A 57,671-nucleotide genomic window follows, 5' to 3' on the forward strand; every position below is an offset into this window, starting at 1 on the left:
GAAAAAATGGATCGGCGTGAGCAGCGGGATCGTAATTCGCGTCAGTTTGTGCCATGCACCAGCGCCATCGATTTCCGCAGCTTCATAATACGTTGAGGAGATCGATTGCAATCCTGCAAGGTACAGCACCATGTTCCCGCCGATGCCGCTCCACAGCCCGATCAGGATGAGCGAAGGCTTCACCCACTCCGGCTTGCCCAGCCAGTTAGGCCCGGTTATACCGAACGTTTCCCACAGGAAGTTGTTGAGCAATCCGTAATCCTGATTCAATATCCACTGCCACAGCAGTGATACCGCGATAATCGGCGATATGACCGGAAGATAATAAATCGTCCGCATGAACGAGATGCCGGCAAATTTGCGGTTCATTAAGATGGCCAGCAGCATCGAGAGGATCATGCCGAGTGGAATGCCGATCATCAAATAGATCGTATTGTACAACGATTTGAACACTTTCTCGTCTTTCAACAGATCCTTATAGTTTCCGAGCCCCGACCACTGCGGATCGGTAAGCATATCCCATTTGTGAAAGCTGATATAGATCGAGAACAAGATCGGCACAAGGCCGAACAAAAGAAACCCGAGAACCGGCGGAGCCACGAACAGATACAACCACGCCAGTTCTCTTCTGCGATACCCGCCAAGCTTGGTACCCATATTCCATTCCACCTTCGCCTGTATTCGTTATGACAGGATGTCCGTACGGCGGGAGGCACCGATTTGGATGGCTGACGCCCCCCTGCCTTTTACGGCATTATTTATTTCCTTTGTCGTACAGCTCCTGCATCTTCGGCTGGATCTGGGCCGTAAAGTCTTTTGCCGACATCTCACCGTTCCATACTTTGCTCGCGTTCTGGTTGAACGTATCGATCCATTGCGTATCCTTCGAGAAAGCCACCACGTCCGGGCGTCCGTAATCTTGGATAATATCAAGGAATACTTGCCGTGTTTGCGGTCCTTTGTCCATTTCCTTAAATTCGCCTTCTGCCATGTCGATCAGGTTAGGAACCGCTTGGCCAAGCTGGTAGTTTTCGCGCTGCCCTTGCTCATCCAGGGACAGAAAGGCCGCCAAGTCGAACGCTTCCTGCGGGTGTTTGGATTTCGCCGAAACGGAAAATCCCATCGAGCCGAGCCAGGTCGCCGTTTGTCCCGTCTTCGGGCTTGCCGGCCACGCAGCAATGTCCCAATCGAAAGGCAGCTCCCAGAATGCAGGCTGATCCCATGGGCCCATCGCAAACATCGCCAGCTGGCCGTTAATAAAGCGGGTATATGCATTCATCGCTTGCTCGGCTTCCTGATTCGGACTGACCTTATGTTTCAGGTTCAGGTCAGCGACAAATTGCATCGCCTCATAGAATTCGGGCTCGTTTACCTTTACCGTGCCAGTGGCGTAGTCGATATATTCACCGCCGTTGCCCCATACTGCCGATTCCAAGCTGTAAGCGCCTACACCATATTGATCGGGCTTTCCGTCGCCGTTAGCATCGACCGTCAGCTTTTGGGCGGCTTCCAGCATGTCGTCCCAGGTCCATTCCCCTGCCGTTGCAGAAGGGTAAGGTACACCTGCTTCGTCAAACAAATCCTTGTTATAAACAAATGACCATGGTCCTACGTCCTTGGGCAGTCCGTACATGTCTCCGGCACCGACCTTGCTGCCGTCAAAGCGATAGCGGTCCATTGCCTGCTTCCATACGTTATCGGGATTAAACAATGAGGTCTGGTCCAGATAGGACTGAATGTTGAGGAGCGTTCCGGCTTCCGCGAAGCGGTAAAACTCGGGACCTCCAACGTAGAATACGTCCGGAACCTTGCCGGAGCTGATCAGCGTCGTCATCTTCTGTGAGTACTCACCTGGCGGCACCGAAGTGTATTTAACGGTAACGTGCGGGTACTTCTCCTCGAAGGAAGCGATCAGCTTTTCGAAAATCTTCTTTTCGTTCGGATTGCCGTGGCCCATAAACTCAATCGTTACAGGTTCTTTTGAGTCCTGCCCGGTGGAAGCTTCATTGCCTGATTTCGGAGTGTCCGGGTTGCTTGGAGTAGCTCCGTCCTTTGGTCCATTGCCGCCGCTGCAAGCGGTTAAGGCGAACATCAGCAGCAGCATGATCATGCCTGCGAATTTGCTCTTCGATTTCATGCGATTCCCCTCTTCTTTAAAAGATGTGGTGTAAGCGCTTTACGAAATCATGATAACTTATAATAATATAATTTTATATACTATATTTAATATAAAATAGGTGATCTCCTCTATTGTCGACCAGCCGCTTTACTCTTTTACCAGCATAACTGGCACCACGATTCTTCTCGCCTCAAAAGCTCCTTCGATCTGCTCGATTAGCAGCTCTACGGTCAACCGGCACATTTCCTCCTCGTTTTGGCGAATATACGGGACATTCGGCAGATCCGGCGGATCGAATGTGATCAGCTCCACTTCGTCCGGCACCTGTCTACCGGATGCAACTGCGGCTTTATAGACATTTCTGCACAGCTCCGTATTGGCCGTGATGATGCCGGTGATATGGGGACTGCCATCTAAAAACGCCCTGATATGTTCAATGGATTGACCTGATGCGATCTCTTCCAGCGGGAGGAGACACCATAAGCTTTTGTCGATCGAATATCCATGCTCCAGAAAAGCCTGCTCAAACCCTTGGGCCCTCTCGTCCGTCACCGTATTCGTAATTTCAGGAGAGATGAACGCGATAGACGAATGGCCTTTGTTAAGTAAATACTCCACGGCTTCCCTAGTGCCATTAACGTTATCCGAGCTTACACTGTATGTCTTGACCTCCTTCAAGAACCGGTCGATCAGAACGAAGGGGAAACGGTCCAGCGAGAGCCTCAGAATCGAATCGTTGTACGTCTCGTTTTCAACCGGAAAAATGATCATGCCGTCCACCCCCTGCTTCAGAAAGGACGAGATGACCTTGGACTCCTCAAGCTGGGATTCGCGTGTAATTCTCAGCATCACTTCATAACCTGCGGCAGAGGCGTACTTCTCGATGTTATCTAAAAAACGCTGGTCCACTTTCGTTTTCATCGTCGGCAGCACTAACCCGATACGCCCGCTCTTGCCCGGACCTGCTGTCCATTCTCCCAACTGATCAAGCGCCGTGGAGTTTTCCGGTCTGCTCATAACGAAGGTGCCCTTGCCTTGGATCCGGACAAGCAAGCCTTCCTCCATCAGTCCGACCAGCGCATTTTTGCTTGTAATTTGACTGACGCGGTAACGTTCGGATAATTCTCTCTCCGAAGGGACCCGGTCCCCTTCCCGCAGCTTGCCGATGGCGATCAGCCGCTTGATATCTTCCTGAATTTTTTTGTATAGCGGCAGAGATTTCAATGCCCATCACAACCTTTATGATTTAAATAGTATATTTAGTATATTATTATAATATAACTTGGTGTTTGTAAATGACTAAAAACATCTATAGAGAGGATTCCAAAGGAAACAGACTGCTCTTAATGGAGACTTTTCAGACGATATCAACAGCAGGAGCTTTGAGATGCAAAGTTTCTTATCAATTAAGCGGCTGACCCAAAAGGTCTTAGATCTTGCGGAAGGCCCCCTTCTTGGAATGGTTCTGAGCAAGGGTGAAATGTGGTGGCAAAGGCAAGCGCTGACACTTGTCCGGAATCGATTCGTCCTCACCGCTACGCCGTGCAGATTGCTTACTTTTAGACGCAAAGAAACCGTTCTTTGGTAAAATGGAGGTTCAACCCAAACCATTTACGAAAGGAACGGTTTCTTTTGTACATTCAATATGCCGTGGGGCAATTCTAAGATATCCCTCAACAATCTACTTTAAGGACGACCCCTTGATGGGTTATTTCATTGTATTCTTAGATCGAACTTCGTGAAGTCCGATTCATTCCGGCCAAATCCAATGGACCGGTACGACTTCACGCCTTGGCTCGTTCGTACCGGACAACTGTTCCGACAGCAAATCGACGGCACGCCGGCTTACTTCATCCAATTGCTGACGGACGAAAGGAATGCCTTCGATATCCGGATCGTCAAAAGCGGCTAGTTGCGGTTCGTTCCCTGCTCCCGTCCTCATTTCCCGAATGGCATAATGGGTATAGCGGGCCAATTCCGCGTTAACGGCAAAGACGGCCGTGATATCGCTCCGATCACGCAGAAAACGAACGACATCCCGTTGTCCGTGACCCTCTGCTATAGTTTCCAAATCCAGCATGCACCATAGTGTCTTGTCTATAGGCAAGCCCTGTTCCATAAAAGCGGCCTCGAAGCCTTTGGCTCTTTCGTCCGTAACCGAATTTGTAATTTCCGGTGACAGGAAGGCAATGCGCCTGTGTCCCACCGCAAGCAAACTGGATATAGCCTCGCGAACGCCTCCGTAATTGTCAGAGCTGACGCTGTACGCTTTGATCTCTTTCAAGAAACGGTCGACTAGCACCAATGGAACCCGATCGAGCGACAAGCGTAGAATTGCATTATTGTAGCTTTCCTGCTCGACCGGGAAAATGATAAACCCATCGACGCCTCGTTCTTGGAACTGCTTGATCGCTCGGTATTCTTCCTCTTGCGACTCGCGTGTAATGCGGATCAACAGGTCATACTCCCGCTCCGCACAATAACGTTCCAGACCATCCAGCAGCTGCTGGTCGATCTTGGTTTTCATCGTTGGCAAAATAATCGCGATCGTCTTTTTTGTGCCCGACTTAAGATGTAGCTCTTCCAGAATGACCTGTTCCCGAACGAAGGTGCCCTTTCCCCGATATCGCACTAACAAGCCTTCCTCTACCAAACCGTTGAGCGCGTTTTTGGTTGTAATCTGGCTCACACCGTACCGCTGGGCCAAGTCCTTCTCCGACGAGACCAAGTCGCCGGCCTGCAGCTCGCCGCTCTGAATGCGCTGGCGTATGTCGTTCTGAATACGTTTATATAACGGATGCTCCATGTCTGACCTCGCTTTTTACGTCAGTCCCACTGAAAAAATAATATATATTTAGTATATCTTAAATGATATTAATTGCGATACAATCCCTTTTAGAAAGCGCTTTCTAATTCGGGTTGGGAGGTTAATTGCATATGATTCGAAACAAAGGCTTCTGGAAGAAACCACTTGCTTTCGTCGTCATGCTTGCGCTTGCTTTAACGGCAATTCCATTGTCGCCGGTTCATGCCGCTTCATCAGGTATGGCGTGGGCTTCGCAGCAGATTGCCATTTATACGCCGCCATCGGGAGGCGTATGGTATCCTCGGCTGCTCAAGCTTACGCCGAGCGAGTGGCTCGTATCCTTCGATACCAACGCTGGCGGAGGCAACACGCGCATTGTCGTCTCCCGAACGCAAGACGGCGGCTATACATGGAGCGCTCCGATCACAGCTGTCTCAAGCAGCGACGGCAATGTGGGGAACGGTCAAATGTTAAGGCTGCCAAGCGGGGAAATTTGGTTAGCCTATCGGCAGGTCGTACAGAACGGCTCGACCTATGACATCCAGCTTAACGTCAAGCGGAGCGTCGACGGTGGTTACACCTGGAGCGATTTGCCTGGCGGATTGGTCGGGAGTTCAACCGCCTCCAGCTTTAAAGGTTTGTGGGAGCCGCATCTAGACATGATCAACGGCACAATCGCGGTGCTTTATGCGGACGACAGTCCGGCTGCGGTCGGAACGACCGGGCTGCAAAATTTGTATATGAAGACCTGGAACGGAAGCGGCTGGGGCAACCGCATCACGGTTAGCGACGGAGTGGCAGCCAGCTCCCGCGACGGTATGCCGGTCATCACGCGAATGAACGACGGGCGGTATATAACCGTATTCGAAGCCTCGGACGTTGCCGGCCACCCTTTTGTCATCAAGTATAAAATATCGCCGGACGGCTTTAATTGGTCGGTTCCCCGCCAAACGATGTACGTGCCCAGCGGCAATGGCAAAAAGGCGGGTGCTCCGTTCGTCGTGAAGCTTGACGACGGCCGTCTTATGGCCGCATTCCAGACCGATGAAAGCAGCGCCAACACGGGGGATCCTTACACCTCGATGTTTACGATGATCAGCTCCGATAACGGCGCGTCATGGCAGTACAAAACCAACGTTTTTCCGGTATCCGATACGAAATCCTCCAACTGGAATGCCCTGATGACCATTGATTCGACCCGTGTCGCAGCTGTCACCAGCGCAACTTATCCGGCAAACGGCATCTATCTGCGCTTCGGGCATGCCGTGACACCGCCGCAAACGAATGTCGTTAACAATCCCGGTTTTGAAACAGCCAATGTAGCGGGCTGGACGACGTACGGCGATGATTACCCGAAACGGATTCTTATTCATGGAGCTAATGACGGCGTTGGGCTTCCCGCTGCCGAAGGCTCTTACTTTGTCGGTCTCGCGGGCACAAGCGGACCTTCGACCGCGTATGTCGGACAGACGATTAGCGGTCTCGATAACGGCACGTATACGATGCGCGCCCGCATGCGCAGCAGCGGAGGCCAGAACAGCTGTGTCATGGAAGTGAAGGACTATGGAGGCAGCATGCTTCAAACCGGGTGTCCGGTGACAACAGCGTGGACGTCTGTCACGATATCCAATATTCAAGTGACGAGCGGCAAGGCGACGATCGGATTTTACGTATCCAATTCGTCCTCTTCCCAATGGGCGGATATCGATCAGGTCGAGTTCTTCCGGAACTAGTAGGAGTATAACCTCCGGCTAAACCAATCGTCTAAATGAGGCCTCTCCACTATAGGAGTAGGCTAATGATAGATTAACATTGTTAAAATTAATTTAATCTAGGGCCATCCATATGTCATCATTGATGCAGTGGGCGGCCCCCTTTCATTTTTTAGTCAGCAAAAAGAATGCTTCATGCCTTTGATTATCTTCATTGTATGAATGATCATCGTCCGGATCGGATAGAGCAGCAGTGTGCCGGAAGCGCTCCTAGTGCGCACCTGACCGCTGGCGCATCTGAAAGCAGAAAAAGGTTGGCTGGGCCGTCTTAAGTGTATGAGCTGGGCCGTGCCTGTTGCCCAGCTTTAGCCCGCAGCACTTCTGGTATCAACGATCTGTTTGTACAAGGGGAGAGAATAGAAGTATGGTATTCGATATAAGTGGGCGACACATTTGATTCTAATCTATTGTGAAATATTCACATGGTGATAGTTTCTAAATCATTGATAAAAGTTCTCTACCTTAACGCCTAGGCATTACAAAAGGCGCTGAATTAATCCCCCCTCCTAACGATACTTTATACGGTCGATGAAAGTTCCCGAAATCAAATGAATAATATCCGGCAGTTTAATATGTAATGGTCGTCACCTTGACCGATTCTCCTCATGAACTAAAAAGGACACCTGTTTAGGTGTCCCTCTGTTTATTTTGTCCAAGCGGGTCAGACCTGCTTATCTGCGGCGATCAATAAGAAAATGGGGCGTCTGAATGCATCATGCCATTCTGGATCCTGAAGCTGCTCGTGTTCTGGCTTAAGCTCAGACATTTCCCTAAACTGGAATCCTGCTTTCACTAACGCATTCATCTGTGTGGCTATATTCCGATGGTACTTGGTGACTTCATTGTCAAGAAATCTAGTTTGGCGTGCGCCTTCCTCATGATAGTGATCGAGAGGCCAAAATAACTTTTCCCCGTCCGGGCCATAATACCAATCTTGTTCGGGCACAGCAGTAAACACGGGGTGTTCAACTGAAAAGACAAACGAACCTCCAACCGTTAGACTCTGATATACCTTTTTACAGATATCCTCGAAATCACGAATGTAATGAAGTGCAAGCGAACTAATCACGACATCGAACTCGTTAGCAGGGTAGTCAAAATCCTCTATTGCGGCCTGCACATATTCTATATTCGTGTCATCGGTCATCAACCTTGCCCTCTCTAGCATGTTCTTTGAGATATCCACTCCGACCACAGAACGTGCATGCTGTTCTCTTACGTACCTGCAGTGCCACCCGAATCCGCAGCCGAGATCAAGCACCTTTTTGTCCCTAAGTTCCGGAAACATCGATCGAAAGGCACCCCATTCTCCTGCTCCCTCTAATCCTTTGATTGAACGGGGAAGTTGATTGTAATTCTCGAAAAATCCTAGATCATCATACTTGTTTTGCTTCACTACAATCACCCCTTAACGTTATTTTATAATTCCCCCCCATTATATTTGACCTGTTTTCATTCCTCAACGCCAGTCATGTTTCTGCTTTAATTGTGATCATGGATCAAGCACTGTAACCCAAAGCGTTTATTCTATGTGTTCTTCATCAAGACGCAAAGTGAACACAAGTGCCCACTCCGTTTTTCTCAACGATTCCGTTGAAAGATCCGCTGTATGTATTTTATTGGTACTTGTAGCATGCATCCCAAATACATGCACGGGCTGGTCTATCGTAAACGAACGTGGACGCGTATCCTGAATCAAACCGTGTGCTGTCAACTTTTTGTCCCAAGGAATAGTAATGGTAGAAAGACTTGATCCCGTGTGAGAAGTGGTGTTGACTTTAATCTTGCTGAACTCCTTTTGACCCTCTATGGATTCCGTGTCAACGGATATGATTAGTTCTACTTCGTTGCTGCCCTTTTGCTCATTCGAACTGTAAAACAAATCTCCGATCGACCCTGCCGAATCTACCTTCTGCCCGTTCTTCCAAATATCGATGTCCAAGCTGACGTTAGGTTTATTTCCCTCATACTTTAATTTAAATGCACCCGTCATCGGACCGAGGAATAGCTTAAACTTCGCTGCGTCCCCTTGGAACAAATCCACCGGTGTAAATTCGATCTTGGAAGATGTCGAATCGGTCTCAGGAGAGATCTGTTCCTTAGTTCCTGCAAAGCAACCCGTTAGAATCATGAAGGCGATTAATATACACGCTTTTAACCTCAATTTACTACCTCCATTAAAATAAGCTATCATGTTACTAAAGTTGAATATCACAGCCATCAAAAGGCAAGCCTCTTTCAATCAGCATAACAGCATGGTTGATTGCATTCTGTTGGTTCTCTGTAAGGCAGCTCTCATGCCCATTCCATTCACTAAGCCACCAGAAGAAAGAACAAATATTTCTATACTCCATAAACATGGGGATTGTTTGTTTCCAGTACTCGGTGAGATGGTGTTCCTTCTCGTAACCCATGAGGAATTCACGCAAGAACAGTTGGGCAAACCTGCTTTTTGTGACACGATCTTCTGCATGCACTCCCCACCAAACGGCATGAGTGGCCGCTATTGCAATGTCTAATGAAAACCAGCCATAGATACTATCATCAAAATCAAAAACCGTTATTTCACTGTTGTCGATAAAAAAATTATAAGGATGGAAGTCATGATGTATGAGTCCAAACGAATCGCAACACCTAGGCAGTGAATCAATCGTACTCTCCATAGAGATCAATTTTTCAAGAAGTACATTGAAACTGCCTTGCTGCAGATGAGGATTATTGATGCTTCTTCTGCTCCAGCTGTCTCTCTTCACAAGGATGTCTGATACTTCATATGATTTCGATAGCCTATGCATTCTTCCCATGGTTTCTCCCCAATTTCTGAATATCTTTGGGCCCCATAGCTGTTCATTGTTTTTATCAAAAAAGCGACCTGCAGCCTCATGAAAAGCAGTTGCTATATACCACTTATCTTCATCGCAGAATATGGCCGTTAACTCATTATTACATGTTTGAATCGGTAATGAAGCACGTACTCCGTTCTTCACCAAGTAATAAACCCAATCTACCTCCGCCCTTATCTTCGGTACATATTCGTGTGATTTCTGAGATAACCGCAAGATATAGGACTGATTGTCCTTCGTAAACCGATATACTTCATTGGTTGAGTTACTCAGGAAGACTAACGTTCCTACATGAAATTCGAAAGATTCTGCGGCTTTAAGCAATAGCTTCGAGCTTCCCATTCAGGATACCTCCATCTTTTTAAGAGTCCTATAGACCAATAATTATAAAAGCCGCTCAAGCGAGCGACTTTGTATTGATTACTGTAATCTCGATCACGATCATGTTTTCATTCGAAGAGTATTCGTTAAGAAGTTTGTGCGACTCCTGTTTTGGAATTATTAGCCAATCAATATGATACCACTCTTCTTATGATTTCGGAAGATAACCCTTCGCGAATGCACGTGAACAGCTGCATAAGTTCGTTTATTTTGGTGCATTGTAGTAATGCAGAGATTACAAAGGTCTTACTACAAAATGGAGGGATCGTTTTGGCGAAGAGTAAACAGCATCAAGAAGCGCATGGGATTGGACAAATAGAACAACAGCTGAATGATCAAATGGAGGCTGCCGAAGAACTTCAAGGACCATCGAAGCTGGATCGAGACATACAAAAAGCCTCTCACCGTCAGGCTGATCCATTGAAAGATCTTTCGAAATAAGGAGAACTGTCATGAACAAACAAAGAGCGATTGAAATTTCGGAATCGGCCATTATGAAAAATGTCACTTATCAGGATACCCCTATCTTTATCCAGCATGTCAATGAGGATGAAACCGCTCGGGTCTATCCGATCGGAAACTCGGAGCAGGAAATGACCGTCCCTTTATCCAGTCTCACCGAGCATCCATAAGATAGAAACACTCACCCAACCTTAAATAAAAAATCCCCATCCAATTTCGTTGGTGGGATTTTTTATTGTTAAAACGAAATATGATTCAAGTAGCACAAGCTATTCCTTTATTTCAACGATGCCGGTACCTTTACCCCGAGGAGTTTATCCTCCGCTTGGATGATGATCATACCGTTTGTCTTTAGCGTCGACTCGTGTAAATCTGCACCCGTCGTTACTCTAAAAACTGGCAACGTCGTCAACATATTGATGCCGAGTAATGTGCCGTTACGCTGCGCCCGATATAACCCTTTCCCATATACGTCAATCTGCGCAACAGGTGCATCGCCTCTCCAATCGATCTGTTCTCCATTCGCCAGCTTGATGCCTGCCAGTTCACGAGTCATTATGTCTTTGAAAATCAACCGTTCCTGAACCAGTCCGATCAACTCCCAGTCGCCCCCATAAGGGCGAGGAAAAGTTCGCAAAGGGACCTCACCTTTCTTATAGGTGTCAAAATTATATTCGGCCACCTTATTGCCCTGATCCATGTATAACTTCCCTTGGTTTATAAATAAGCCGCCTCCGCCGTACTCATATGGCGGCTCCCCCGACATTTTCCAGCTATAATCTCGGCTGCTCTTCTTTACGCCGGTCTTAAGGTTATACACATTTACGATCACTTTGCGGTCCGGCAGCGACTGATAATCAGTCAGCAATGGAGAATAATAGTCAACCGAATACACGAGACCGTTTTTAATTTGGAGCGCTTCTCCCTGACCAAAATGGTCCCATAACTTCTTGCCCGTCTTCTTGTCATAGGCAGTCAATTGAAGAGAAGTGAGCGCTCCTTGTATATAGAACGTCCGAAGGATTACTCCATCCGCCTCCTGAAGATAATCAGTGCCATGTCCTTCTCCTGACGGCTCGTTCGTTTTCCACCGTAACTTTCCTGTGGCTGCATCAAACGCGAAGGTACTGCTCCCTTTTATTGCATACAGCGTATCAACAGTTGGAACCAGCACTTCCGTACGAAGCCGAGTATCCATGTAGATGGATGTGTTCGACTGCCATTTCAATTTACCTGTCTTTGCGTTCAAAGCGTATGGCATCTGATCTCCCGATAGGCCATAAATAACGCCATTATGAAATACAACGTAAGGCTTTAGGTCCTTACCGTAACTCCATAACCGCTTGCCTGTACTCGCATCGATGGCAATCAGCTTTTTCCCGGTGAATGCGAACACCTTCCCATCTTCAGCAATCGCCTGGCGACCTAGATAATTCTCGTCGTCCATATCCAGATAGTTGTCCACCTTCACCGTCCAAGAAGGTTTTACTTCAGGAACTTCGAAGACTGAGGAAGGATACCAGTTGCGTACCGAAACATCGGCAGGTTCTGCATTCACTTGCGTAGGTGGTACTGCCAACACGCCATGGACTGTAAGTAAGCCTGCTGCAATACTTGCAATGATAAGCCGGCGTAATTGACCTTTGAGATGTTTAATCCATCGTTTCATTTCAATTCTAAGCATGAATAGCCCTCCCATTTGTTATGGCTTCTTGCTTCACGACAAATACAACGCTCAGAGAAGGCATAAAGTTCCAAGCGAACTATAAATAATCTTTAAGTTCCCTTAAGTAATTGCCTACATAAAAACTGTTTATCATCCCAAAACGGGAATCAACCCCAATTCGCATTGGAGAAGATTCCCGTTGATTAAAATTTATTATTTCAAATAGCTTTCAGCAATTTTCATCAAGGTTTCTTTGCTTACTTTATTCATGTCTCCATCTATACTATAGACGTATTTGACCTTTTTGTCCGGGCTCTCGTATACCCATTTCAGCTCGTGCCACTGCGAAGGACCAAATTCTGTATGCAGCATTTCTACACCCTTCACTTGAATCTTCTCCTGCTTAAATTCAACTTTCTCGTCAATATACGTTGTAGGGTCGCTCTTTCCAGTCAGATTAGTGATATTAACCCCGATTTTATCCTCTCCATTTTGATACGTAGCATTGAGAATGAAAAACTGATCTGTCATTTCAACCGGCATCATGGCATATCCCTGATTGGATTCTTCCGCCTGCTTTCTCAGCTTTTCTGCCATTTTCTTTTTTTCTTCCGAAGAAGGAGGATTCACTTCCTGAGCATTTTTAAACATTACGTGCGCCGTTTGGAATGTATAATTTCCATTGACTTTGTCTGCGATCTTAACGTATTTATCCGTAATCTTATCGCGCAATTGAGAAAGATCTTGGAACTTAGTTATCTGCGTTCCAAGAATTGTTTCATGATTCGGGTTATTGGCAACCAAATAGAACAGCCCAGCTTCCCCGTTCTTTAGCACCTTTTCCTTAAGTTCATAGTATGCCTCCCAACGCTCTATCTCTTCTTTCGATTCTGTTTTTCCGTAATCTTTCGTCGATTTAGTCTCATATACGACTTCGCCATCCTTATTCGTCAAAGAATGATATTGAACTGCCGCATAACCTGTGGAGGCCATTAACATCATTCCTACAAACGCAGTCAAAGCAACTTTATATTTCACAAAAAACCTCTCCTTTTCTTTTGGCTGAGCATATAGTGTATTCATTACTTTTCCTGTCAGGTCGACGTCGGGAATGCGCGGGTCATCAAACAGTTTTTTCAAATCCCGTTCCCTGTCCATATTCATACATTCCCACTCCCTTTACTTGAGCATAATACTTTCGAAATTTTGCAGATGTACGTTCGTATTTTTTACGAAGGCTTGCGCTGTTCTTGCCGAGAATCAAACTGATCTCCTGGTAGCTCTTATCCTCGACACAACGTAAGATTAACAAATTACGCTCTTCCGCCGATAATTTCGCCATGGCCTGATGTACGGATTCATCAAAATAGTTGGCTTCAATATGCATATCGACATCATTATTTTCTTTATCATCCTGGTAAAAGAAAGGTAAATATTTCACCAGTTTTCGCTTACGGATGATGTCAATACATTGATGATAGGCTATCTTGTATAACCATGCGCCAAAATCCATCTTATATTGAGTATATTTCCGCAAGCTGCGGAATGTTTTCAGAAATACTTCCTGTGCGTTATCTTCGGCCTCGGCATGATTACCCAGCATATGATAACAGTAGAGAAAAATCGGTTTTTGATAAACCTTCATGATTTTCTCGAATTGTTCTGTCTCCCCATCCAACACATCTGCAATGATCTGACTTATCTCCGCGTCATTCAAGCCCTCTCCCCCCCTTTCACTCTATACAACGAACAACTTGACCCATAATGTGACAGCACAATAAATCACTACAGTCTAAAACGAACTTCGCAAGTAGTTTGTTCAGGTGGATCGCCATGTTCTGCACAACTGCTGCATCAGAGCTGGTTCTCTGACAATCTGCAATACAGGGCCTAATTATGGTGGTTGCGCCATTTTGTATACTAAAAAAGCTTGGAATCCTTTTTCAGATCCCAAGCTATTATAAGAAATATTATCTTGTCTTACATGTTACCGCGTCGCTGATAGACTCGACTTATAAGCTCTTCAATGATTTCATCCGGTGACCGGTCAACCATCCAGGTTTGGCCATACATTTGCAAAATCTTAATGACTGGACAGTCTTCCCAAAATCCGATGAACTCTTCATTGAGGTAAATCTTCTCTACGACATGCTGATTCATCTCGTTCAGACACTCTTCCAATACGGATTTCGCAGTGGGGTCGTTGATCCAATCGCTAACCAAGCTGAATTTATGAAATGATACTTCTTCCTTGCCAAAATCACAATACAGTCGCTCCGTAATTCTGATATCACGAGAAGAGCTGCCAAGTGCAATTTGGAAATAACCACTCTCCGCTACCCAGCGGTTATATTTGGTGTTGTAATAAGCAAAGTCTCTCTCTTCAAGTTCAAAGACAATCTGCTGTTTCTCCCCAGGAGCCAACTCGATTTTAGAAAATGCCTTCAATTCTTTCTCAGGACGTGTCCATGTGCATTCTTCGTCGTGGACGTAAAGCTGAACGACCTCTTTCCCTGTTCGGTTTCCGATATTCTCCAGCCAGAAAGAGACTGTGATCCCTGTCTCCGTTTGAGCTACCTTCATATCCTTATAGGCAAATGAAGTGTAGGATAAGCCATGGCCAAATGGAAACTGTGGAGCGAGTTCCTTTCGATCGTAGTATCGATAGCCGACGAACAGCCCTTCACGATAATACAGCTTGCCGTTTTCACCACGGATCCTCATATGTGAAGGATTGTCAGAAAGTTTAACCGGAAACGTCTCGGACAGTTTACCGGATGGACTCACCTGTCCAAACAAAATTTCAGCAATTGCTTTACCCATGCCTTGTCCGGAAAGCCATGAGTGAATGACAGCGGGAACATGCTGAACCCATGGACGCATCGCCAAGGCTGAACCGCTGCTGGTCACCACAATACATTTAGGTTGTACGGCTGCAATCGCTTGAATGAGCAGGATCTGCTGTTCCGGCAAATCAATGCCCTTCAAATCACGCATCTCGGATTCGGCGTACTCAGGCTGGCCAACGAATATAACTGCCACATCCGATTTTGCCGCCAATGCGACACTTTCCTTGATCATCTCCACATGAATGGAGTCATCTTCAGGGTAGCCCTGAGCATAACTCATCTCAACGGAAGCTCCAGCCAACGCCTTCATTTCTTCAAATGGAATATCAACGCGCGTCGGCGTTACTTTTGCGCTGCCGGCTCCTTGAATTCTAGGTTTTTTGGCGAAACGGCCGATAACTGCAATGGAATGGGTTGACTCCGCATGGATCGGAAGAATGCCATTCTCATTCTTTAGGAGCACAATGCTTTCTGCTGCAGCTTTTCTCGCAAGATTGTGGTACTCCATATCAGATACCGGAGCCGATTCTTCAATACCAGTTACACGTTCTACGAGTTTTAGAATACGGGCAACGCTTTTGTCGAGCTGCTCTTCTGCAAGATTTCCGCTCTCCACGGCTTTGATAATCGCATTCGTGTTATAACCGGCTGGCCCCGGCATTTCGAGATCAAGTCCTGCTTTCAGCCCACGGATCCGATCATTCACAGCTGTCCAGTCTGAGATCACGACGCCCTCGTATCCCCATTCTTCTCTCAAGATATCATGTAATAAATGCTCGTTCTCACTAGTATACGAGCCATTAAGCAAATTATAGGAGCACATGACGGTCCAAGGATCCGATTTTTTAATAATTCGCTCAAAGGCGCTTAAATAAATTTCGCGCAGCGTCCGTTCGTCCACCTCTGAACTCGTCACCATTTTCTCGAATTCCTGATTGTTGCAAGCAAAGTGTTTAAGCGAAGCGCCAACTCCTTTGCTTTGGAGACCATTGATGAAAGCAGCGCCCAGTTCGCCTGTCAGACAGGGATCCTCGGAGTAATATTCGAAATTTCTTCCCCCAAGCGGAGTCCGCTTCATGTTGATTCCTGGGCCGAGCAGCAATTCGACTCCCATCTCTTTGGATTCATTACCAAGTGCCTCCCCAACTTCGTGCAGCAGTTCAGGATTCCACGAAGAACCGATAGCGGAGCCCGTAGGATAACAAGTTGCGGGAACATTCTCTGTCGTGATCCCCATTTCATCGTCACTGTTCGTTTTTCGAATCCCATTCGTTCCGTCATACATATGAACCGGCGGAATATCGAGTCTCTCGATCCCTTTGGTCATCCACATATTTAATCCTGCGCACAGGGATGCTTTTTCAGTAAGTGTCATTTCCTTTATCAATGCGTTAATAGATACTTTCATTTGTATCCACCCTTTCATATCAAGCTTCTTCTTGTAACTCCCGCTCTTTCTTCAATTCCTGCGCATCGTACAGTTTGAAAAACGGAAACCATACGGCGAACACAATCAACAAGACGACGGCGAGCAGAATAAGTCCATTGAATCCGGACATGAGGTAAGTCGATACACCGATCGGCGTATACCATAGCTGGAAGATTTTACTTGGGATTTGTGCAAAACCCATATCAAGAGCTAAGTAAACAATAATGGGCGTAATGAGACCATTAATCCACATAGGCACCATCAATAGCGGATTGAAGGCAACTGGTGCTCCATACACAACAGGCTCGTTAATATTAAACAGGGAAGGAATTAATGTTGCTTTACCAATGGTTTTCAGCTTTTTGGATCTGGCAAACAGGAACCAGATAACAAGCGGCAATGTTGCACCCATCCCTCCGATTCCAAGCCATCCGGAGAAAAATGTTTCAAATGTATTAATGTTGACAGGATCCAGTCCCTGCGCAACCAATGCGGCATTTTCCTCAATCGCCGGAATCCATATGGCATACCATATTGGCATCAGAACCCATGGGCTAACTCCGAAGGAATACAATACAACCCCAATAAAGTTAAATAGAATAAACCCGAACAAGCTTTGCCCCATAGCATTAATAGGTTCAAACACGCTCACAATCAGTCCAAAGATATCAAAGTGGAGCTGATATACAAGAACCCAGCCTATGCCCATGATCACAGCAATCGGTACCAGGAAGTCAAACCAATCCATAATAAACTCTGGCATGGAAGACCCTTTTTTAAAGAAAGAAAACTTAGCGCAGACATTCATGATCACGGCGATGAAGACGCCTACAATGAGTGCCGTAACCATACCCGCAGGACCGAAACGCTCAAGAATGAACTGAACGGTTCCGTCTTCGTTTACGACGGGATTAAGCAGCATGAGGAATAAGGATATGCCGGTCATTCCTGCGAGCAGCTTGATTTTGTGCCTCTCCTTTTTCTCCATAACGGTATACGGCGTCAGAAATGCAATAAACAAACCGAGAAGGCCAAAACTGAATGTTGTGATTGGCGTCAAATCCGGCATGCCAGGAATGAAGTCTTGCAAAATTGAGATCAAAGTAATAATAGAACCGATAAAAATCATCGGGATGGCAACCATAATGGCTTCTTGTATTGATGCTATCCAAATGTTATTTGTAATCGCATCCAATCTTGGCGCAAAAGATTCCGTCATCCATTTCATAAAACGCTTCATCTGTTGATTCCCCTCCCTTAATTCTGTTGTGCACATAGCTATAGTATAGGTACTTTTGTTAACGCTTACTCGTTGTAAATTGCCTCGCCTATGGGCGTTTTTTGTTCAATTCTTATCCTTAGATCCGGTTATTCGCATCTACTTGGAATCGACAGCAAAAAACACCCCCTCTCATGGAGGAGGTGTTCTTGAAGATTGTGTTTAAAACTGTTTCTCTAATGTGAGCAATAGCACACCATGCGGTGGAAGATTGATTTCTTTCTGCCAACCTTGATCCTGTAATATCTCTGTCCGGATGACCGGGCCGCTTCTTCCGTGAAGATACGCAAGTTCCTCCTCCGTCAAGATTTCGGGTGCTCCCATGCGAACCCACTCGTCAAAAACGGAGCCATGATCCCGGTCCATCTGATAGGTTGTGCATTTATAGGTTCCCGGTAGATGAGGAATATTGATTTGAAACACCTTGCTGCCTTTCTCTTGGAACACGCTGTAACGGTTATAATTGGACATCTCCGACCAGTCCCCGCTTGAAAACATATGATCTAAATGGACGTAATGATACAGCAGAAGTTGTATGCTCCCGTCTTTATTCTGAGTACCTACATAACCATCACCCTTAACGATTATCTCTTCACCCAGTTTCTGAAGAAGCTCAAAGGCGTAATAGCTCGGCTTCTTAAGTCCATCCCGATTCATTAAACCAAAGCCTCCATAAAACGGAGAGGATGGAACAAGACTTTCCTCAAACACATCAGTGAAGCACCAAAAAGCCATGGCCTGCACATCTCCCAGTGTATTCATCGCATGATACATCACGAATGGGGCCATAAACATGGTATCGTGCAACAGATGCCGGTCATAGAGGGAAAAGTTCCATTCGGTAATATGCAGCTCCATATCACGGAAAGCGGCAAGCTCCATTTTTTCCTGCAGTCGATGGATGCTCTCTTTATAAAAAGTTGGAGGCATCATTTTCGTTAACATATTCTGCTCCGCTTTGAGCTGGGGATACTCCGAATAGATATGAAAAGAAAAGAAATCGATCGCTACATGATGCCTCTTGCAATATTCCATAAACTCCTCGGCCCATGTGTCGTTCCAAAGTGAACCATAACCTAAAGCAGGTCCGCCTGTTTTTAGTTCAGGAAGAACCGACTTGATCACTCGAACGGTAGATTCATAAAAGGAGAAATATTCCTCTTTGCTTCCTGCCCAGCAAACGCCTGATAAATCCGGTTCATTCCATACTTCAAAGTACCACTGTTTTACTTCCTCAGCCCCGTAGCGATTTAAGCAATGCCGAACGAACTCACGAACAAGTGCCTCCCATTTTGCCTGATCAGCTGGAGGGGAAATATTCCCTTTCCACCAGAATACCGTTTCGTTGGAACGGCTGAGCAAGGTCGGCATAAAGCCTAGCTCCACAAACGGCCTGATTCCCAGCTCAATAAGAAAGTCATAAAGCTTGTCAACATAAGCCCAATTATAGACCGGAGTACCGTCATCCTCTTCGTTGTATACCATCATCTCATCATTAAAGATGCCATGAAAACGTATATATTCAAAAGGAATTCGTGCTTTAAGCTCGGAAAGCTGCCGACGCCAGTCATCGCGCAGCCCTTCAACTGCCCTGCCAGCTGTTGTGGTAACATTCCAGTGTTTTTTGTACCCTGTTGACAACATTCCCGGCTGAATCCGAATTTGCTCCTGATCCGTAACAACCGACGTTAGTGGGTTCGCCCTCTCCTGTTCTTGATCCGACTTCACTTCCAGATATCGATATAACGCCCCCATCGCATTGATCGTATCTAATTCATAATAGTCCCCACTAGAGGATTCTTCATATGTAAGCGGTTTTCGATTAGGCTTATCCTGAAGCGGAGCAGCGGCTTCACGATACGAGCTTGGTGTACAACCGTACTTTTCTTTGAAATACTTATTGAATAGCTTTACGTTCGCAAAACCGCAATCCATCGCAATTTCGGTAATGCTCTTTTCACTTCCGGAAAGCTCCGACTGGGCCTTCTCCAATCGGATCAGCGTTAAATACTTTTGGAAAGGAATACCGATTTTATCGGTGAAAAAGTGAGAAAAATAATGCAAACTTAAGTGTTCTTGTTCCGCCATCGTCTGCAGCGTAATCTTCTCTTTATAATTTTGATCGATATAGGTAAGAACCCGATTCAACCTTTTATAGTCATAACTCTTGCTGCCATCTTCAGCTTCCGGATTGATCCCTTCCGAAAAATATCGCAATAAATGCCCACATAAGGTTTGCAGCCTTCCCATCGTGTAGCTTCGATAGCCTGGAGACTTCTTGTTCATCTCCCACACCATCTTTGCAAGTTCTTGCTTGATTGTGTCAAATCGGAAGCCGGTCGGCTCAGCCTCTGTCGTAGAATTACAGGAAATAAAAACATTATTATGCAGCCACTCCGGGCCAAATTGAAGCGTTAATAAAATATTGTCAGGGCTATTCTGTTCAAACTTATGGATCGACATGCTGTTCACCACAATGACATCGTCCTGATGCAGGGTATACTGCTTCTGGTCAAGATGCATGATAACAGAACCTTGGAGAACATAGACAATCTCCACCTCTTTATGCCAGTGAAATGGAACCTGCTTCACACTGTTGACAAACAGCTTAAAAGGCATGTCATCTTGATGCTCGATAAATTCATAAAGGTAACGCATATTGGGCCCTCATTTCTTATGAACTGAAAACGATATATCTTTATTGTACATATCGAACGGATGATAAAGTGACTCATAGATTGCAAATATCATCATAAATTATAGAACCTTATCATGATAGCATGTATAGTTTACGACTTTTACATACATTAGAACACAGGCTATCCGGAGCACTAAATGTTATTATACTAGGGCGTGTATGCAAACCTAAGCGAGCCAGACCATAATGGATGCCAGCGTTAAAAAAGCCTTGAAAGAGCTTGCTAACTTATCAAAGCGAGTCGCCAACCGACGATAATGTTTTACTTTATTGAAAAAACATTCAATGAGATGCCGTTCTTTGTAAATTTCTTTATCCCATTTTCTTAGTTTGCGTCGATTTTTCTTACTGGGTATCACAGGCGTAGCTGATTGTTGCTCTAACAAATGAAGAATTTGATTGGTGTCGTACGCTCGATCAGCCAAAACTTGTTTTTTAGTTAGATCCATCTGTTTTAACATCTCGTAGCCGGTTACCGAATCGTGGCATTGACCTCCTGTTAGCTTAAAGCGTAGGGGATTACCTAAAGCATCAACCACGGCATGAATTTTGGTGGTTAGTCCGCCACGAGAACGCCCTATTGCTTGCTTGAGGCCCCCCCTTTTGCTCCCGATCCATGTTGGTGGACACGGACGATTGTCGCGTCAATCATGACGCTTTCCCAATCAGGTTCAATGGAGACATGCTCTAAAATTTTGTCCCAAATGCCGGCGATTTGCCAGCGGCGAAATCGGCTGTAAACGCTGGACCAAGAGCCGTAGTATTCCGGTAAATCCCGCCAAGGGGCACCGGTGCGTGCAATCCATAACATGGCATTCAGCATATGACGATGGTCTTTCGGGGGTCTCCCTCCTTGTGGTTTTCGTTCCGGTGGCAGTAGGTCCTTAATCTTTTCCCATTGGTCGTCTCGTATTTCATATCGTCTCATCATACTTATTAATTACCCAAATTATGGGGTCACAGTTTGCATACACGCCCTAGTTTAGTTTCATTGTAAAGAAAGCTGATGCCGATTAGATAAAAACCTAATCGGCATCATGGTGTTCAGTTTCTTGAAAGGATTCGATAATCCTATGGTTCATGACCAACAAAGTGAAAGGCTGCCCAATTGGCAGCCCTTCTGTCTTAATCCAAGATTCCACTTGATCGTGGTTTTAATGTAGTCATTAATCTCCGTTAATGATAAGAACAGGGCGAATGGCCGTATCCGAATGTTCCTTGGTCGCATAATCTGCGCCCATATCTTCATCTAGACCGACGATGCGGAAGCTTACGACTCCATCCGATTGACTGTTCACAAATGAAGTGACATCAAAGCTCACATAGGCACCTGTTTGACTTACCTTCACGGTCCCCAATGCAGACCCGGCTTCTGTCGGCTGGTTAGTTGCGTTGATCGATGTTTCAGACCATGCATCATTGTTGATACCCCTGGCTTCCACTGTATAGGAGCTCGTATTGCTATGAATATTGGTTACATAGATTTTGAGAATAGCAGAGCTTACGGACCCGCTTAATGAGGTAGTATCAAATTTCAAGTATCCTGCTCGATCGTAAGAGGCATTGGAGGCGCGCAGCTTTACAGTCATCGTATTCTGGGAGCCATATTGATCCCCGGCATACGTACCGCCACGAACGAAGCTGTCCTCGATCGCTGTAAGTTTGACAGGGTTCACCGTATCCCCGCTAGTGGTCGCACTGATTTCGTTGCTTGCAGCCGAGACGTTGCCGGCTGCATCTTTCGCTTTAACCGTAAATGTATAGGTCGTGTTGGCGTTTAGCCCGCTAACCGTCGCTGTCGTGTCGGTAACGATGGCAGCCAACGTGGCGCCCTCATAAACATCGTAACCGGTAACGCCTACGTTGTCCGTTGCAGCACCCCATGAAAGCGTAACGCTGGAGGAGGTCGTGTTGGTTACTGCCAAATTCGTTGGAACCGTTGGTGTCTCCGTATCCGAGCCGCCCGTAGAATCTGTTCCGTACACTTCAAACTCATATAAGGAGTATCCGTAAGGGGTACCTCTGGCCGTGCCGTACATTCTCACGTATCTCGCATTTCGGTTCGAAAAGGCAATCTCATCTATGGCGCCATTCCCGGTTGTTGTGGAGAATACATCCGTCCAATTGGTAGGTGTCCCGTTATCGACAGATACTTGAATCTTGTAACTCTTCGCATAGGCTTCTTCCCAATTTAATTGGATTCGGTTGATGTTCTTCACTGCCCCGAGATCGACATAAATCCATTGCGGGTCAACGCCTTCTGCGCTTGCCCATCGCGTTGCCTGGCTGCCGTCAAAAGCTTTAGCTGGCTCAAAGCCCGAGGCTTCGCTTGAGCTTGCAACGGCCGTCTTGTTCAAGGCAAGATTCGGGGACGATGTATCGTTATTTGTTGTGGCTGTCACTGCATTGCTTGCGCCCGATATATTCCCGGCGGCATCTTTGGCTTTGACCGTAAAGGTGTAGGCCGTGTTGGCGCTCAAGCCACTGATGGTCGCATTCGTTCCTGTAACGGAAGCCGCTGGTGTTGAGCCGTTAAAAACCTCATAACCCGTAACCCCTACATTATCCGTAGAAGCATTCCATGAAAGAGTGACACTGGACGAAGTCTTTCCAGTAACCGCCAAATTCGACGGAGCCGTTGGTGCTTGCGTATCTGCTGGGTTCCCTCCCCCTCCTGGCTTCCACCAGTTACCTGAAATGAACAGCATGTTTAAAAGGGTGAAGCTGTCGCTGTAATAGCCGGATTTATGACTTTTCATCCAGTCCCAGCCGCTATTGATCCAGGCCTGGTTTCCGCTATTCGGGGTTCCTGCCGAAATAAACGGAGCGACAAAAACACCTTCCGCCCCGCTTGCCGATGGAGACACCGTTCCGTTCAATAGATACCCGTCCCGAATATTGTTGGGGTTGCCGCTCGTCTTTCCTTTAATCCAGGAAGTCAGTTTATCGGTGATCGATTTGGCTCTCGTCTCACCATAATGTGCGTAATCCATCACAATCCTGAGTGGTACCCGAGCGGCATTATAATTGTATTCGTCCGTTTCCGGGAACTCTTCCAAATAATTTCGTGGAGCGGGTTTTGGAGGATTGTCAACGACAAAATCCGAAATCAACCCCGTGTTCGGCGAATAGGAGGCGCTGAATGAACTATAGACGTTGTACAGGTTATTGATGACATTCAACCACGTTGAATCGCCGGTAACCTCGTAGAAGGCTCTTAAATGGCTGAGCATCCAATCCGAAGGTCTCGTGTTCAGTGCGCTTTTGCTATCCCAATCGCCGAGATTTAACCGGTTGTTAGTCGTGACATTGCTTTTCTTGATTCCATCCGTAATCATTTTTTTGGCTTCCGCCAAATAATTGATTGTACCGGATGAACCCCATTGATTATGAGCAAGAATGAGCGAGTAAGCAATGTCCAGATCCCCGTCGGTCGCCGAGTAGAAATCTCCCTGCGCGTTTTTGGAGTCCGCTACGACCCAGCCCATCAAGTTAGGATTTCCCTTGCTTTTATAAGCTCTGGCCGTTTTGAACAGGCCGTCGTAAATGGTTTTGGCATTCGGATCATAACCAGCCATTAACACCGTAATGAGCATGCCGTATCCTTGACCTTCGGAAGAGCCCAACGCCTTATACCCGCCAGGTTCTCCTGTAATTTCGCCTTTCACATAATATCCGCCGGGCAAGGAGGACAAGTTGTTCTTCAAATAGCTGGATTTCCATGAATTATAGTAAGCGATAACGTCTGCATTCAATTGCGACTGCGAGAGATGATTGGGCTTCGTAATCCCAGCAAAGTTTGCTTGCTGGGGAAACGGCTTTTGCTCGCCTGCTGCGTGGGCTTCTTGTACAAACACCGGTGAGAGAAAAGTCGACATCAAAAGGACGAGGCAAAGTGCGTGAATTGACCATTTTTTATACATTCCTATTCCTCCTATTGGATTGGTTTCGGGCATCTTGCCTGTGACCATAGTTACTTCTAAAAGATAAACCCTGCGTCATTGCTGATCTCATATCGCCGGGATCCGTATCGCTGCTTGAAGCAGCGGAACCGTACACCTCAAACTCGTACAAAGAGTACCCGTAGGATGTTCCTCTTACCGTGCCATACATCCTTACATATCTGGCATCCCGTGCTGCGAATGAGATTTCGTTCATCCCTCCGTCACCGGTTGAAGTGGAGTATACCTCCGTCCAATTTACAGGCGCTGCCGTATCCGTCGACACTTGAATTTTGTAGCTTTTCCCATAGGCGTCTTCCCATATGAGTTTGACTTTATTAATGCTTTTTGAACACTCGGTATAAGCAATCCCCCTTTCACGGAGTTATAAAAACCACATTCTGGGATGTATACAAATTATTGTATGGTATCTTAGTTCTAATCCCATTTCTCAAATTCGGAAAGGGACTAAATTAAGGTGTATTGTTGTTTTTTTAAGGTTGTCATGTATTCGACTATGAATTTAACTCAAGTAGGAGGGACACTAGTGTACCCGATTCGGTAAATACACATAGACCTCGGGTCTGGATAACGGATAAGCAAAAAGCGCTGTTATCAACAGGCTTACGACGGTTCCAACCAGTGTGGTCAAGATCGTGACGCCGTAAGCTTTCGCTATTTCCGAAAAATCATTGAATAAAAATTGATAGGCCGCAAAGCTGATTTGACTGGGAAACAATGAGTATCCGTTCTGTAAGATGGAATCTTCACTGGATATCGACACCATAAAGACCAGGATGAACGGAATTAACGAGGCGACTGTAAATGCCCAGAAAAACAGGTGAATCGAAGATGCGCCGATCCATTTTTTAGGGCTCCATTCCTTCACCTTTTCTATCTCTCCCCCTCTGTTAAAATAAAGCATCACGTTTATTAATGCGTCTTACTGCCGTATTCGCTACTAGGATGAGCACTAAACAAACGACGGATTGATAGAATCCAGCTGCTGTCGACATGCCGATATCCCCCGATTGAATCATGGCACGATAGACAAAGGTATCGATGGTATTCGTTGTCGGGATCAGAGCGCCTGTATTCATAGGAACCTGATAGAATAATCCGAAATCCGACCGGAGAATGCCGCTGACCGCAAGCAGGGTCATGGTGGTGATGACAGGCAAAATAAGCGGGATGGTGATCCGGGTCATCTGCTTCCACTTGGTTGCACCATCAATCGTGGCGGCTTCATAATATTCTTTGTCTATTCCGATAATGGAAGCGAAATAGATGATGGATAGATAACCAACGTTCTTCCATGCATTTACGATGACCAGGATGTAAGGCCAATACTTGGGTTCTCCATACCAAGACACCGCCTCCGAACCAAACCAATTGATCAATAACCTGTTCACAAGACCGCTATCCACATTCAAAAAGCTGTAGACCAGATAGGCGACCACGACCATCGAGATGATATGCGGCAGCAGGAATGTGCTTTGATAGAACCGGCTGGTGAGACGAACCCCTCATGTTCCAGCCCCTTCTTGTCACGTCATGTAAACCCTTACACCCTCATTCTATAATCAATGATTCTGGTCAACCACTATCCTTATGACTTTCTGATACCATAATGATGACTTCTTTTCTTCCGGCTTCAAATGGCGATTGACAGTTTTAACCAGACTCATTATACAAGGGGCGTAATCGCGGGTTGTTGAACAGCTTGCAGCCATTCCAAAACGCACGAAAAAGCTGTTTTTAGTTTTTTAAACGCAAAAAAGGGGTGTCCCAAAAGGTCCTTTGACCTGGGACGCCCCCGCTGTCTGTTGTTTGACGCTGCGCGTATGAATCTCTCATTAACAATGAGGTGGCTCGTTTAGCAAAGTCATACTTGATTAATATAAAATAAAACATTTTCATAGTGTTTCATAAACCTTTTATAATTCGTTGTTTCCTTCAGTACAATTATGGTTGGATAAGCATTTACTTTGCGTTGTTTTAGTGTAGCTAATACTTTCTTCTGTTCGATGCAATAAAATTTGCCTTCTTTATATTGAATAAGAAGTGGTGGAAGAGTAGCTGAGTCTGCTTCATCGGTACAGTCTTTCCCAGGCATGATTCCATTAAGCTCGATGAGACGCAAAGGAAATTTAACAACACCGAAATACAAATACTCTTTTCTCATAAAATCATGTAAACTAGGAGCAGCATTTCGGGAGTGGAGCATATAACAATGAATCCATTCTTCGAGCATTCCGATATTCGCATACTGTACAGCAGATCGTACAGTTGGAGCATAAGTGAATTGTTGGTCATTTTTCTTCGAATAAATGATTTTCTTAATGGAATCCAAAGATAAAAAATACTCATCCGCAAGTTCCGAAACCGTTACCCCATTGGCATACTTATTGCGAATCATAATATTACGCCTTTGTAATTGATTTCGGTAACCCGACTTCTCGCCCCAACCCCTTTTTTCCTCTCCAGTAGGAATATAAAGAAGTTTTCCAGCAGCGTATTTCTGAATTTCTTTCAATAACTTCTCAGGTATGATATCGCTGGCATTTTCATATTTCATAGGATCACCCTTTATAAGGCGTATATTCGATCCTTCAGTTGACCGATAGATTTCATAATAGAATTGCAAGATTCTATGTCATCGATCGACGCATGCCACCGCAAAACATCGATTCCCTTGTAATACGCCATACATAAAAATCGTTCTTTAAAATCCGGTATGACAATGTTCCTTTTTTTGCAATACTCGAATAACAATTCAGGAATGTTTAAGTAAGGCTTATTTAAGTCCATAATGACAAAATCTAAAAGGAAATCGCATATGCCGGATCTGCTCCAGTCTGGGAAACCGACCGTCGTTTTTCCATCTGTGATCATTATTTCAAAAAACGTGTTATTATTAACTAAATAACGTTTGCCTTCACAATAATCAATTCTAGTGTCCATTTCCATCAAGTATTTTTCGACAAAGTCACGATCTAAAATCGTTGTATCAAAGAGTTCCTTCCAATTATACCAGTATCCTTCTTTATCTTCTGCAAATGTGTCGATTAGAAATTGCCTGCAGGTGCTATACTCTGTTTTGCAATCCTCGTTGAACTCACCATAGCCTTCTACTCCCGCTATATCCGCTGCACTAATTTCCAAGACTTTGTCAAAAAACAACTCGTAACAATCTGCAAACTGATTTGGGCTTAATTCATCTGCGACAAATCCATTTGGTGTCATACTTACCTGATCCGAAAGCATGGACTTAATTATACTGTCTTTACTCATCTTCATATCTCCTTTACATCAACAATGGTTATACACATCAGCTGCGCACCTGATATGGGGTAATGATAACATTGGCCATGTATCGGATATAGGCAACGAATAGGTTTAGTCAACTTTACACCAGTCTCTTGTGATTACCTCTATTCTAACAATACAGTTTACCCTCAATCATCGTCCACTGCACTTGATACCTTTCGTCCATCAGGACGAGATCCGCATCGTATCCTACCTCGATTTTTCCTTTGTGAGATAAACCCAGAATACGGGCCGGCGTTGTTGATGCCATGTGCACCGCATCCTCCATTGAAATTCCGTTAGCCACGGTCAGACGTAACGCTTCATTCATAGTCACCGTGCTCGATGCTAAAGTGCCATCCGCAAGCCTTGCAATCCCCTCGGAAACGGTAACGTGATGACCACCAAACATATAATTGCCATCACCTAATCCCATCGCCTGAAGTGCATCTGTAATCAGCACCATGCCTTCAGGCCCTTTGAGACGGTGCATTAATCGGACAATGGCGGGATGAAGATGGATTTGATCGACAATCGCTTGCAGGCTGACATGCGGTTCTTCGAATGCGGCTACAATCAGTCCGGGGTCTCGATGGTGAATCGGTCTCATGCCGTTAAAACAATGGGTTACATGACTCGCACCGGCTGCGAAAGCCAGCTTCGCTTCCTCGTATGTGGCATCGGAATGGGCTACGGCAATCACAACATCCTGCTCTTTCAGATAGGATATGAGTTCCAAGCCTCCAGGCAATTCTGGTGCGATCGTAACCATTTTAATGAGCGAACCCGCTTCTTGAAAAATTAACTTTATTTCTTCCAGATTCGGGTGGCGAAGATATTTCTCGTTTTGCATCCCTTTTCGCTTCGGATTCAAATAAGGTCCCTCCAAGTGAATGCCGGCAATCTTTGCCCCTTGTTCTCGTCCGATTACAGATTTTACGCTGCGAATCATATTGAGCAGATCCTCTATCGTTGAACTCACGGAAGTCGCCAGAAACGAAGTGCATCCGGTTGCAGCACAAGCGCGTGATACTTCTTGAATGCTGTCCTCGGTTCCGTCCATCATGTCATAGCCATTGGCCCCATGAATATGAACATCTATCATCCCGGGTATGAGCCACATTCCTTTGCCATCAATTAGTTCAGCATCAGCTTCTATTGTTTCCAGTTCTTGCGTCGCTTCTATTCGCTTCAACTTCCCGTTCGCAATCCAGACGGTTGCAGAAGGAAGGATTTGATGAGAAAGGTGAACTTTGACATGTTGAATGATTTGGTTGTTCATTTCGACTCTACTCCATCCTGTTGGTTATGGGTCTGACATTCTATAAGTGTAATATTTTTGTGGTCTAATATTTCCTGTATTTCAACGGGAATCGATTGATCAGTTACAATAATATCCACGTGATCAAAGTCCAACTTGAACCTCGATTTCACCGCGAATTTGGTATGATCTGCAACAAGTATGACCTGATCCGAGCGCCGGGCCATTTCTCTCTTGACCCTGACATCTTCTTCATATGGATAATAGAGTCCGTCTGGCTGGATTGCCGTCGCACCAATGAACGCTTTGTCAGCACGAATTTCACTGATCTTATCAATGACGGAAGGACCGTATAATAATCGATTTTGGGTATGCAGGTAACCGCCGAGCACGTAGATGCTCAGATCTTCTCGGTTGGAGAGTATTCCTACATTATCTATGGAGTGTGTAACCGCTGTTATCTGTTTCGCTTGAATATGCTCCGCAACAAATTGTACGGTCGTAGATACGTCCAAAAATACAGTCTCATGGTCCCGAATCAGTTTAGCGCCATGCTCGCCGATTACCTTCTTGCTCGTGGGCTCATCAATAAGTCGTTCCTGATAAGAAGTAAGCTCCTTTTGCAGTTCAGGCAAGGCTACCCCTCCGTGCGTACGAACAACAACTCCTTCTTGAACTAATTTGACAATATCCCTGCGCGCGGTATCCCGCGACACTTGAAAGAACGAGCATATCTCTCCAACACTCATCGTTTTATGTTGTTTTAAGTAATCCAGGATGTTTACTAATCGTTCCTCTTGGAACATCTCTTCCCCCTCCTTGCTTAAGTGTTTTCATTCTTTTAATAAGTATATATAAGTAATTAGAAATAAACAATAAGTATTTGTAAGTTTATTATTATTCTTGTCAAAAGCAAAAAAACCACGATTATCGAGGTTTTAAAAGTATACATATGTTAGTCCTACGAAATTTTCCATTCCGGCTATCGTACCGTGAGTCCATTTATACTCTTAAATAGGATGAAGACAGGCCGCTTCTTGCACAGAAGCAGCCTGCCCTTACAATCGAACATGAGCGCCGTTAATAAGTAAACGATTGATTTACAGTGCCAATCCGTGCGTTTGCATATTGGATATCATTACTTCTCATATTTTCAAACGCTTGCACTGCTGCATTGGCAACGTCAATATCCTGTGCGCTTGTTCCTCCACTTACACCAATGCCACCGACAATCCTTCCTTCATGAACTAAAGGAATTCCTCCGCCGAGGATAACGACTTTCCCCTGATTCGTTGTATTAATTCCGAAGGTTGCTCCACCAGGAAGCGCAGATTGCGCTAAATTCGCTGTTGGCATTTGCAAAGCTACACTGGTCCAAGCCTTACCTATGGCAATATCGATACCTGCTATTTTGGCATTGTCCATCCTATAGAAAGCCATTAGGTTTGTACCCTCATCTACGATCGCTATGTCCGAGTTAAGTCCCATTTGTCTGGCACGCTGTTCAGCAATTTCCAATAACTTCTTCGCAGTCGTTAAAGTGAGTTTATACATCATAGCTCCCCTTTACTAAATAGAAATACTGCATTATATTGTCATATGCCTATAGTGGTGAATTGCCCAATACCAGTACTTCCGGAATGAATGCTAAAGAAATGTCTTGGATACCCATTCAAAAAACTTTTCCTTCTCTTCAAAGTGCGGATAATGCGCAGATTGATCAAACGCGATAAACTCCTTCTGATCGGCTCCAAGCATATCGAAATATTCTTTTGCTGCATGGGAGGATGTCATATAGTCATAATCGCCCATGATAAAGTAGCACGGTAGTTCAAGTTTCGTTACAAGCGTTGGCAACGGATGTTCTATAACCTCCTCCAACAAAACCTTTTGAGAAAAAGATATCCCGACGTTATATCGAATGACGTCCATTAAGTTATACTCGCTGCTTAATAGCATTCCAAGGTTATTGCCGTCGGGGCTGTCAATAAGTCTGGAAGCTCCGCCATATCGAATGACATAATTTCGGGGAGTGAACATTTCGCCCTTTTTGATTTTATCGGTTAGGCCTTGCAGATATAAGACGTCTTCCGCGTTGCCGGCCTGATGAGCTTGGCTGATTAAGTAAGTCAAACTGTCCATCTCGCTTGTTAAGGTATCCCCCATCTGGCCAATCCCGACATAAGCCTCATATTTTTCGGGAGCCTTATGGGCCGCCTGTGCAGCAATATACGTACCATAAGAATGTCCAATGAGAATTATCTTTTCTTTGCCCATACGTTCCGAAACGTGATCCGTTAAAGCCAATAAGTCATTTACCAGCAACTCCGATGAAAGATTAGCGTAATCCTCAAAAAAACGATAGGATTTTCCGCTGGCTCTTTGGTCGTAATGAACAACCGTAAACCGGGTTTCCAACAAGTCTTGATATGCCGCGGCATAAGGGATTTCCGGAGCTCCAGGTCCTCCGTGGACAAATAAAATAACGGGATTGTTCTTGTCATCGCCGCGTATCATCAGTTCTTGCTTGCTTCCATTGATCTCTACTTGTTCTAATATGCTAATACTATTTTCACCTTTGATGGACGATGTCCATGTAGGAAAAATTAGGGCTGTTATGAGTAGCCCTATTAGTGTTATACCGATGATTCTTAATATTTTTTTCAATTTTCTCATGGTCTTGGGACACCTTTCAGCTTAAAGCTTGAAGTAAATTGCGGAAGATCCAATGTAGATTTCATTACATCTCATTGTACCTTTGGCTCGTTTACTCCAAATCCTTCCTGAGACTGAATTGGACCTAGACCCTAGTCGAAGAAAGCAGCGGCATTAGAACATAGCTAATAACAAAAAAAGCCGCTGATCTTGATACAGATCAGCGGCGCAGAAACTACCAGGAGGATAGTTCGGTCCTTTTCCAATTGTTTTGGGCAACGCAAACATATACATATTGGTCGTCCCAAGAGATCTGGCCTTGGCTGCATGCAGCAGTGGACGAAGCGGGCGTATACTTTTCGCGAAGACGCAGCATATCCCCGTTTACATCGAGCTTGGTGTCGGGTTCATTCGTGCCAATTCCGATATTGCCGTCACTGCGCTGCACGGTGAGCGGGGAATCGAGCACTTTGCCGTCATCTCCATAACGGACGAACTGCAGGTTGGCTCCCACATTGTCACCCGATTCCTCTAAACTGTCGGCCCGTACGGCCCATCTCGGTGTCGTCTCATTATCCTTGCCGGCTGCACTTAACTGGATATCCCGGTTCGTCCCGCTTTCGCCGGCTACCCGCAAAATACCACTCATGACATTGAAATTGGACGAATGCGTACGGATCTCGCTTACGTCGGTGTCAAACGGAATTTCAAACCGGGTAAACAACTGGTTGGGGTATTGACCAGTCGGCGACATAGTCGTCTCGAACGAGATATGCTTATGATCCTGCTGCTCCGGATTGTTTGCCTTGTCATGGGAAATGATCGCCGTCTTGTCCTTGCCATTCTCGTCAACCCAGACGATCGCCGGCTTGGCTCTTTCCGCCGTCCATTGCAATCGAATCAGATCGGACTGATGCCCTTCTTCCTCGATCCATTTCTTGTCGGTGGATAAATGAAGCCGTTCATTGTGCGGTATGCGTATATCGTCGCCTTTTTGCTCGGATTGTCCAAGTGTCGTTTCCACTTCCTTTTCCTGATCCGTACAACCCATGCCGAGCAAGAAGATGCTCACCATTATAATCATAATCGTCCCTAATAATTTCACAGTGTTTCCCTCCATTTATCGGTATGATTCGATTTCATTCGTGTTTATGTACAAAAACACTTTGACTGATCGTATTATATCCAACCCCCAGCGTACACCCATTTCATCAAACTTCCCGAAAAAATGATTCTTTTCGTCTATAAAGTTTTGTCGGAATTCGTCCGAAAGGTGTGCTTCGGTTGGTCATACAAAACAGCCCAAACTTTCATTCTTTTGTAGGCCCAGCAAGAGGGACTTTTGGGTCATTCGGTAGTAACTGGTTCGAGCTTAAAACATGAAGTCCTAGTCTTCCAAGATTAATCGATATCGTTAAAACAAAAAAAGCCGCGATTTCCGCGGCTTTCAATATATGTGATTAATAAACTTCATAATTTTGTCCGGTTTGTGCTCCTTCTACGCTTTTTTTGAAAGCAAGGGCTACGCGACTAGCAGGAACTGCTTCAAAGCCCGGAAAAAACTCGCCATATTTTCCAAGTGATTCTTGTAAGACATTAGGGCTAACACTATTTATACGGATTCCCCTAGGCATTTCAATCGAGGCGGACTTAACGAACGCTTTAACACCACCATTAGCCATGGCTGCTGATGCACCTTGAGGAATGGGATCATCCATCATGATGCCCGTTGTTAGAGTAAAGCTTCCGCTGTCATTAATGTAGTCCATTCCCAAAAGGACTAAATTGATTTGTCCTTTAAGTTTACTTTCAATCCCTATTTCGTTTAACTCAGGCGTTAATTCGGTAATAGAAGCAAAATGAGCGCCGCCTGTTGCACTAATGACTGCATCCACTTTCCCAACTTGCTCATACATGCTTTTGATGCTATCAACCGATGTAATATCAACCATTACGTCTGTTCCGTTTCTTCCAGCGCGAATGATTTCATGATGTTGTCCTAGTTCTTTGGCGACTGCTTGTCCAATCGTACCGCTTGCCCCAACCATGATTATTTTCATGTTTGCTCTCCTTTCCATCTACAAAAAACCTTGCACCATTTGAAAATATCCATTCAGCGCATCTTAAAAACCATATTTATATTAACACATCATCGGTAAGACATAAAAAGTCGCCTCAATGGGCGACTTTCTATTCGTAGATGTTTTTCCTGCAAAGAATATCTACTTAAACCGATTCTCTGCTAAAATCATGACCATTCACCAATGACCGCTTGTATGCGCTGCTCCACTTCCGAACGCTTTTCTTCCGTAACACTTCCCGCTTTGGCTTTATTCAGATGCTTGAGCGCATCATTCAGATGCTTCACGGCCTGATCCTTCTTGCCCTGTTTATGCTTTAGCTCTGCTTGTTTCAGAGCATTGCCGATCTGCTGGCTAAGCGGATGGCTGATATCACCCTGCAACTTCCAGGACTGAATATCGTCCATCAGGGAGCCCAGCCTATCCGGTGCCGCCGCATCAGACACTTCAATCTTCATCAGATGCGTATCGTTCGTGTAGTAAATGTTGCCGTCGTGTCCCAAATTCACGTGCTGGGATTCCGCCAGCGTCTGGTAATCCATCGTTTCCGGATTGACCACGGTGACATGACCGGCAAGCGTCAGATACATAAGGCCCTCCTCGCTCCAGCGAATATATACCGGACGCCAATTGCCGTATTTCTCAACACCTTCGTAAATCGTTTTGCTTTTTACAATTTCCTGGGTGTTCGGGTCTACAGCGAATAGCGTTCCGTCAAAAGCCGCCCACAGCAGCCCGTCCGGACCAAAACTCGTACCGCTGATGATATGAGGCGTGGGAGAAGCGCCTTCAATGGAAGGTACCCATTCCTTCTCCACTTTGCCGGTCGCGATGTCCCAGATAAACAATTTGGCCGCCGGTTCTGAAGGAGTGATGCCCAGTCCGCCAGCGACGGTGGTGGAACCATAGACCTTGCCATCTTTCACCGCAATGCCGACAATCGACTGATTGTTGATGACGTTCTTGTAGTCGGTATAATTGCTGCCGTTGGCCGGATCATAAATGGTTAGGGATCCACCGAGTTTGCCGTAATCCGGAATGGTACCGATAAACAGCTTGTCCTCCGCGGCTCTCATGATGAACGGTCGATCCTGGCCGGTAATTTTGAACAGGCTCTTACGCTGTGTCGGATTTTCCGTATTGTATTCAAAGATATCCGCCCCAGGATAAACGCCCATATACATCTTGCCGTTCATGGACACCATCCCTTCCGACTGACCCATAGGGAAGGTCTCGAATGTTCCTGTCTCAATCGAATACGCAGACCCTGTTCCGCCAGGGTATCCGCTAATGAACAGACGTCCATCCGGACCGTTCTCCATCGTCTGGACAGGAATCGGGTTGCCTTTCACCGGATATGGAATCGCCTTGACCTGTTTGGTCGTAAGATTCATGAAGGCTACGCTGCCGCCGAATTGAACGGTTGCAAGAGAAACACCTGGAAGATCCGGATCGTTTGGAACCTCAATCCAGGCCGTATTGCGCAGGAACGTTCCGTACACCACACCGGTGTCAACAGCAGCAAGGGTATTCAAATCCACTTCCATCAAATGGTTATTCTGCACGAAATAGATTTTATTGCTGCCTTCCGGTCCGTAAGAGAGACGAATGCCTTTATTGTTCAAGTGGTATGTCTCGCTCCACTTTTGCAGATCCAGATCATAGAACAAAAGCGCGTTGTTTCCTTTGCTGATGCCCGCAACCAAATATTTGCCCGCGACATCCAGCTGGTTCACCATGCCGATGTCAACCGCTCCGTTGTAGCTCGGAATCTGGATGGTCTCCTTCTCGCCAGACTCCACATTGACCTTCACAATGCTGCCTTCTATCCCGATGCCGACATACAGGTATCCATCATGATACGCAGTGGAACGACTGTAGCTTTGGCCCGTGCCTACAATGCCGTAGTCCTTCATCTCCCTTGTAGCGGGATCGTAGCGGCCCGCTTTCGCATGGGGATAAGAACCGAAGTAGACCCGGCCCTGCTCATCGTGAGACAAGCCATATACGACCTGCTCACCGATCCCGCCCAGAACTTTCAATTGTTTAGTCACCGGAGAGTAGGAGTACAGTGTGCCGTTCCCCCCGATATACACCGTCCCGTCAGGGGTCGTAATATGCGTCCAAGAGCTTTCGGATCCCGTTAACGGGTGCGTGCTCAGCACTTCTTTGGTTTTCAGATCAATGACATGAAAGATAGCCGGCTTGCCGGATACCGTTGTATACATAACCTCGCGCCCGTCCTGAATTCCAAATGCCCCGTCATAAATCGCAACGCTTTGCATCGGAGATCCCAAATCGATAGGATTACTGTAAGTTTTCCCAATGTCCGCCGAGGCACTTGTGGGGAAGAAAACCGCAGTCAGTAACGTGGCACAAATCGCGAAACACAGGCGTTGGAGTGCCTTCTTCACGTGAAGCCTGCTGTGGGTTATGTTCATTAATTCATCCTCATTTCTATTATGGAATGTACCGTAAATCAAATAACTGTCCGACCTGTGCAGGTAAACTTGATCGTTTTACCAAGTAAGGATCGCGGCATCCCTCCCCGACTAAGAATGTTGAATCATGAAGTCCTGGTATTTATGTAGTTCATATACTCGCAAAGAATTTAGCATATACCCTATATAGTGTCAACTGGTTCTTATCTGGTATTTATCTTAGAATGATAGAATCGTTCAGCCTCAATTGAAAACTTGTAAATTCGAGAAAGTAAAAAAAAGCCGTGACCACGGTGGTCACAGCTTATGAATCCATTTGTCTCTTGTTGTTTTACTTCCCAGCCCGGACATCAGCTCTTCCTCATCGATCAGATAAGAGAAGTATTGCTTCAACTGCTCGCGGAACAGCAGCATCTCATCCAGACTTAGTCGTATATCTTTGCAGGTCTTATATAGATGAGCCATTTCTCGGTGCAGGTTGAGACGGGAGGGCCGTCCCTCCATCTCCGGATCCACATTCTCAGTAATATAGCGGTTTGCTGGTAGGCTGTACGAATGCCTGCGGATGTATTCCTGCACCTCGTTAGAGGCCAGGAAATCGGCAAAGCTTTGGGCCAGCTCCTGCTCTTTGGAGTGGGCGCTTACCCCGATCCCGGTGCCCAATAGCAGTGTTGTTCCATTATCAAAATGCGGCAGAGGCGCCACGTCATAAGTAAAGGACGCTCCCTTCAGCTGGTTGAGCAGATAATACGTCGTCAAAATGACGGAGACCTTCTGCTCACGGAACAGATTCTCCGCTTCAAAAGCGCCTTGAGCCAGCGCCAACGGGAACATGCCGTCCTCGTGAATCAGCCTGCGGAGCCAGGACAAACCCTCGATCGCCCGGCTCCATGACGAATCAATCTCCGTATCGCCTCTATTCTGCATGAGGAAAATGGGCCATCGGTTCAGCGAATACAATTGCAGGGCCAGACTGTAACGTCCGGGGCTTTTCAGCTCCCTCAGCATTCGCTGAAGATCGTCCCAGCTCCAACCACTGTCCGGCTCAAACTGTCGTTTTTCCCGAAGATGCTCCTTGTTGTAGGCTAAAATCACGGGAGAATGAATGAAAGGCTTTGCCGCCAGCTTGCCTTCGGCATCCACGAACGGAGCATGCAAAAAAGTGTAGGTTGACGCATAGGGCTGCTGTGGGAGAAACAGACCGGTACTTCCGCTCTCCTGGAAATGCATCATATCCTGCATGTTGACGGACAACACGTCCACAATGCCAAGTCGCATCAGGTTCGCGATGCTTTCCGCATGTTCATACGGCAGGTCCACGATTTCTACAAAAATATCCGGGTGCCGTTCCTGGAACAGGGCAAGTAGGGCCTCCATTTCCGCCTCTGCATATAGAGAAGGATACATACCGAAACGAATCTTCCGGACTTGTCCGGTAGAAGCAACCACTTGGGTGCCCACACGGGGCACTTTAACGATCAATTCTTCCTGAACCAGCTGATCCAGCGCTTGCCGGACCGAATTTTTGCTTAGACCGTACAGCTCGATCAGAGACATTTCCGACGGAAGATAATCGCCTTGAGCGTAAGCGCCGCTTTTAATTTTTTGGCGCAGATCGGTGACCATGCGCTTCATTTTATTTTGAAAAGTATACCGGTCGGATTTAGCCATATGTGTCCACCTTTATTTACCATAACTGGTTTGCTACATCAATCCATTCTTATAGTATACTCACTCTTCAACTCGTTTGGCAAAATTAAATCCCATGAAAACTGTACCTGGGCAAATAATCGTTGAATCAACAATCAACAAAAAAGGATTTATTCATATCATCTCGAACATGATATTTCGGTGCATGGATTGCTAGGTTACATTGGTTACCATCCCCTATACTCAATCTTGAAAGGATGGTCTGTATGGATTGGCTGGATCGTATGAACAACGCAATTGAATATGTAGAAACACACCTGTCTGATACGATTGATTACGATATCGTGGCTAGAATTGCCTGCTGCTCAACATACCATTTTCAACGAATGTTTCCATTCATAACAAATGTGTCGCTTTCAGAGTATATTAGGCGCAGACGGCTGACCCTTGCCGCATTTGAACTGCAGCAGAGCGGTACAAAGGTCATCGACATCGCTTTAAAGTATGGTTACGAATCGCCTGAGGCATTTTCTAGAGCGTTTAAAAAAATGCACGGTGTGATGCCAATGTCAGCGCGCGACAAAGGCGTTACCCTGAAGGCCTATCCTCGGTTATCCTTTCATATTTCGATTCGAGGAGATGTTGAGATGAATTACAGAATGGAAGAAAAACAGGATTTTGAGATGTTCGGCGTATCAACTGTGGTGAATAGCGATGACGATCATCCGTTTATTGATATACCTGCTTTTTGGACTAAATGCATATCCGACGGCACCGTTGATCGAATCCGTACAGCTGCGGGTCTGGGGGAAAATGGTCAGATCCATGGGATACTATACAACAAGCAAGGTGGGGAATTTTCCTACATGATCGGTTACTTTATGCCCCAGAGTGGCATGCCAGAAGAGTTTGAAAGACTCCCGATCCCACCTCAAACCTATGCGATATTCTCAACCGGCCTATACCCCGACGGGCAAAGCGGTATTCATGATTTATGGAAGCGCATTTGGGCAGAGTGGTTTCCAACCTGCAATTACGAACCAGCAAATGGTCCTGAGTTTGAAATGACTTACGATAGAGGCAACAGCATGTATGAAATGGAAGTTTGGATCCCTGTCGTTAAGAAGAAGGGCTCTTAGAACGAGAAGAGCAGCACGAGGGTCAATCTCTCATGCTGCTTTCTCTCGTCCTGCTTCTAATACCCTCTACGCTTAAAATAATAAACGATACCCAACACATTAAATGATCATCCGTTCGTCTATGTGCGCGATATTCGCGGCTTTTTAACGAATATGTTAGTAATTAGATACAATGCTTACTCTCCAACCTTAGAAGCGGGCAGTTTTACAACAGCTGTAAGTCCTTCCCCTCGATCACTCTCCAGAATCAGTTCTCCCTGATGAGCCTTGGCAATTCTCTCCACCATGGGTAATCCCAGTCCATGTCCTTGTCGGTTCGGGCGTGTTCGTCCAGAAGTATAGGGAAGTAAAATCACGTCCTTTAGTTCTTCTTTCGGGATGCCTTTTCCGTTGTCCGATACCACAAAGCTATAAAACACCCCGTCTGCCGGACCCGTTTTCAATTCAATTTTACATCCGTCCGGATTATGCCTGATACTGTTCTGTACCAGGTTCGTTATCGCCCGATACAATAGACGTTCATCCCCGCTCACGATCAGACTCTCGTCCATCACATGAAGAGAAATGTCATAGCTCTCATCGAGGCCGTTGTTTAAAAAGTCGGATACGACCTGTCTGGCCAACGCGGAGAGACGGATCGACTTCAACTGTAATGGCTGCATATCGTATTCCAGCATCGATACCAAATTCAGATCACTCACCAAAGATCGCAAGCGTTCCCCCTGGCGACGGATGATTGCAGCCTGTTGTTTATGCTCAGCAGACAGTTCCGGCTGGTCCTCCAACTCGCTCGCATAACCCAGGATCATGGATAGCGGTGTCCGGATATCATGGGAGATGCCTGCGATCCAGTTCGATCTCGCAACGTCCCTCGCTTTGAGTGCATCATTCTTCTCTTGGAGCATCTGAGAGGTCGAATTGATACTTTGGGACACATCATTGAATATCCCCCCGGTATCCACCTGGACCGGCTCTTCCTTGGAAAGAGCATGGATACCATGAATCAACGGCCTTATTCCCCGGATGACCCGCGTTCCAATTAGCACGGAAACCAACAGTGCAAGGGCTACATTGCACAACAGTAACAACAAAATTCGTACAGGTAGGGACCTTAGCCACTCGACCAAGAAGTCGATTTGATATTTTCCGTAGGTGTTTTTAGAATATCCCAATACCAGCAATCCATCTTCTCGTTCCCATACATATACGGGGTATTCCATTAGATAGTAGCGGGAGAACTTGGCTACGTCCGTTACATCATAGGACCTTGGAATGTCCTCAGGCAGTCGTTCGCTCCACTGTACCTGCCCATCCCGATCCATCAACATGGCCCAAGTTTGGTGCGTATCCAGCAGTTGAATCCCCTCATGGCCAAGCACATAGTTTCCCTGTTGCAGAACCAATTCGTTGGCCAATTTCTGCACAATTGCTTCAGGGGAAGGCCCTTTGTGATTTTCCTGGAAAATCAATGAACCGAGTAGTACCAGATTGAACAGTAACAGAAGAAAGGAAACCAGAATCGTCGAACCGACAAACCGCCGTAATATCCGGATAACGCCATCCATTATCGGGACTCCTGTGTCATGAGTTTATACCCGAGTCCACGCACGGTTAACAAATACACCGGATTTGATGGATCTTCCTCGATTTTCTCCCGAATGCGTCGAACATGCACCATCAAAGTGTTCTCATAACCATAAATCTCATCACCCCATACGGCTTGGCATAAAGCGTCACTGGTTACGATCCGGCCCTGATTCTCATACAGCTTCATCAGTATGGAGTGCTCCTTGGCAGTCAACGAGAATTCTTTGTGCTCCCTTAGTACGACAGCGCTATCCAAATCTACCGTTAGAGCACCCAACCGAAATACAGGTAACCGTTCTACGATGTTGGAGGCATATACCCGCTTCAAAATAGCCATCAGTCGGAGAATAAGTTCTCTGGGCAAAAAGGGCTTGACCATATAATCATCAGCGCCCAAGCCTAGCCCGAGCAGCCGATCTTCATCTTCACCTCGCGCAGACAAAAACAGTACAGGCATGTCCGTAAACGACCGGATGGATGAAAGTAGCGAAAAGCCGTCTCCATCCGGCAGCATGATATCCAATATGGCCGCATCTGGCTTCTCCGATCTGCATACAGACAGGGCATTCGAGAAATTGCCGGCAGTATAGATCCGGAAGAAGCCTTCTCTTCGTAGGAAACGTTCAATCATCTCCCGTATTTCAGGCTCGTCGTCAACAATCAGTATTTTTTTATTCTTTATCAAGTCCAATTCACATCACCCAATTTAGTATACATGACGAATGCATGCAGCCGATATTTTCCTAATCTATTTAAGGTAAATGTAAGGTTAACTTCAGCGGAGCGCAAGAATCCTGTTCTATAGTGAGCAACAGAGACCTTTATGAAATGGAGTTGAAATCAATGTTAATTACGTCGCCCCCCATCGTGGAGACCCATAACCTGTCCAAAACTTACAGTGGTACACACCGTGTAAACCAGGTGAATCTAACAGTGCAACCTGGACAAATCTTCGGCTTCCTAGGCCCGAATGGAGCTGGCAAAACAACCACGCTTAAGATGCTGCTCGGGCTCATTAAGCCTACCGAAGGCAAGGTCAAAGTGTTTGGCAAAGACTTGGACAATCATCGCCCGTCCATTTTGAACCAGACCGGTTCCCTGATCGAATCTCCGTCATATTACGGCCATCTGACAGGACTTGAGAATTTGAAGGTCATGCAGCGTCTCCGCAGCGTCCCGAGCAAGAATATAGACGAGGTACTCCGAATTGTAAGACTCGAAAACCATAAGCATAAGAAGGCAGACCAATACTCTTTGGGTATGAAACAACGGCTAGGCATTGCCATGGCTTTGCTCGCCTTTCCCAGCCTGCTGATTCTGGATGAGCCAACGAACGGCCTTGATCCTGCGGGTATCGGCGAAATCCGTGAGTTAATCAAATCCCTCCCCGGACAATACGGGATTACCGTGGTGTTATCGAGCCATCTATTGTCGGAGATAGAGCAGATTGCAACATCCGTAGGCATTATCAATGACGGTAAGCTGCTGTTTCAGGGGACGATGCAGAACCTCCAAACCAGCAACAAAGCCACCATTCGTTTCAAGACAACGGACCCGACAAGAGCGGCGAAGATTCTGCTAACCCAAGGATATTTACCCAAAATCCAGGGGAAACAGCTTGTGTTTGAACATCTCCCGGACGAGGAAGTTTCACGCATAAATCGGGTGCTGGTGGAACAAGATCTTCCCGTCATCCGGATTGAGGAGCATAAAAAGAGCCTGGAAGACATTTTCCTTGATTTGACCGGAAGGGAGCGGAGCCTATAATGATTGCTCTATCACTGGAGTATTTCAAAATTCGCCGCAAACGGATCTGGGTCATGCTTACGCTGTTTCTTGCTGCAGAGATGGTCTGGGCATCCATGTCCATGAGTATTTCCATTTCAAGGAGCGCTGCTAATGCGAGTTGGGAAGCCTTGATCTTCAGCATCTCTTCCATGAACGGTCTGTTTCTTCCTATTATTTCAGCTATTGTGGTTTCCCGCATTTGTGACATGGAGCATAAGGGAAACACGTGGAAAATGTTAATGACAACCAATATAGGTCGCAATCATGTCTACGCTGCAAAATACATATGTGCGAACAGCCTGATCCTCTACGGTATTATGGCGCAGGCAGTTTTCATCGTGGGATTCGGCAAATCCAAAGGCATTGGCGGGAGTTTACCGCTTTCCCTGCTCGTCCAATTTACCATCGGAACGATGGTAACAACATTCGTCATCATCGCTCTCCAGCAATGGTTGTCCCTTACGGTACGGAATCAGGCTTTCTCCTTATGTTTGGGCATGCTGGGCGGCTTTATTGGAACGACATCCGGGCTATTTCCGTCCGGCATTCGTCACCTGTTCGTTTGGTCCTACTACATGGATCTAAGTCCAGTTACCTATGTGTACAGCTCTACTTCAGGTTCATATCTATCCGGCACGCTGCCTGCTGGATTGCTGATGACTTCTATTCTTCTGGCTGCGGTTTTCTATTTTGCAGGCATCATTCACACTTCAAAACAAGAGATCTAAGGAGGAACCCCATGCTAAGGAGCATTTCCGCCGAATGGCTCAAACTTCGACATTCCCGCATCGGCCTGGTGCTGGCGATTCTGCCCGTAATCAGCCTGCTGATCGGATGCTTTAACTTTTATTTCAATCAAGCGACCTTGCAGAACGGGTGGTACAGCCTGTGGACACAAGTCAGTTTGTTTTATGGTGAGTTTTTTCTGCCCATTCTGATTGCCATCTGCTGTGCCTTCGTATGCCGATTGGAACACGCAAATCGTAACTGGAATATGGTTCTTGCCTCCCCAATGTCCATCACCAGCCTGTTTGTTGCCAAATTGTTTACTGTCAGCATGCTGATCTTTGCCGCCCAGACCTTCTTTATGTTCATGTATTGGGCAGCTGGGCGGTTATTCTCCATTCCGAGTCCGTTCCCGATGGAAACCGTAGTATGGAGCCTGCGCGGATGGTTCGCTTCCATTTCCATTGCGGCACTGCAGCTGGGACTGTCCATAAGGATCAGAAGTTTCGCTACGCCAATCGGTATCAGCCTTTGCGCCGTTTTTCTGGGACTCGGTTTGTATGTGCTGAACTTTGGCATGCTGTTTCCTTACTCTCTGCTGACCATAGGCATGGGTGTCCTGAGCCAAAAAGGACTGACCCCCGCGGAGAACCTCTTCTTTATGTTCATGAACTGCACCTTTATTCTACTATTCGGAGCATGGTCCATCCGCCGCTTGAAATATAAAGATGTCGCTTCGTCCTAAATTCATAAAGAAAAAGGAGCATTGAATATGAAAAGAGCATTTGCCATCCCCGCATTATGAATTGCACTTTTTGTGATTTTTATGTCAACTGTCCCATTGACTTCAAATCATCTGACGAGTAGAAACATCTACTATACTATCGTGGATCGCGCTTTCCACAGCATAGGGAATAATGACTCATATATTTATGTAATGGTTGGATATACCAAGGAAGGGAAAGCGAAGGAATTATCCTTCTCTACCAGCAAACCGATTCCAAACGGAGCTTATTTGAGGCTGTATGTCTCAATCATTCGAGGTGTAACTTACTGGGAAGAAGTTACGGTAGACGAAATGCCCTTCTTAACGAAGACATTATTAATACAAAAAGCCGCTGATCTCATTCTAAATCAGCGGCTAAGAAATTTACCTATTTTGCTTCCTCTTCATAAACAACAACGGTCTGACTTTCTGATTCCCACTTGACCGTTGCATTCAATGCCTCACTTATAAAGCGTACGGGTACATACGTATTGCCCTTGGTAACGGTAGCTGGGGCATCCAACGAGACCTTCTTACCATTAACGGTCGCTGTTTTACTGCCAACCAGGAGTTGAATGCTCACCCCGTCCTTCGTGACGGTGATGGAACCTTTTTCAGAATTCCAGATTACCTCGGCTTCCAAAGCCTCGGCTATAGCGCGAAAAGGAACATATGTGTTGCCTTTTTTGACAAAAGGTTCGGCGTCAGAAGCTTCGCCGTTCACATACAGCTTAACCCCATTCTTTTTACCCGCCTTTTCGTTGAGCTTACCCATGGTTTTGTATAAATCCAGATTTTTGAAATTTGCTTGAATGGCTTCTTCTTGCAGATACACAGCGTCTGTCACGCTGCCGTTTGTTTCAAGCATGCCCGCTGCCGCTTCTAATGCCTTGTCTTTGTCAATAATGGCTTCAAGTTGTTTTTGTTGTTCGTCCGTCAGCTTGGCCGCATATTCGGTAAGCAAAATATTTGCTATAACGGCGCCTGCCGGTTTATCCTCTACGTTTTGAATAGCATTTAGCAAACCTTTGTATCCTTTATGTCCTCTGTCCTTGGAATCCGCTTTTCCGGCGGAGTTGTCGTTTGCATTCTCAGTTTCTGAGGGTGATGGATCCTCAACTTGATCTTCTTCTTTGCTGACCATGTCATCAGATGACTCGACTTTCTCGGTTTGTTGCTCTTCATTTTGAGTTTCTTTTTCTTTTGGTCCTTTTGGAGAAGCCTCGTTACTTGTCTTGCCAGGTGGGGTGTTGCCCGGTTTGGCTGAAATTGTGCCTGCGGTGGTCGCAAACATGAGTGCCGCACTGGTGAGCAGGATGACTGTTTTTTTCATGATAATTCCTCCAAATGATAAAGAATATATGCTCCTTCATTATCGGCAGAATAAATCGACTCCAATAGATGTTCGTTTGATAGAATTATCGGGTTAGAATGAAAAAGTCGCCCAAATGGCGACTTTTCTTGCACATATATCGATTTTTTTCATCTGCATTCATATTTATAATAATCTTGTACATGCACTGATTTGAATCCAACCGACTCGTATAATCTAAGAGCATGGTCGTTTCTCGTTTCGACTTCTAAGTGTACCGTAAATCCGGCAGAGCTTTGCTCTTTAACGACTTGACGAAGCACTTTTCTGCCTATACCTCTGCCCTGATATTCCGGCAAAATGGAGAAACCATAGATCCACGCCTGCCCCTCTTCACGACTTACCCGAAGTTTCCCAACCGTTTCTTCGTTTACGTCTATCATGAGCATATCCGTATGATCCGCGAAACGGTGGCTTTCCATCGATCTGGCGTCATCTTCGTCCAATCCGAACGCCGTTACGGACAAACGAACCCTCATTTCGAAATCCTCTTCAGTTGCCTGTCTCAGAAGAATATCGTCCGTCTCCTCCAGAGGCGTATGTCGCCATTCCATTTGATGTTCCGAGAATGCATACTCGGCACCTTGTTTATTCAAAAAGAATGCTGCCGCATCGGATCCCGCAGGCGCGTTCAACAAGATTTTCTTGTATCCATTTGAGTTTACTTTTTCCATTGCCAGGTGAAACAACCGCCCGAAATGCCCCTTTCGACGTTCATTTGGTTTTACCATGCCGCATACCTCGACAGTAGAACCAAAAGCATACAGTCCTAAAAACGCTATAAGTTCGCCGTTTTCATAATGAAAAAAATCAAGCGGCTCCGTTTGGCGATCTCTTAGCATTTCCCAGTTAAGCTTCAGTTGTACATGATCATGAATTTCACACTCTTTTTGCAATTGTTCAATGTCTTGTAGTTGCTGTGTCGTTAACATATTTTTCTCCTTTTAACTGTCGCATCAATAAAACTAAAGCTATAAAAATTCGAAACACCTAGCCGGGAGACGAACATCATCTGTCCGTTAAGTTCTACTTTACCATACTCACATGATGTGAGGGCATTCATTTGACTACACAAAGAAAAAAGGACTTGTGGCTAAATGCCAGCAAGTCCTTCCCTTATTAGACACTCGTTAATCCAAGCCTTTTGTCTCCATGGCGCGCCAAATCACGGTAATCGCTTCTGCACGGCTAGCATGAGATTTGGGTTTTATCATGTCGTTTGGATAACCCTTCATGATTCCATGATCTACTGCAATCATCATCGCTTCCTGTGCCCAAGCTGCAATTTTATCCTGATCGGTAAAGATTTTGTTGGTACGCGCATGGTCCAATTGAAAAGCTTGAACCACCATTTGTGCCATTTCTTCGCGCGTTATGAAATCGTCGGGGCCAAAGGTAACCGAATCGTATCCTTGAATGATTCCGTAATAATACGCTGTTGAAATGGCTTCCCTCGCCCAATGATTCGTTGTATCGGCGAATTCCTTATTACCTTTACTAGTGAGCCCCAATGCATGAACCAGGATTGCTGCTAATTCTGCTCGGCTAATCGTACGATCAGGTCTGAAACTTCCGTCTGTATAACCGTTCACAACGCCTTTTCCTGCGAGTTTCTCAATGTTCTTTTGTGCCCAATGACCCTTCACATCGGTAAACGTAACACCGATTTCAGCTGGCACCATCGTTCTCGCGAAAATCGCAAATGAAGTAAAGTGGTCGGTTGTACCACTTATAATCCCCTCATCCCAGTCAATGTTGACGTTATCCAGCGCTAACCATTCCTTCGTATCTTCGTTAAACTGACGGAGTTGGAGCACATGACGGCCTTTTTGTATGGCGTTGGCGTCAAATTTCAAGCGGATGGTTACCTCTGTATCGAATTTTCCGGATACATCTTTTTTAAACTCTACGATTTTACTAATTAATCGTTCTCCTTCGGATAGGAGAAAATCATCATCTGGAAGTGTTAGATTTATGGATAAATAAAATGGCCTCTTCAGTGCTTTAGCAGGAATGAGAATCTGTCCCCCCTCAAAAGCAATGGTTCTCCCTTCCAAGCCTACAAGAAAGGTGTTGCTCGGCAGTGAATATATATGGCTACCGTTAGTGAGATTTGCATCGCTTGCTTCACTCGTCGGCTGGGTTATCAAACGATATCGGCTGGACGTGACGTTAACCGCATTACCTGTTTGGTCCTGTGCTCTTACATGCAAGTACCAATCACCGTCAACACCACTTTTCATAAGCGTAGCCTCGTTCACAAATGGTCTCCAGCCTGTAGCTGGCATGGACGAATCGGTCGTCCAATGAAACTCCAGCGAGGCTTTATCTATGCTGCTTCCTGAATCAATGACCGTTACCCTCGGTGTTGCCGATGTTGCCTGCATTTCACTTCCATTAGGGTGAATCGTAATCGATGGCGGCGTATTGTCGATCTTCACCGTGATGTCCAGGAATAACGTATTGCCCGCTTGATTGGACGCCTCAAAACGAATGTTATTTTCGCCTTCGCTCGATATTTCAATGAGGGCCTTGTTCTCGTAGGCTTGTGAAGGCCCCCCATTCAGGGTGTAGGTCAGATTAGTGATCTCGCTGACTCTCGATTCGGCATAGACGCTCAAGGTTACGCTCGACCTAGCCCATTCGCCGCTCGTATATTCACTTCCATCCGCCTTCACTAGTGTAGGCGTCAAAGTTATACCCGTTGTGCTGATGCAGACTGTACGTCGTTCAATCGATTCATTGCCCGCTGTATCGACGGCCTTGAACGAAATTGTATGAACACCTTCATCACGAAGGACGATATCTGATAAATAAGAACTCCACGACACTCCGTCATTTAGCGAATACGTAAATGAAGTGACGCCAGACTCGTCAGATGCTTCTGCACTTACGTTAACCGTTTGATTGCTCCACGTGCGATCAACATATTCCATTCCATCCGCCGTGGTCATCGTAATGGAGATGGATGGCGGTGTATGGTCAACGGGAAGAGTCAGATTGTCGATGATTCGATCCGTTAAACTGAGCAACGCATTGTTTGCGTGGTCGGAAATATTTCCGGATTGTTTATCGTAGGATAGGAGAACCTGTTGATCTTCTTCAAATGCTTTATCTACATTAAAGACAAGCGTATGAGTTCCCGATCCGCTCACCCGAGTAATAGTAGCAGGCCTCCCGTCCGCTGTAATTGTAATACCTCCGGCGTCAGTGAGGGTGACTTCTTCATCAAAGGTCACGATGACGTTATTCGGATGCTCACGTTTGATCTTCGCACTGGTGACGGTTGGTGGAGCAGCGTCCCATTCCAGGTTCGCTGCAATTCCTTGTAGAACAGGAAACATGGCTCCCTCCTGTAACACCCATATTCCGCTGAAGTCCCACTCGGTACCGAAGAGTGCATGCTGTTTCATTTCCGACGTCACCCGCGGTTCACCTTTGCCAGTATCAGATTGTCCGGTCGTTTCCTTATTATAGAAGCTCGCTGTAACCGTGCCGAACTCCCGTCCGACCAACCCGCCGACTTCGCCGCTGCCGGTTACACCGCCGACGGCATAAGTGGTCCTGATGTCACCGATATTCCTTCCCACGAGTCCGCCAACATCGGAACGACCGGAAGCGGAACCGATTGCGTACGAATCATTGACCTTACCGCTCTCATTCCGCCCCACGAGGCCTCCGACAAAATCCATTCCGGTAACAGTCCCAGCGGCGAAGGATAGGTTAACTTGGCTATTCATATCAAGGAGTCCGACCAACCCGCCGACATTGAATTGACCATCAACTTGACCCGTTGCGTACGCCTTATTTGCCAGACCCGCATTCAAGCCGATCAATCCACCGATATGGCTGTTTCCGCTAACGCTCCCGGTAGCATACACAGCCTCAGTAACACTCCCTATGCTGTTCCTTCCGACCAGTCCACCGACTTCGTTCATTCCATTGACCGTCGCAGTCGAACTAGAACTGCCGATCATTCCGTCGTTATTCCCGATCAGACCACCCGTCTTGTCTGCTCCGGTAACATTCCCTGAAACATGGACCTTCATAATCTGACTGCTGGAGCCGTTCTGTCCCGACAGCATGCCTGTCTGAAAGCCACCGGTGACATCTCCGTTCTTTAAATGAACGTCTCGAACCTCACCGCCAGAAATATGACCGAACATACCGACACTCAACAAACTGCTCCTGTTGATATAAAGGCCCGTAATATCATATCCTTGGCCGTCGAGCGTACCTGTGAACGGAGTGCTGTCATTACCGATTGGTTCAAAGCCGAAACCGTTCCCTATACTCGTCGCCCACATATCGGAGCGACTGTTGTCAGTGAACGTTGTGTCGAAATCAATACCCTGCGCCAGTGTGTAATTCGCTGACAGATCCATGGCCATCAGTTGCAGTTGATGCGAGTTCCCAATTGCGGCCGACCATTCGGAGCGAAGGAATGGTCGTGTCGAGTCTTCGACCATAAACCAGTCATTGTTGAAATCCCAGCCCGAGTAACTCGATGGGGTTAGTGCATGTGCGGTAGTGAGGCCGGTCGCTTTACAAGATCCGTATGTATCGTATCCGCAGGCGTTATCCAAGCCGACCGTTTCGGCATCCCAGAAACTGTCGCTAAAAGTTCCGCTATTACTCCCAACCAGACCACCCACAATATGATCGCGCCCGCTGACGCTGCCAGTGGCGTATGACTGAATGATCGATCCGTGGTCCGTGCTGCCCACAAGACCGCCGACAGCACTCCCGCCATGTACAGCTCCCGTGGCGTATGACTGACTAATGAGAGCAGAAATATTATAACCGACCAGGCCGCCGACATGTTCAGCGCTCCCGCTGACGGCACCCGTGGCGTATGACCGGAGTATTTCCCCACCTTCATTATCCCCTACTAACCCTCCGACTATAGAGGTGCCACTGATCGTACCGGCAGCATAGGAGTCACTCACCGTCCCGTCATTACGCCCTGCCAAGCCACCGACATAATTGGTACCGATGACGGGACTCGTAGAGTAAGAGGAGGTTATTTTACCGTGAATGCCATTGTATCCGACCAACCCTCCGACGGTGGCCATCTGGCTTCTAACCGTTCCGGTAACGTAGGACTGCTCAATCGTTCCAGTGTTACGCCCTGCAAGCCCGCCTACATGGTTGTTTCCGATGATCGAACCTCCTTCGAGAGCGATATGGTCTATCACCCCGTTGGAGCCTACCATCCCGAATAGGCCGACAATGTCAATCTTGGGCTGATGAATGGTCAGATTGCGGATGACATGTCCAGCTCCATCAAAGACACCGGTGAACGGGCTATTCCCGTTTCCGTCGTTGCCTATAGGCATAAAGCCAGCCCCGTTACTCCAATTTGCTGTCTCCGAAGCATCGATATCCGCTCCGAGCTTGTAATGAGCATTCAAATCATTACGCACGGCGTTTAATTGATTTAACGTTGTAATGACGTAAGGATTGTTCGCCGTCCCGTCACCGGACATTGCATCATTCGAAGCGAATGCTTGAAACGGGATGATGCCTATCACGAGAAATAATGCCATCGAAATACAGAAGATGCGTCTCATCTGATCTTTTCTTCCTTTCGTTATTCAGTTGTCACGATGAACATTATATTGGATTTTTCGATAGTTCGAATCTAACCCTGGTTATAGGCCCGGTTATAGTTCACACATTAAAAAGAGACCCGCCATCCGGCGAGCCTGCTATTGAAACTTCTGTGTTTAACCCTGAAACTCTTTACCTCTTTTAATCGCCTCGACTCGGTTTTTCACCTGCAGCTTGCTGTAAATGCGATTGATATGTGCCTTCAAGGTCCCCATTCCGATGCCAAGCGTTTCAACGATTACCGGATTGTCCATCCCTTCCTCCATATAACGAAATATCGTATATTCTCGCGGTGTCAGAAGCTTTTCTAATGTTGCTTTGCCTTGTACCGGAGATTCGGCTGTTCCTCCGAAAGCGGACAATATTCTCCGCACATAGGCAAGTGAAGGCGCATTTTTATCTCGAATATTCCCTTTTTGACGATGTTGGACATATTCCGCTAGCAGCTCTGCTACCAGATGGCCTTTATCAACAAACACACGGATATAATCATCGGGCTTCGCAAATGTAAGCGCCTCTTCCAGCTTGAGCAGTGCTTGTTGCGGCTTATCCCTCACCTGCAGCATCATCGCCTGGAGCACTTGGATCTCCAAAGCGTCCATCGGACGATGGCCTTTTACCGCAATTTGCAGCAATCTCTCAGATAACGCCCATGCCTCCTGAGTGTTGCCGGTCTCCACCAATACTCTAACAAGGAAGATATAGACGAATAGCTGATATACGGATACCGGATCATCCGACGAGACCTTGTAGCGATCCTTCCATTCAATAGCTGCAGATAAGTCTCCAGAATCCACTCGCAGACGAGCCATTTCGACATCCAGCAAGATGGGGGCTTCCTTAGCGCCATCCTCAATCGCCCTTCTATAGGCTTCCTCCAACCATTTTTCGGCTTGACTGATGTCCTGCCTGGATTTGCTGATACGTGACATGAAAAGACTCGCGGGAACGTATACCTTCTCTGGTTGATAATGCGCCTGACTCGTGCCTTGTAAGCCCAGCTTCAAGTAAGCCTCCGCCTGCTCCAGCTCGTTGCGTTCGTAGAGTAATTCTCCATAACAAACAACGACCGAATCCTGCAGGTCCATTGGCTTCATGAACTCGATCATGCTCAAAAAGAAGGTATCCGAAAGGCCCCGAGGCAAATGTTGGCCGCGCTTGCCATTGTATGACCTGTAGATAGAAGGAGAAAGTGGCATATGAGGAGATGCAAAGATCAGATCCGTTCCTTTAGGACTATGCTGAAGTGACAGATGGATATACTCCAGTCCTTTTATCATATCCATGTCATATTGGGTCGCTTTAAAATTCCTTACATAATACAAATATCCCAAATAGCGATTATTCTCTTCCGGGCTCCAGCTTGCTGAGGAAGCAGCATAATGCTTTTCTGCTAGCTGTAAATACCGTTCCGACAGCTCCAGCTCCTGGGACCACAATAACGAAAAAATGTACGAAAAATAAAGGTACGGATACTGCATAAGCAGTTCCTCGGGAATCGCCGACAACCACACCTTCATGGTCGAAAATTCCCTGCGGACCATCAAACTTCTCATCTGTTCTAGCAGACGTATCGCTTCCGAATGATAGGCTCCGGCCAAGTAGTAATCTATCGCTTCTTCGAGCAGTCCCTGCGATTCACACCAGGCTGCAGCCGATTGGAAGACCACATTTGTCCTCGCAGGATCAAGGCGTCGCTGCTGCTTCAGCAAAAACTCGCCGAATACATGGTGAAATCGGAACCAGTCCCTGTTCTCATCCAGCGGGATGAGGAACATGTTGCGTTTATCCAGCTCCGCTAGCATCTGTGCACCATGTTCGCCAGCCACAACCTTACATAGCTGACCGTTCATTCGCTGTAAAATCGAGACGTTCAACAGAAATTGCCTTGTTGGCTCGTCCAACGATTCAAACACTTCCTCGTATAAATATAGCTCGACGCGTTCCGGGTTGGAATGTACGTACTTGAAAGCTCCCATCCACTCATCATCATGAATAGACAACGAGATCAGCCTAAGTCCTGTCACCCAGCCCTCGGTTTGAAATTGGATTCGTTCAATCTGCTCTCTCTGCAGCTCCCTCTTCTCAACGTTTTGGAAGAAATTCACCGTCTCCTCCAAATTGAAACACAGCTGCTGGGTATGGATTTCCTGGATCCAGTCCCGACTAATCCATCTCGACTTCAGAAATCCATGGATGCTTCGACTTGAGAAACAAAGATGCACGTAGGAAGGCAAATACTCCAGAAAATAAGAAACGGACGCCTGGATATCCGTATTATGTATGACATGCCAGTCATCCAATATCAGAATAATCGGCTCATTCAGGCTGTTCAATTCATTTAACAGAGCAACCATAAATGGCTCGTATTGGCCCGGGCTTAGCATTGCGTTCGCGGCACGAACGGAGTCTGACAACCTGCCGATTGCCTGTTCGATCGCTTTCATGAAGTAGTTCCAAAATCGGATGAGGTCATTATCCTTGTCATCCAGCGATAACCACCCGACGGGTAGGTCCAGTTGTCTGGCCCAATCACTGACCAGTGTCGTTTTACCGTATCCGGCAGGAGCCGTCACGAATGTCGCCCTGCGGTTTAGTCCCGCATTCAATCGCGCAAGCAGCCGGGGACGCGGGACCGATTGATAAAGGGGCTGGGGCAGTTTCAATTTAGTTGAAAGCAAGAAATGGCTTTCCTCTCTCTCTTGTATCATGCAGCCTCTTTTCGTTAGCCTCTATGGGCCGTTTCTTAGGTTTTGTCAATAAAAATTTCCAGAATCAGGGGATAACCAAGTATATGTGTGACATGTTTTATAAAATGAAGGATATCTAAAATTCAGATTATCTTAGTTTAAGAACTTTTGCACCTGTATTTTGGGAACAACTCGTTTTCTTAATAGAGTCGATACTTGGAAATCACTCAATATGCCATCTGAGTAAAGCAGCATGGACGATTATGAATGGGTTGATCTTTGTGTAGGTCGCGTGAATCCGTTTCTGCCGCCAACAAACAGCCCCCATTTTGCTTAAGCAGAATGAGGGCTGTTTGCCTTGGTTTCTCATCTATTCAATCAAACCAAACTCTTCATATACCTTTCGAGAAACAACACCATTTGGAATAAGGTGATGATCCCTCTGATATTTCTTAAGTGACTCGGTTGTACTGAAGCGGAACTTCCCGTCACATTCCCCATTGTAATATCCTGCACTTTTTAGCCGAGATTGAATAAGCTGCACATCTCCACCAACATCCCCTTCAGCTAAATCCCTCGGATTTTGATTTGTGTCTCCAAGTACATGACCGTATATCGTTACTTTGGTTCCAATCGGAATTAATTCGTACAGTTCAATAACATCCTTATTATGCATCCGGATACAACCATGGCTAAGGTGTTGACCAATTGAATAGGGCTTATTCGTACCGTGAATTCCAAAATTCCCCCACGGTACATTTAATCCTATCCAACGTGGGCCAAATGAGGGTCCCCAATTCGTTCCTTTATATTCAACTTTAAAATCTCCCACTGGAGTCGGAGTTGACGGATTGCCAACAGCTACAGAGTAGGTCTTAATTACTTGCCCATGTTCTCGTACAAGTAATTTGTGACGTTCGGGGTAAATTGCAATCTCAAGATCGCTTTGATCATGTATAATCGGCAAGACAGGAGTAGTTAAATGAAATACTCCTAGGATTGCCAACATGATTAGAATTAATTTTTGATTAGTTGGTATCATGTATTTTCACCAAGTTAAGTTATTTTCATATTGATCAAACATCTTTAATATTTAATCAATCACGTCATTTTATACAGTTCATTTTTATTGATTTTCCTCCTTCTATGACAAAACAAAAAATATCTAAACAAAAAAAAGACTGTTCATAGACAGTCTTTTTTACTGGTTCAAATCAATTATAAATTGAGCCTGAATTTACTGTTGGCATCATAGAGTTATTTTGCATCATGCCTTGGGTGTTCGAGTTTCCGTGACAATTATTGTACATTTGCTCTAAATCGGAATCGCTGAGATTGGGATGCATTTCTTTCATGAATGGAATCATGTCTTTAAAGTTACTTGGAGCTACTTCCGAAGCATAGACCGCAGTTCCGATGCCAAGTGTCAAAACAGCAGCACCTACTATCGCGATGAACTTGGAGTTCATGATGTTCACCTCCTTTCAAGACCTTCATGCCCAGTAAGATTCAATCTTGCTTAGGATGATTAATAAAATAACCTTCATAGCTCGCATGTTCCTACTGATATTCGGGTCAGTAATGACTCTTCCTTTATCATACATATTAAATGTGTTGAAGCTGTGAAGATATCATAAACGTCACTCTCCCTTATGATTTCTTCACAAGCCACCTGATCCAGGAATTGGTCAGGAACAACTGAGAGCGTTTCTGGTTCAGGCCTATAAGGGCGCCTTCGATTCATAACCAACCTAAGTTCGGTTCTTTTTTGGCACTCAAGTTTCTCCAGTGTGCGGGATGCATTATAAAGTCTGTAATCAAACCGCCCACGCTTCGATATTGGATAAGAAAAAAAGCCACCAATTGGCGGCTTAAGCATGCATATGTGTTTATTTTCGATCATAATTCGTACCGGTTTGGGAATATTCTCAGTTACTTGTTTACGTTCATGCTAACTGCTTCTGTTCACATTCTTCTCCAGCGTATTATAAAGTCATGGCGTGTCCATACTTCGCAAGGAACGCTTCCTTCGCTTTGTAATCCTTCATCATGCTACCAACGAGTCGCCAGAAGGAGCGATCATGATTCATGTGAATGAGATGACAGAGCTCATGAATGACCACATAGTCAATGACCTCAAGAGGTGCCATCGCGAGACGGTAATTGAAGGTAAGATGCTTAGTCGAGCTGCAGCTGCCCCACTTCGTTCGCGATTCTTCAACGGTGAAGGATTTAGGCGTAACTTTCAACTGCTTCTGATAGATCTTTATCCGTTCCCCGATCACCTTCTTACAGCTGGCGAAGTAAAACTTCTTCAGTTCATGCTGGAGCGCTTCTTCCGTAAGCCCATGCGTTTCGATTAACTCATCAAGCGAATAATATTTGCCAAGATGAAGGAATTTGCCACTCTCTTCGTATGCTCTGACCTTCGGAGCAGTTCGAGCTTCCTCAATCGCTTGCAGCTGTTTCAAAATTTTATCCCCATACTGCCTCACAGCGTTCAGCACCACATCATCACCTGTATGATTCGGTGCCTTCACCGTAACAAGCCCTGAGGGATCAATTTGGATTGAGATCTTTTTGCGTGGGCCATATTCTACATGACATTCTATTTGTTGTTGTCCTAGTTCAATTTTCATATTCAACTTCGTTTCTAAAAGATTTTATCTTCATTGTAACAGAATGGAACCGAATCCTCCTCTATTTGTGGTAAGATTCAACCTGTTGCGTGTTTTATGGGCTCGAATAAAGCACACTCAAAAAAATGCAGCTATATTTTAATATGGGATAATGTTGCTGATGGTTTCCGGCCTGTGATCAGTTGTTGCCCATCCGTATAGCCCTCCTCACGACCATCAAGCTCCTGTATGAGAACAGAGCGCCAATATCGGATACGTTCTTGGCGTTCTTCATCCGCAATTGCATTATGCAGTTCTTGCGGGTCATCAATCAGGTCAAAGAATTGCTCCTCACCCGTTTGGGAGAACCAGATGTACTTCTCCTTCCCATCAGTCACCCAGTGATTCGACTGCATTCCTTGTGCGTGCTCGCCATGCAGATGGTGGCGCCAAGACCGAACGCTTTGCCCTTCTTTCTCTTCTGCTGAGGCAAGTCTCCAGATGCTTTCTCCTTCGACTGTATCCGGTATTGGCACGCCAGCCGCTTCCAGCAGCGAAGGCATGATATCCCGCATCTCCACCACTTGATCCGACACCATGCCGCGCTGCAAGCCTAATCGGTTGCCCGGATCATTGACGATAAATGGTACATGGGTGCTTCCTTCATACGGAAGAGACTTCCGGAATAAGTGATGGTCTCCAAGCAGCTCCCCGTGGTCTGATGTAAACAGGATGACTGTGTTCTGCAGCTCGCCGTATTCATTCAACGATTGCAAGAAGCGGCCAATTTGGTGATCGCTATGCGTGATCAGGGCGTAATAGGCAGCCATCGCTTTACGCAAGCGGCGTTTCGGTACCAGTCCCCTCCCTGTGGTAGGAGAGTACCCAGCCAGATCGGGGTCTTCCGTTTGCGCCCAGTCACCCACCGGCGGCTCCGGAATATCGGCATCCTCATACAGATCCAGATACGCCTGCGGAGGATCGAACGGCGGATGGGGCCTGACGAAAGACATCCACAGGAAGAATGGCTTCCCGGGATCTCGGCGACGTAGAAAATCAATAGACTGCGTGACCACCCAATTCGTCGGATGCAGCATTTCTGCCAAATGCCAAGGACGGGCGACGGTCGATGCGTTGCAATCCAGACCGAGATCGATCATATCCGCGCCGGGCACCCTCTCACGGAGCCATTGCAAGTAATCGTCGACTTGATCGTAATGCTCCTGCATCGGAATACTGTGGTAATTGCGGTTGTGATGCAAGTAACCGTCGTGAAGCATGACATTGTGGAACCCCATCAGATTCCGTGCCGGATAGACGTGCATTTTGCCGATACACTGTGTATGATAACCGGCACCGGCCAATTCCCCAGGCAGCGTTCTCTTATAATCCCATGGCACGCAGTCTTGATAGCCGACACGGCCATGAGCCCGCTGTGATTGGCCGGTGAATATGGCTGCCCTTGCAGGTACGCAAGTCGGTGTGGCAGAATAGGCACGGCTAAACCGTACACCAGTCCTCGCAAGCTCGTCCAGATTGGGCGTCTCAACGACAGGATGACCCGCTATGCTGAGACAATCAAAACGCATCTGATCGACTGTAATGAGTAGAACATTAGGCCTTCCTTGGTTTTGACTTGAATTCATCACGTTCCCCCTCCCAACTACACCCCGCGAATTCTTCAAAATTTGGTCAACTCCACTTTTATCGGGACGGCACCCACTGACTAA

General features: G+C 46.2%; 44 protein-coding genes and 2 pseudogenes (1 of these 46 cut by a window edge). 7 read left to right on the forward strand and 39 right to left on the reverse strand.

The genetic code is table 11. The features are described from left to right. The 4 genes from NYE54_RS19085 to NYE54_RS19100 form a co-directional block, all read right to left on the reverse strand. Positions 1–657 carry the 5' portion of a sugar ABC transporter permease gene (locus tag NYE54_RS19085; RefSeq protein ID WP_339265382.1) on the reverse strand. 237 nt of this gene lie to the left of the window's left edge, so only the first 657 of its 894 coding nucleotides appear in the window; it begins with the start codon at positions 655–657; its stop codon lies off the left edge, out of view. A gap of 97 nt (positions 658–754) precedes the next feature. Beyond that, positions 755–2,137, reverse strand: a complete 1,383-nt coding sequence (locus tag NYE54_RS19090) for a sugar ABC transporter substrate-binding protein (RefSeq protein WP_339265384.1) — start codon at positions 2,135–2,137, stop codon at positions 755–757. A gap of 129 nt (positions 2,138–2,266) precedes the next feature. Continuing rightward, the gene (locus NYE54_RS19095; RefSeq protein WP_339265386.1) at positions 2,267–3,343 is read right to left on the reverse strand and encodes a GntR family transcriptional regulator; all 1,077 of its coding nucleotides are present in this window, start codon (positions 3,341–3,343) and stop codon (positions 2,267–2,269) included. A gap of 526 nt (positions 3,344–3,869) precedes the next feature. Then, positions 3,870–4,925: a substrate-binding domain-containing protein gene (locus NYE54_RS19100; protein WP_339265388.1), complete on the reverse strand. Its 1,056-nt coding sequence runs from the start codon at positions 4,923–4,925 to the stop codon at positions 3,870–3,872. A 131-nt stretch (positions 4,926–5,056) separates the two neighbouring features. Between NYE54_RS19100 and NYE54_RS19105 the strand changes: the two genes are divergently transcribed. Beyond that, positions 5,057–6,658 (forward strand): sialidase family protein, encoded by a 1,602-nt coding sequence (locus NYE54_RS19105; RefSeq protein ID WP_339265390.1) that lies wholly within the window; start codon positions 5,057–5,059, stop codon positions 6,656–6,658. Between the two features lie 700 nt (positions 6,659–7,358). Here NYE54_RS19105 and NYE54_RS19110 read toward each other — a convergent pair. The 3 genes from NYE54_RS19110 to NYE54_RS19120 form a co-directional block, all read right to left on the reverse strand. Beyond that, the gene (locus NYE54_RS19110) at positions 7,359–8,093 is read right to left on the reverse strand and encodes a class I SAM-dependent methyltransferase (RefSeq protein WP_339265392.1); all 735 of its coding nucleotides are present in this window, start codon (positions 8,091–8,093) and stop codon (positions 7,359–7,361) included. A 126-nt stretch (positions 8,094–8,219) separates the two neighbouring features. Continuing rightward, positions 8,220–8,861 carry a hypothetical protein gene (locus NYE54_RS19115; protein WP_339265393.1) on the reverse strand — a complete coding sequence of 214 codons (642 nt, stop codon included), beginning with the start codon at positions 8,859–8,861 and terminating at the stop codon, positions 8,220–8,222. Between the two features lie 34 nt (positions 8,862–8,895). After that, the gene (locus NYE54_RS19120) at positions 8,896–9,882 is read right to left on the reverse strand and encodes a phosphotransferase (RefSeq protein ID WP_339265395.1); all 987 of its coding nucleotides are present in this window, start codon (positions 9,880–9,882) and stop codon (positions 8,896–8,898) included. Positions 9,883–10,191: 309 nt separating this feature from the next. Between NYE54_RS19120 and NYE54_RS19125 the strand changes: the two genes are divergently transcribed. Both NYE54_RS19125 and NYE54_RS19130 read left to right on the forward strand, forming a co-directional pair. Beyond that, positions 10,192–10,362, forward strand: a complete 171-nt coding sequence (locus NYE54_RS19125; RefSeq protein WP_339265396.1) for a hypothetical protein — start codon at positions 10,192–10,194, stop codon at positions 10,360–10,362. An 11-nt stretch (positions 10,363–10,373) separates the two neighbouring features. Beyond that, positions 10,374–10,553 (forward strand): H-type small acid-soluble spore protein, encoded by a 180-nt coding sequence (locus NYE54_RS19130; protein ID WP_076321652.1) that lies wholly within the window; start codon positions 10,374–10,376, stop codon positions 10,551–10,553. Positions 10,554–10,660: 107 nt separating this feature from the next. On the opposite strand, the gene NYE54_RS19135 is transcribed toward NYE54_RS19130, so the two are convergent. The 22 genes and pseudogenes from NYE54_RS19135 to NYE54_RS19240 form a co-directional block, all read right to left on the reverse strand. After that, a complete protein-coding gene (locus NYE54_RS19135) occupies positions 10,661–12,067 on the reverse strand; it encodes a PQQ-binding-like beta-propeller repeat protein (RefSeq protein WP_339265397.1) in 1,407 nt (468 codons plus the stop codon). Positions 12,068–12,262: 195 nt separating this feature from the next. Then, the gene (locus tag NYE54_RS19140) at positions 12,263–13,213 is read right to left on the reverse strand and encodes a hypothetical protein (protein ID WP_339265399.1); all 951 of its coding nucleotides are present in this window, start codon (positions 13,211–13,213) and stop codon (positions 12,263–12,265) included. Next, positions 13,173–13,766, reverse strand: a complete 594-nt coding sequence (locus tag NYE54_RS19145) for a sigma-70 family RNA polymerase sigma factor (protein ID WP_339265401.1) — start codon at positions 13,764–13,766, stop codon at positions 13,173–13,175. The genes NYE54_RS19140 and NYE54_RS19145 overlap by 41 nt, the downstream gene beginning before the upstream one ends. A 263-nt stretch (positions 13,767–14,029) precedes the next feature. After that, entirely contained in the window at positions 14,030–16,306 is a 2,277-nt protein-coding gene (locus tag NYE54_RS19150) for a glycoside hydrolase family 3 C-terminal domain-containing protein (RefSeq protein WP_339265403.1), read from the reverse strand. A 19-nt stretch (positions 16,307–16,325) separates the two neighbouring features. Continuing rightward, positions 16,326–17,567 (reverse strand): PTS transporter subunit EIIC, encoded by a 1,242-nt coding sequence (locus tag NYE54_RS19155; RefSeq protein ID WP_098745902.1) that lies wholly within the window; start codon positions 17,565–17,567, stop codon positions 16,326–16,328. Between the two features lie 201 nt (positions 17,568–17,768). Next, entirely contained in the window at positions 17,769–20,264 is a 2,496-nt protein-coding gene (locus tag NYE54_RS19160) for a helix-turn-helix domain-containing protein (protein ID WP_339265405.1), read from the reverse strand. Positions 20,265–20,471: 207 nt separating this feature from the next. Further along, positions 20,472–21,232 (reverse strand): IS5 family transposase gene (locus tag NYE54_RS19165; protein WP_339273500.1). Its coding sequence is split into 2 segments (ribosomal slippage): positions 20,472–20,893 and positions 20,893–21,232, totalling 762 coding nucleotides; the frame shifts between segments, so codons are not numbered across the junction. A 238-nt stretch (positions 21,233–21,470) separates the two neighbouring features. Beyond that, positions 21,471–22,928, reverse strand: a complete 1,458-nt coding sequence (locus NYE54_RS19170) for a discoidin domain-containing protein (protein WP_339273563.1) — start codon at positions 22,926–22,928, stop codon at positions 21,471–21,473. Between the two features lie 51 nt (positions 22,929–22,979). Next, a pseudogene (locus tag NYE54_RS19175) lies at positions 22,980–24,227 on the reverse strand (glycosyl hydrolase family 8); the annotation flags it as partial. Beyond that, positions 24,220–24,615, reverse strand: a complete 396-nt coding sequence (locus tag NYE54_RS19180; protein WP_339273565.1) for a discoidin domain-containing protein — start codon at positions 24,613–24,615, stop codon at positions 24,220–24,222. The pseudogene NYE54_RS19175 and the gene NYE54_RS19180, both read right to left, overlap by 8 nt. Before the next feature lie 174 nt (positions 24,616–24,789). Then, on the reverse strand, positions 24,790–25,134 hold the full coding sequence (locus NYE54_RS19185) for a hypothetical protein (protein WP_339265407.1): 345 nt from the start codon (positions 25,132–25,134) through the stop codon (positions 24,790–24,792). Between the two features lie 22 nt (positions 25,135–25,156). Then, positions 25,157–25,756: pseudogene (locus NYE54_RS19190) on the reverse strand (ABC transporter permease subunit); the annotation flags it as partial. A 374-nt stretch (positions 25,757–26,130) separates the two neighbouring features. Continuing rightward, on the reverse strand, positions 26,131–26,823 hold the full coding sequence (locus tag NYE54_RS19195; RefSeq protein WP_339265409.1) for a CD3324 family protein: 693 nt from the start codon (positions 26,821–26,823) through the stop codon (positions 26,131–26,133). Positions 26,824–26,834: 11 nt separating this feature from the next. After that, positions 26,835–27,539: a hypothetical protein gene (locus NYE54_RS19200; RefSeq protein ID WP_339265410.1), complete on the reverse strand. Its 705-nt coding sequence runs from the start codon at positions 27,537–27,539 to the stop codon at positions 26,835–26,837. A 145-nt stretch (positions 27,540–27,684) separates the two neighbouring features. After that, entirely contained in the window at positions 27,685–28,836 is a 1,152-nt protein-coding gene (nagA, locus tag NYE54_RS19205) for an N-acetylglucosamine-6-phosphate deacetylase (RefSeq protein ID WP_339265412.1), read from the reverse strand. Next, the gene (locus NYE54_RS19210) at positions 28,833–29,621 is read right to left on the reverse strand and encodes a DeoR/GlpR family DNA-binding transcription regulator (protein WP_339265414.1); all 789 of its coding nucleotides are present in this window, start codon (positions 29,619–29,621) and stop codon (positions 28,833–28,835) included. The genes nagA and NYE54_RS19210 overlap by 4 nt, the downstream gene beginning before the upstream one ends. A gap of 274 nt (positions 29,622–29,895) precedes the next feature. Beyond that, entirely contained in the window at positions 29,896–30,369 is a 474-nt protein-coding gene (locus tag NYE54_RS19215) for a heme-binding protein (RefSeq protein WP_339265416.1), read from the reverse strand. Positions 30,370–30,462: 93 nt separating this feature from the next. Continuing rightward, positions 30,463–31,491, reverse strand: coding sequence for an alpha/beta hydrolase (locus NYE54_RS19220; RefSeq protein ID WP_339265418.1), 1,029 nt, complete (start codon positions 31,489–31,491; stop codon positions 30,463–30,465). Positions 31,492–31,705: 214 nt separating this feature from the next. Further along, positions 31,706–32,575: a hypothetical protein gene (locus tag NYE54_RS19225; protein ID WP_339265419.1), complete on the reverse strand. Its 870-nt coding sequence runs from the start codon at positions 32,573–32,575 to the stop codon at positions 31,706–31,708. Between the two features lie 355 nt (positions 32,576–32,930). Then, positions 32,931–33,530 (reverse strand): short chain dehydrogenase, encoded by a 600-nt coding sequence (locus tag NYE54_RS19230; RefSeq protein ID WP_339265421.1) that lies wholly within the window; start codon positions 33,528–33,530, stop codon positions 32,931–32,933. 188 nt (positions 33,531–33,718) lie between these two features. Beyond that, a complete protein-coding gene (locus NYE54_RS19235) occupies positions 33,719–35,992 on the reverse strand; it encodes a hypothetical protein (RefSeq protein WP_339265423.1) in 2,274 nt (757 codons plus the stop codon). A gap of 297 nt (positions 35,993–36,289) precedes the next feature. Further along, entirely contained in the window at positions 36,290–37,663 is a 1,374-nt protein-coding gene (locus tag NYE54_RS19240) for an extracellular solute-binding protein (protein ID WP_339265424.1), read from the reverse strand. 245 nt (positions 37,664–37,908) lie between these two features. On the opposite strand from NYE54_RS19240, the gene NYE54_RS19245 reads away from it, so the two are divergent. Continuing rightward, positions 37,909–38,781, forward strand: coding sequence for an AraC family transcriptional regulator (locus NYE54_RS19245; protein WP_339265426.1), 873 nt, complete (start codon positions 37,909–37,911; stop codon positions 38,779–38,781). Between the two features lie 176 nt (positions 38,782–38,957). Here the strand turns inward: NYE54_RS19245 and NYE54_RS19250 are convergent, their stop codons facing one another. Continuing rightward, entirely contained in the window at positions 38,958–40,346 is a 1,389-nt protein-coding gene (locus tag NYE54_RS19250) for a HAMP domain-containing sensor histidine kinase (RefSeq protein ID WP_339265428.1), read from the reverse strand. Next, positions 40,346–41,059 carry a response regulator transcription factor gene (locus NYE54_RS19255; protein ID WP_215162392.1) on the reverse strand — a complete coding sequence of 238 codons (714 nt, stop codon included), beginning with the start codon at positions 41,057–41,059 and terminating at the stop codon, positions 40,346–40,348. Before NYE54_RS19255 ends, NYE54_RS19250 begins: the two co-directional genes overlap by 1 nt. Positions 41,060–41,211: 152 nt before the next feature. On the opposite strand from NYE54_RS19255, the gene NYE54_RS19260 reads away from it, so the two are divergent. Genes NYE54_RS19260 through NYE54_RS19270 form a run of 3 tightly spaced genes read left to right on the forward strand, consistent with a single transcriptional unit; the run spans position 41,212 to position 43,627 of the window. Beyond that, the gene (locus NYE54_RS19260) at positions 41,212–42,135 is read left to right on the forward strand and encodes an ABC transporter ATP-binding protein (protein ID WP_339265432.1); all 924 of its coding nucleotides are present in this window, start codon (positions 41,212–41,214) and stop codon (positions 42,133–42,135) included. Next, positions 42,132–42,884 (forward strand): ABC transporter permease, encoded by a 753-nt coding sequence (locus NYE54_RS19265; protein WP_339273567.1) that lies wholly within the window; start codon positions 42,132–42,134, stop codon positions 42,882–42,884. Before NYE54_RS19260 ends, NYE54_RS19265 begins: the two co-directional genes overlap by 4 nt. 11 nt (positions 42,885–42,895) lie before the next feature. Further along, positions 42,896–43,627 (forward strand): ABC transporter permease, encoded by a 732-nt coding sequence (locus NYE54_RS19270; RefSeq protein WP_339265434.1) that lies wholly within the window; start codon positions 42,896–42,898, stop codon positions 43,625–43,627. Positions 43,628–44,036: 409 nt separating this feature from the next. Here NYE54_RS19270 and NYE54_RS19275 read toward each other — a convergent pair whose 3' ends face one another. From NYE54_RS19275 to NYE54_RS19310, 8 genes are all read right to left on the reverse strand, one after another. After that, a complete protein-coding gene (locus tag NYE54_RS19275; RefSeq protein ID WP_339265436.1) occupies positions 44,037–44,981 on the reverse strand; it encodes a copper amine oxidase N-terminal domain-containing protein in 945 nt (314 codons plus the stop codon). 149 nt (positions 44,982–45,130) lie between these two features. Further along, positions 45,131–45,952, reverse strand: coding sequence for a GNAT family N-acetyltransferase (locus tag NYE54_RS19280; RefSeq protein ID WP_339265438.1), 822 nt, complete (start codon positions 45,950–45,952; stop codon positions 45,131–45,133). A 198-nt stretch (positions 45,953–46,150) separates the two neighbouring features. Further along, a complete protein-coding gene (locus NYE54_RS19285; RefSeq protein WP_339265440.1) occupies positions 46,151–50,593 on the reverse strand; it encodes an S-layer homology domain-containing protein in 4,443 nt (1,480 codons plus the stop codon). Positions 50,594–50,749: 156 nt separating this feature from the next. After that, a complete protein-coding gene (locus NYE54_RS19290; RefSeq protein WP_339265442.1) occupies positions 50,750–53,344 on the reverse strand; it encodes a LuxR C-terminal-related transcriptional regulator in 2,595 nt (864 codons plus the stop codon). Between the two features lie 349 nt (positions 53,345–53,693). Continuing rightward, positions 53,694–54,332: a L,D-transpeptidase family protein gene (locus NYE54_RS19295; protein WP_339273569.1), complete on the reverse strand. Its 639-nt coding sequence runs from the start codon at positions 54,330–54,332 to the stop codon at positions 53,694–53,696. A gap of 205 nt (positions 54,333–54,537) precedes the next feature. Next, positions 54,538–54,792 carry a CUE domain-containing protein gene (locus NYE54_RS19300; protein WP_339265444.1) on the reverse strand — a complete coding sequence of 85 codons (255 nt, stop codon included), beginning with the start codon at positions 54,790–54,792 and terminating at the stop codon, positions 54,538–54,540. Between the two features lie 516 nt (positions 54,793–55,308). Beyond that, complete coding sequence (locus tag NYE54_RS19305) at positions 55,309–55,962, reverse strand: SprT family zinc-dependent metalloprotease (RefSeq protein WP_339265446.1); 654 nt, start codon at positions 55,960–55,962, stop codon at positions 55,309–55,311. Between the two features lie 131 nt (positions 55,963–56,093). Further along, complete coding sequence (locus tag NYE54_RS19310) at positions 56,094–57,587, reverse strand: arylsulfatase (protein ID WP_339265448.1); 1,494 nt, start codon at positions 57,585–57,587, stop codon at positions 56,094–56,096. Positions 57,588–57,671: the final 84 nt, after the last annotated feature.

This window comes from Paenibacillus sp. FSL K6-1330 (assembly GCF_037976825.1).
Classification (GTDB): domain Bacteria; phylum Bacillota; class Bacilli; order Paenibacillales; family Paenibacillaceae; genus Paenibacillus_AQ.

Excerpts from the sequence above, each read along its gene's own strand:
- NYE54_RS19310 (WP_339265448.1), bottom strand. The coding sequence starts at position 57,587 with ATGAATTCAAGTCAAAACCAAGGAAGGCCTAATGTTCTACTCATTACA.
- NYE54_RS19270 (WP_339265434.1), top strand. The coding sequence starts at position 42,896 with ATGCTAAGGAGCATTTCCGCCGAATGGCTCAAACTTCGACATTCCCGC.
- NYE54_RS19280 (WP_339265438.1), bottom strand. The coding sequence starts at position 45,952 with ATGTTAACGACACAGCAACTACAAGACATTGAACAATTGCAAAAAGAG.
- NYE54_RS19300 (WP_339265444.1), bottom strand. The coding sequence starts at position 54,792 with ATGAACTCCAAGTTCATCGCGATAGTAGGTGCTGCTGTTTTGACACTT.
- NYE54_RS19155 (WP_098745902.1), bottom strand. The coding sequence starts at position 17,567 with ATGAAGCGTTTTATGAAATGGATGACGGAATCTTTTGCGCCAAGATTG.
- NYE54_RS19220 (WP_339265418.1), bottom strand. The coding sequence starts at position 31,491 with ATGAGAAAATTGAAAAAAATATTAAGAATCATCGGTATAACACTAATA.
- NYE54_RS19160 (WP_339265405.1), bottom strand. The coding sequence starts at position 20,264 with ATGCGTTACCTTTATGAATTTATCGAGCATCAAGATGACATGCCTTTT.
- NYE54_RS19305 (WP_339265446.1), bottom strand. The coding sequence starts at position 55,962 with ATGAAAATTGAACTAGGACAACAACAAATAGAATGTCATGTAGAATAT.
- NYE54_RS19100 (WP_339265388.1), bottom strand. The coding sequence starts at position 4,925 with ATGGAGCATCCGTTATATAAACGTATTCAGAACGACATACGCCAGCGC.
- NYE54_RS19140 (WP_339265399.1), bottom strand. The coding sequence starts at position 13,213 with ATGAATATGGACAGGGAACGGGATTTGAAAAAACTGTTTGATGACCCG.
- NYE54_RS19200 (WP_339265410.1), bottom strand. The coding sequence starts at position 27,539 with ATGAGTAAAGACAGTATAATTAAGTCCATGCTTTCGGATCAGGTAAGT.
- NYE54_RS19090 (WP_339265384.1), bottom strand. The coding sequence starts at position 2,137 with ATGAAATCGAAGAGCAAATTCGCAGGCATGATCATGCTGCTGCTGATG.
- nagA (WP_339265412.1), bottom strand. The coding sequence starts at position 28,836 with ATGAACAACCAAATCATTCAACATGTCAAAGTTCACCTTTCTCATCAA.
- NYE54_RS19195 (WP_339265409.1), bottom strand. The coding sequence starts at position 26,823 with ATGAAATATGAAAATGCCAGCGATATCATACCTGAGAAGTTATTGAAA.
- NYE54_RS19105 (WP_339265390.1), top strand. The coding sequence starts at position 5,057 with ATGATTCGAAACAAAGGCTTCTGGAAGAAACCACTTGCTTTCGTCGTC.
- NYE54_RS19230 (WP_339265421.1), bottom strand. The coding sequence starts at position 33,530 with ATGAAAATAATCATGGTTGGGGCAAGCGGTACGATTGGACAAGCAGTC.
- NYE54_RS19130 (WP_076321652.1), top strand. The coding sequence starts at position 10,374 with ATGAACAAACAAAGAGCGATTGAAATTTCGGAATCGGCCATTATGAAA.
- NYE54_RS19275 (WP_339265436.1), bottom strand. The coding sequence starts at position 44,981 with ATGAAAAAAACAGTCATCCTGCTCACCAGTGCGGCACTCATGTTTGCG.
- NYE54_RS19210 (WP_339265414.1), bottom strand. The coding sequence starts at position 29,621 with ATGTTCCAAGAGGAACGATTAGTAAACATCCTGGATTACTTAAAACAA.
- NYE54_RS19235 (WP_339265423.1), bottom strand. The coding sequence starts at position 35,992 with ATGAACATAACCCACAGCAGGCTTCACGTGAAGAAGGCACTCCAACGC.
- NYE54_RS19150 (WP_339265403.1), bottom strand. The coding sequence starts at position 16,306 with ATGAAAGTATCTATTAACGCATTGATAAAGGAAATGACACTTACTGAA.
- NYE54_RS19215 (WP_339265416.1), bottom strand. The coding sequence starts at position 30,369 with ATGTATAAACTCACTTTAACGACTGCGAAGAAGTTATTGGAAATTGCT.
- NYE54_RS19120 (WP_339265395.1), bottom strand. The coding sequence starts at position 9,882 with ATGGGAAGCTCGAAGCTATTGCTTAAAGCCGCAGAATCTTTCGAATTT.
- NYE54_RS19285 (WP_339265440.1), bottom strand. The coding sequence starts at position 50,593 with ATGAGACGCATCTTCTGTATTTCGATGGCATTATTTCTCGTGATAGGC.
- NYE54_RS19260 (WP_339265432.1), top strand. The coding sequence starts at position 41,212 with ATGTTAATTACGTCGCCCCCCATCGTGGAGACCCATAACCTGTCCAAA.
- NYE54_RS19240 (WP_339265424.1), bottom strand. The coding sequence starts at position 37,663 with ATGGCTAAATCCGACCGGTATACTTTTCAAAATAAAATGAAGCGCATG.
- NYE54_RS19245 (WP_339265426.1), top strand. The coding sequence starts at position 37,909 with ATGGATTGGCTGGATCGTATGAACAACGCAATTGAATATGTAGAAACA.
- NYE54_RS19135 (WP_339265397.1), bottom strand. The coding sequence starts at position 12,067 with ATGCTTAGAATTGAAATGAAACGATGGATTAAACATCTCAAAGGTCAA.
- NYE54_RS19290 (WP_339265442.1), bottom strand. The coding sequence starts at position 53,344 with ATGATACAAGAGAGAGAGGAAAGCCATTTCTTGCTTTCAACTAAATTG.
- NYE54_RS19295 (WP_339273569.1), bottom strand. The coding sequence starts at position 54,332 with ATGTTGGCAATCCTAGGAGTATTTCATTTAACTACTCCTGTCTTGCCG.
- NYE54_RS19250 (WP_339265428.1), bottom strand. The coding sequence starts at position 40,346 with ATGGATGGCGTTATCCGGATATTACGGCGGTTTGTCGGTTCGACGATT.